Source organism: Pseudomonas khavaziana (assembly GCF_019145205.1).
Classification (GTDB): Bacteria; Pseudomonadota; Gammaproteobacteria; order Pseudomonadales; family Pseudomonadaceae; genus Aquipseudomonas; species Aquipseudomonas khavaziana.
The window spans coordinates 1-57,671 of the sequence record NZ_JAHSTT010000021.1 but is presented as its reverse complement, the minus strand read 5'-3'; the positions used below and the strand labels follow the sequence as shown (position 1 = coordinate 57,671).

The 57,671-nt window shown below is 51.4% G+C and carries 26 protein-coding genes and 32 pseudogenes (1 of these 58 running past the window's edge); 20 read left to right on the top strand and 38 right to left on the bottom strand.

Annotated elements, in window-relative coordinates:
- Positions 1-711, top strand: a pseudogene (tnpC, locus tag KVH01_RS28655) (IS66 family transposase) (its annotated part extends 131 nt beyond the left edge of the window); the annotation flags it as partial.
- Positions 712-870: 159 nt separating this feature from the next.
- On the opposite strand, the gene KVH01_RS28650 reads toward tnpC (KVH01_RS28655), so the two are convergent.
- Positions 871-1,290: a group II intron maturase-specific domain-containing protein gene (locus KVH01_RS28650; protein WP_217883712.1), complete on the bottom strand. Its 420-nt coding sequence runs from the start codon at positions 1,288-1,290 to the stop codon at positions 871-873.
- A 94-nt stretch (positions 1,291-1,384) separates the two neighbouring features.
- Positions 1,385-1,741, bottom strand: a complete 357-nt coding sequence (locus KVH01_RS28645) for a reverse transcriptase domain-containing protein (RefSeq protein WP_217883711.1) — start codon at positions 1,739-1,741, stop codon at positions 1,385-1,387.
- A 97-nt stretch (positions 1,742-1,838) separates the two neighbouring features.
- On the opposite strand from KVH01_RS28645, the pseudogene KVH01_RS30215 reads away from it, so the two are divergent.
- Positions 1,839-2,690 (top strand): annotated as a pseudogene (locus KVH01_RS30215) (IS5 family transposase).
- A 1-nt stretch (position 2,691) separates the two neighbouring features.
- Positions 2,692-2,952: pseudogene (locus KVH01_RS28625) on the top strand (transposase domain-containing protein); the annotation flags it as partial.
- A gap of 495 nt (positions 2,953-3,447) precedes the next feature.
- Here the strand turns inward: KVH01_RS28625 and KVH01_RS28620 are convergent.
- From KVH01_RS28620 to KVH01_RS28610, 3 genes and pseudogenes are all read right to left on the bottom strand, one after another.
- A pseudogene (locus KVH01_RS28620) lies at positions 3,448-3,623 on the bottom strand (IS3 family transposase); the annotation flags it as partial.
- A gap of 2 nt (positions 3,624-3,625) precedes the next feature.
- On the bottom strand, positions 3,626-4,543 hold the full coding sequence (locus tag KVH01_RS28615; protein ID WP_217883708.1) for a hypothetical protein: 918 nt from the start codon (positions 4,541-4,543) through the stop codon (positions 3,626-3,628).
- Between the two features lie 346 nt (positions 4,544-4,889).
- Positions 4,890-6,013, bottom strand: a pseudogene (locus tag KVH01_RS28610) (IS3 family transposase).
- Between the two features lie 86 nt (positions 6,014-6,099).
- Between KVH01_RS28610 and KVH01_RS28605 the strand changes: the two are divergent.
- The 4 genes and pseudogenes from KVH01_RS28605 to KVH01_RS28590 form a co-directional block, all read left to right on the top strand.
- A pseudogene (locus tag KVH01_RS28605) lies at positions 6,100-6,345 on the top strand (transposase domain-containing protein); the annotation flags it as partial.
- A 316-nt stretch (positions 6,346-6,661) separates the two neighbouring features.
- Positions 6,662-7,509, top strand: a pseudogene (locus KVH01_RS28600) (IS5 family transposase).
- A gap of 262 nt (positions 7,510-7,771) precedes the next feature.
- On the top strand, positions 7,772-8,635 hold the full coding sequence (locus KVH01_RS28595) for a hypothetical protein (protein ID WP_217883707.1): 864 nt from the start codon (positions 7,772-7,774) through the stop codon (positions 8,633-8,635).
- A 60-nt stretch (positions 8,636-8,695) separates the two neighbouring features.
- A pseudogene (locus KVH01_RS28590) lies at positions 8,696-9,043 on the top strand (transposase); the annotation flags it as partial.
- 46 nt (positions 9,044-9,089) lie between these two features.
- Here KVH01_RS28590 and tnpC (KVH01_RS28585) read toward each other — a convergent pair.
- The 3 genes and pseudogenes from tnpC (KVH01_RS28585) to KVH01_RS28575 all read right to left on the bottom strand — a co-directional run bounded on the left by tnpC (KVH01_RS28585) (position 9,090) and on the right by KVH01_RS28575 (position 12,310).
- Positions 9,090-10,287 (bottom strand): annotated as a pseudogene (tnpC, locus tag KVH01_RS28585) (IS66 family transposase).
- A gap of 18 nt (positions 10,288-10,305) precedes the next feature.
- A pseudogene (gene tnpB, locus KVH01_RS28580) lies at positions 10,306-10,476 on the bottom strand (IS66 family insertion sequence element accessory protein TnpB); the annotation flags it as partial.
- Between the two features lie 463 nt (positions 10,477-10,939).
- Positions 10,940-12,310 (bottom strand): OspG family effector kinase, encoded by a 1,371-nt coding sequence (locus tag KVH01_RS28575; RefSeq protein WP_217883706.1) that lies wholly within the window; start codon positions 12,308-12,310, stop codon positions 10,940-10,942.
- Positions 12,311-12,529: 219 nt separating this feature from the next.
- On the opposite strand from KVH01_RS28575, the pseudogene KVH01_RS28570 reads away from it, so the two are divergent.
- Positions 12,530-12,797, top strand: a pseudogene (locus KVH01_RS28570) (IS630 family transposase); the annotation flags it as partial.
- A 37-nt stretch (positions 12,798-12,834) separates the two neighbouring features.
- Positions 12,835-12,951 (top strand): annotated as a pseudogene (locus KVH01_RS28565) (transposase domain-containing protein); the annotation flags it as partial.
- Between the two features lie 190 nt (positions 12,952-13,141).
- Here KVH01_RS28565 and KVH01_RS28560 read toward each other — a convergent pair.
- Entirely contained in the window at positions 13,142-14,068 is a 927-nt protein-coding gene (locus KVH01_RS28560) for a hypothetical protein (RefSeq protein WP_217883705.1), read from the bottom strand.
- A 319-nt stretch (positions 14,069-14,387) separates the two neighbouring features.
- Here KVH01_RS28560 and KVH01_RS28555 point away from each other — a divergent pair.
- Positions 14,388-14,809 (top strand): annotated as a pseudogene (locus KVH01_RS28555) (DDE-type integrase/transposase/recombinase); the annotation flags it as partial.
- Between the two features lie 7 nt (positions 14,810-14,816).
- Here KVH01_RS28555 and tnpC (KVH01_RS28550) read toward each other — a convergent pair.
- From tnpC (KVH01_RS28550) to KVH01_RS28510, 8 genes and pseudogenes are all read right to left on the bottom strand, one after another.
- Positions 14,817-16,106, bottom strand: a pseudogene (gene tnpC, locus KVH01_RS28550) (IS66 family transposase); the annotation flags it as partial.
- Positions 16,107-16,189: 83 nt separating this feature from the next.
- A complete protein-coding gene (gene tnpB / locus KVH01_RS30210) occupies positions 16,190-16,525 on the bottom strand; it encodes an IS66 family insertion sequence element accessory protein TnpB (RefSeq protein ID WP_017279403.1) in 336 nt (111 codons plus the stop codon).
- On the bottom strand, positions 16,522-16,854 hold the full coding sequence (gene tnpA, locus KVH01_RS28540; protein ID WP_225924415.1) for an IS66-like element accessory protein TnpA: 333 nt from the start codon (positions 16,852-16,854) through the stop codon (positions 16,522-16,524). The genes tnpB (KVH01_RS30210) and tnpA overlap by 4 nt, the downstream gene beginning before the upstream one ends.
- A 76-nt stretch (positions 16,855-16,930) precedes the next feature.
- Positions 16,931-18,300 (bottom strand): annotated as a pseudogene (locus KVH01_RS28535) (IS3 family transposase).
- Positions 18,301-18,743: 443 nt separating this feature from the next.
- Positions 18,744-25,367 (bottom strand): invasin domain 3-containing protein, encoded by a 6,624-nt coding sequence (locus KVH01_RS28530; protein WP_217883703.1) that lies wholly within the window; start codon positions 25,365-25,367, stop codon positions 18,744-18,746.
- Between the two features lie 1,099 nt (positions 25,368-26,466).
- Positions 26,467-26,784 (bottom strand): annotated as a pseudogene (tnpB, locus tag KVH01_RS30205) (IS66 family insertion sequence element accessory protein TnpB).
- A gap of 138 nt (positions 26,785-26,922) precedes the next feature.
- Positions 26,923-27,186 (bottom strand): transposase, encoded by a 264-nt coding sequence (locus KVH01_RS28515; RefSeq protein WP_264083799.1) that lies wholly within the window; start codon positions 27,184-27,186, stop codon positions 26,923-26,925.
- Between the two features lie 196 nt (positions 27,187-27,382).
- Positions 27,383-32,962 (bottom strand): hypothetical protein, encoded by a 5,580-nt coding sequence (locus tag KVH01_RS28510; protein WP_217883701.1) that lies wholly within the window; start codon positions 32,960-32,962, stop codon positions 27,383-27,385.
- Between the two features lie 347 nt (positions 32,963-33,309).
- On the opposite strand from KVH01_RS28510, the pseudogene KVH01_RS28505 reads away from it, so the two are divergent.
- Positions 33,310-33,452, top strand: a pseudogene (locus KVH01_RS28505) (IS5/IS1182 family transposase); the annotation flags it as partial.
- Between the two features lie 290 nt (positions 33,453-33,742).
- Here the strand turns inward: KVH01_RS28505 and KVH01_RS28500 are convergent.
- Positions 33,743-33,891, bottom strand: a pseudogene (locus KVH01_RS28500) (IS5/IS1182 family transposase); the annotation flags it as partial.
- An 86-nt stretch (positions 33,892-33,977) separates the two neighbouring features.
- Here KVH01_RS28500 and KVH01_RS30200 point away from each other — a divergent pair.
- Positions 33,978-34,202, top strand: a complete 225-nt coding sequence (locus KVH01_RS30200; RefSeq protein WP_225924414.1) for a hypothetical protein — start codon at positions 33,978-33,980, stop codon at positions 34,200-34,202.
- 519 nt (positions 34,203-34,721) lie between these two features.
- Here the strand turns inward: KVH01_RS30200 and KVH01_RS28490 are convergent.
- Positions 34,722-35,115: pseudogene (locus KVH01_RS28490) on the bottom strand (DDE-type integrase/transposase/recombinase); the annotation flags it as partial.
- Between KVH01_RS28490 and KVH01_RS28485 the strand changes: the two are divergent.
- Positions 35,115-35,371, top strand: a pseudogene (locus KVH01_RS28485) (IS30 family transposase); the annotation flags it as partial. The pseudogenes KVH01_RS28490 and KVH01_RS28485 overlap by 1 nt on opposite strands.
- Before the next feature lie 68 nt (positions 35,372-35,439).
- Here the strand turns inward: KVH01_RS28485 and KVH01_RS28480 are convergent.
- Positions 35,440-36,486 (bottom strand): glycosyltransferase family 32 protein, encoded by a 1,047-nt coding sequence (locus KVH01_RS28480; RefSeq protein ID WP_217883700.1) that lies wholly within the window; start codon positions 36,484-36,486, stop codon positions 35,440-35,442.
- A gap of 146 nt (positions 36,487-36,632) precedes the next feature.
- On the opposite strand from KVH01_RS28480, the pseudogene KVH01_RS28475 reads away from it, so the two are divergent.
- The 3 pseudogenes from KVH01_RS28475 to KVH01_RS28465 all read left to right on the top strand — a co-directional run.
- A pseudogene (locus KVH01_RS28475) lies at positions 36,633-36,758 on the top strand (IS5/IS1182 family transposase); the annotation flags it as partial.
- A gap of 89 nt (positions 36,759-36,847) precedes the next feature.
- Positions 36,848-37,939: pseudogene (locus KVH01_RS28470) on the top strand (IS630 family transposase).
- A 294-nt stretch (positions 37,940-38,233) separates the two neighbouring features.
- Positions 38,234-38,939 (top strand): annotated as a pseudogene (locus tag KVH01_RS28465) (Tn3 family transposase); the annotation flags it as partial.
- A gap of 34 nt (positions 38,940-38,973) precedes the next feature.
- On the opposite strand, the gene KVH01_RS30195 reads toward KVH01_RS28465, so the two are convergent.
- The 3 genes and pseudogenes from KVH01_RS30195 to KVH01_RS28455 form a co-directional block, all read right to left on the bottom strand.
- A complete protein-coding gene (locus tag KVH01_RS30195; protein WP_225924419.1) occupies positions 38,974-39,717 on the bottom strand; it encodes a cytochrome P450 in 744 nt (247 codons plus the stop codon).
- 689 nt (positions 39,718-40,406) lie between these two features.
- Complete coding sequence (locus KVH01_RS28460) at positions 40,407-43,280, bottom strand: AMP-binding protein (protein WP_217883699.1); 2,874 nt, start codon at positions 43,278-43,280, stop codon at positions 40,407-40,409.
- Positions 43,281-43,700: 420 nt separating this feature from the next.
- Positions 43,701-43,895, bottom strand: a pseudogene (locus KVH01_RS28455) (transposase); the annotation flags it as partial.
- Between the two features lie 308 nt (positions 43,896-44,203).
- Here KVH01_RS28455 and KVH01_RS28450 point away from each other — a divergent pair.
- Positions 44,204-45,111, top strand: a protein-coding gene (locus KVH01_RS28450; RefSeq protein ID WP_225924418.1) for an IS5 family transposase whose coding sequence is annotated in 2 segments (ribosomal slippage) — positions 44,204-44,978 and positions 44,978-45,111 — 909 coding nt in all. Because the reading frame shifts where the segments join, the coding sequence is not laid out codon by codon here.
- Between the two features lie 608 nt (positions 45,112-45,719).
- Here the strand turns inward: KVH01_RS28450 and KVH01_RS30180 are convergent.
- The gene (locus tag KVH01_RS30180; protein ID WP_225924413.1) at positions 45,720-45,998 is read right to left on the bottom strand and encodes a hypothetical protein; all 279 of its coding nucleotides are present in this window, start codon (positions 45,996-45,998) and stop codon (positions 45,720-45,722) included.
- Positions 45,999-46,111: 113 nt separating this feature from the next.
- Here KVH01_RS30180 and KVH01_RS30175 point away from each other — a divergent pair, with 113 nt between their 5' ends.
- The gene (locus KVH01_RS30175; RefSeq protein WP_264083798.1) at positions 46,112-46,333 is read left to right on the top strand and encodes a DUF2514 domain-containing protein; all 222 of its coding nucleotides are present in this window, start codon (positions 46,112-46,114) and stop codon (positions 46,331-46,333) included.
- Positions 46,334-46,390: 57 nt separating this feature from the next.
- Here the strand turns inward: KVH01_RS30175 and KVH01_RS28440 are convergent, their stop codons facing one another.
- Entirely contained in the window at positions 46,391-47,266 is an 876-nt protein-coding gene (locus KVH01_RS28440) for a hypothetical protein (protein ID WP_217883698.1), read from the bottom strand.
- Between the two features lie 793 nt (positions 47,267-48,059).
- On the opposite strand from KVH01_RS28440, the pseudogene KVH01_RS28435 reads away from it, so the two are divergent.
- A pseudogene (locus KVH01_RS28435) lies at positions 48,060-48,913 on the top strand (IS5 family transposase).
- Here the strand turns inward: KVH01_RS28435 and KVH01_RS30765 are convergent.
- The 7 genes and pseudogenes from KVH01_RS30765 to KVH01_RS28420 all read right to left on the bottom strand — a co-directional run bounded on the left by KVH01_RS30765 (position 48,860) and on the right by KVH01_RS28420 (position 52,165).
- Positions 48,860-49,111: a Tn3 family transposase gene (locus KVH01_RS30765; RefSeq protein WP_404822118.1), complete on the bottom strand. Its 252-nt coding sequence runs from the start codon at positions 49,109-49,111 to the stop codon at positions 48,860-48,862. The pseudogene KVH01_RS28435 and the gene KVH01_RS30765 overlap by 54 nt on opposite strands.
- Positions 49,074-50,333 (bottom strand): annotated as a pseudogene (locus KVH01_RS30760) (Tn3 family transposase). Before KVH01_RS30760 ends, KVH01_RS30765 begins: the two are co-directional and overlap by 38 nt.
- Before the next feature lie 115 nt (positions 50,334-50,448).
- Positions 50,449-50,793, bottom strand: a complete 345-nt coding sequence (locus tag KVH01_RS30755) for a hypothetical protein (RefSeq protein ID WP_404822116.1) — start codon at positions 50,791-50,793, stop codon at positions 50,449-50,451.
- Positions 50,786-51,040: a hypothetical protein gene (locus tag KVH01_RS30750; RefSeq protein ID WP_404822115.1), complete on the bottom strand. Its 255-nt coding sequence runs from the start codon at positions 51,038-51,040 to the stop codon at positions 50,786-50,788. The genes KVH01_RS30755 and KVH01_RS30750 overlap by 8 nt, the downstream gene beginning before the upstream one ends.
- 199 nt (positions 51,041-51,239) lie before the next feature.
- Entirely contained in the window at positions 51,240-51,512 is a 273-nt protein-coding gene (locus KVH01_RS30745; protein WP_404822114.1) for a DUF4158 domain-containing protein, read from the bottom strand.
- A 3-nt stretch (positions 51,513-51,515) separates the two neighbouring features.
- Positions 51,516-51,926 (bottom strand): annotated as a pseudogene (locus KVH01_RS28425) (putative toxin-antitoxin system toxin component, PIN family).
- Complete coding sequence (locus tag KVH01_RS28420) at positions 51,926-52,165, bottom strand: ribbon-helix-helix domain-containing protein (protein ID WP_217883697.1); 240 nt, start codon at positions 52,163-52,165, stop codon at positions 51,926-51,928. Before KVH01_RS28420 ends, KVH01_RS28425 begins: the two are co-directional and overlap by 1 nt.
- Positions 52,166-52,363: 198 nt before the next feature.
- On the opposite strand from KVH01_RS28420, the pseudogene KVH01_RS28415 reads away from it, so the two are divergent.
- A pseudogene (locus KVH01_RS28415) lies at positions 52,364-52,852 on the top strand (recombinase family protein).
- A gap of 576 nt (positions 52,853-53,428) precedes the next feature.
- Here the strand turns inward: KVH01_RS28415 and KVH01_RS28410 are convergent.
- The 6 genes and pseudogenes from KVH01_RS28410 to KVH01_RS28385 form a co-directional block, all read right to left on the bottom strand.
- Positions 53,429-54,390: pseudogene (locus KVH01_RS28410) on the bottom strand (IS5 family transposase); the annotation flags it as partial.
- Positions 54,391-55,211: 821 nt separating this feature from the next.
- Positions 55,212-56,612 (bottom strand): annotated as a pseudogene (tnpC, locus tag KVH01_RS28405) (IS66 family transposase).
- A gap of 17 nt (positions 56,613-56,629) precedes the next feature.
- Positions 56,630-56,749, bottom strand: a pseudogene (locus tag KVH01_RS30740) (IS66 family insertion sequence element accessory protein TnpB); the annotation flags it as partial.
- A gap of 60 nt (positions 56,750-56,809) precedes the next feature.
- Complete coding sequence (gene tnpB, locus KVH01_RS30380) at positions 56,810-56,989, bottom strand: IS66 family insertion sequence element accessory protein TnpB (RefSeq protein WP_264083797.1); 180 nt, start codon at positions 56,987-56,989, stop codon at positions 56,810-56,812.
- Between the two features lie 67 nt (positions 56,990-57,056).
- Positions 57,057-57,152: pseudogene (locus KVH01_RS28390) on the bottom strand (transposase domain-containing protein); the annotation flags it as partial.
- A gap of 101 nt (positions 57,153-57,253) precedes the next feature.
- The coding region (locus KVH01_RS28385) for a hypothetical protein (RefSeq protein ID WP_217883696.1) at positions 57,254-57,671 on the bottom strand (418 nt) is incomplete at its 5' end.

Sequence of the window (57,671 nt, the reverse complement as noted above, 5' to 3'; positions counted from 1 at the left end):
CTACCCTTGCACCGATTCGAAAAAGTCCTTGGGCGTCACGGCACCGATATCCCGCGCCGGACCTTGGCACGTTGGGTGATCCAATGCAGTGAACACCTCCAGCCATGACTTAACCTAATGTGTGATCAATTACTGGAAAACCCAGTCATCCACTCCGACGAAACCCACGTTCAGGCCTTGAAAGAACCGGATCGAGACCCGACCAGCCAATCGTGGATGTGGGCACAGGCCAGCTGGCCACCGGATCGCAAAGTCGTGCTGTTCGACTCCCCCCCAAGCCGTGCGCAGGACGTACCGCTGCGCCTGCTGGAAAGTTATCGCGGCTACGTGATGACTGACGATTGTACAGGTTACATCGCATTGGCGCTGCAACGGGGCGTGGGGCGACTGGCATGCAAGGCCGATGCTCGCCGGAAGTTTGCGGGCGCACAGAAAGTGCAGCCCAAAGGCAAGACGGGCCGGGGAGATATTGCGATCACGATGATCAACAAGCTGTACGGCATCGAGCGCGACCTGAAAGACTGCAGCGACAAGCAGAGATTGAGCGGGACGGCAGTAAAAGAGTCTGCCAATTTTTGTGCAATCGAAAAGCTGGCTGGATAAAACCCATTCGCAGGTGACGGCAAAAGTGCGCTGGGCAAGGCCGTGCATTATCTGGCGAATAACTGGAGCCGATTGGAGCGTTATGTCGAAGCGGGTTACTTGCCCATCGGTAGAGTCGGGATGTGGCGCGGTGGCTTGCGCTCCGTTTCCACACCCGCTCGTCAAACCGGGCGCGCGCTACTAACGTAACGCATCCGGCTTTCGTCCGAGATTGATAGGCCTTCGCAATCGACACATTGGCCATTCGCGTAGACAACAGATGCAGATCTAGCTTTCCGTATGAAAGGCATCAGGGTGTAGACGGTACCCAGAGCGGTCTCGTCGCTTATGCTTCTTGACCAACCAGCGTCGGATACGGCGCTCAATGTAACGTTGCAGGATTCGGTAGTGTTTGAGGTCGAAATAGCCAGCCCAGCCTCGAAGGATCGAGTTGAGTTCCGCTATCCGGTGCTCTACAGCATCCCATGTCATGCTAATGGCTGCTTCGTTATGAATTGTCCCAATAATCGACTTCATCGCTCCTTTCGAAGCTTGAGTAACGATATAGGTTTTTCCATGAAGGTCATATTGCCTGCCCAAGTTGCATCCCAGAAAGTCGAGTGACTGGTCCGGGAGTTTCAGCAGCGCCGTTTTCTCATCATTAACCGGCAGCCCCAGCCGCACCATTAAATTACTCATCAGCACCATTGCCGTCTCCACTGCCGGGCCGGCAGCAGATCACCATGTCGTCCGCGTAATCCACAATCCTTGCATGCAGACTTTTTGCGTAGCCAAATTTTTCCTAGGCCAGAATGAAGCGCCTGAAGTACACATTGGCCAACAGCGGCGAAATCACCGATCCTTGGGCGCTGCCGCGGTGTGTGTGCTTGGCTTCGTTGGTGCGTCGAAGCGTTCCGTCAATGAGTTCGATAACGGCTACCTCAAGCCATTGCTTAAGCAGCCGCCATACCCTGCCATCCGAGAGCGGAATTGTATTGGAATAGTCACGAAGATCCGTATCGACAACATCTCTCAACCCAATCCTTTCGGTGTAATGGTGCACCTTTCTCACCGCTTCCTTAGCATCTCGAGGAGGTCTGAAACCATACTGCGATGATTGCATATCAGCTTCGAAAATCGCACGGAGATTGACAGCCATTTGAACCACGCTGTCTCGAATACAAGGAATCCCCTAGGGCTTGTTTGAAAAGTCGCCGCGGCTAAAATGACGCGCTCTGGTTGCCGGGAGGGCCGTCATGACGGGTCGATATGATATTTCATCTGAGCGCTGGGCAATGATCGAAGCCATCGTTTCCCCTCCTCACCGCATAGGGCGCCCAAGGCGCGATGATCGTCAGATGCTCAACGGCATCTTCTGGATCTTGTGCTCAGGCGCCAAATGGCGTGATCTTCCAGAGCGCTTTGGGCCTTGGAAAACCGTTTACCAGCGCTTCCGACAATGGCGTGACAACGGTACTTTCGAGCAGGTTTTGCGCAATTTACACTCGTTTGCGTGAAGACGGCTTCATCGACCTGGATACCTGGATGGTCGATTCGACATCCATCCGAGCTACCCGAGCAGCCAGCGGTGCTGGAAAAAAAGCGGCCCGCAGGAACCCCGTCACCACTGCCTCGGCCGTAGCCGAGACGGATTGACCACCAAGATTCATCTCGCCTGTGATAGCAACGGCTTCCCGCTGACGGTCATGCTGCCGCGCGGTGAAGAAGCCGACTCGCGCTACTTCATGCCGCTACTGGAGCAGATCAGCCTGCCAGGTAACAGGGGTCGTCCGCGTATGCGCTGCCGGTATGTACTGGCCGACAAGGGTTATGACAGCCAGATGCTGCGTCAATACTGTGATCGCTATGGCGTGCAGCCGATCATTCCCTTGCGCAGGATGCATCGCAAGCCTCGGCCAGGCCTGCCTCGACTATTCGACAGGCCGCAGTATAAAAAGCGCAACGTAATCGAGCGGCTGTTCAGTTGGCTCAAGGAAAAACGTCGACTCTGTACGCGATACGACAAGCTGGCGAGCAGCTTCTAAGCCATGGTCACGCTGGCCTGCATCGAGAAGTGCTTGCGGGCTGACTTTTCAGGCAAACCCTAGTTTTTTACCGATCGACAATAATGCCGCCGAAAGAGCGATAAAGCCTTTTGTTATCGGGCGCAAGGCCTGGCTATTCAGCGACACGCCCAAAGGTGCAACCGCCGGTGCCCAGATCTACAGTTTAGTCGAGACCGCCAAGATCAACGGGCAGGAGCCCTATACGTGGCTACGCGACGTACTGGAGCGATTGCCACATGTGCAGTCGGTCGCCGACTACGATGCTCTGCTGCCGTGGAACTGCTCACCAGAGATGCGACGGTAAACGAGGCGGTAGTCTGACGGTAGGTGTGGTTCGTGGATCGGATACGATAAAACCCAGCCGCAGGTCACGGCACAAAGTGCGTTAGGCAAGGCCGTGCATTACTTGGTAAACAACTGGAGTTGTTTGAAGCGCTATGCCGAAGCCGGCTTTTTACCCATAGGTAGAGTCGGAATGTGGAGCGGTGGCTTGCACTCCGTTTCCACACCCCGCTCGTCAAACCGGACGTGCGCTACTAACACATCCGGCTTTCGTCCGAGATCGATTGGCCTTCGCGCTTGACACGTCGGTCATTCGCACAGGCAACTGGTGCAGGCCTAGCTTTGCATAATAGGAACACGGTACCCGGAACGGCCTCGTCGCTTGTGCTTCTTGACCAACCGTTGGCTACCAACTCGATGCTGCTGGCCCGCCGCCCGCAAGACCCGATAAAACGTCGCTTCAGTCGCCAGAGGGCGCGTTCGAAATAAGACATAAGGGAACACCGTACTGGAAAAGTTAGGTGTTGCACTCAGTTTCCGCGGCCGCCAAACCATGACGACACTTTATATTATAGAACATCTCGATGTAACCGAACACATCACTACGGGCCTCTTGTCGTGGGGCTGTAGATCTCTCGCTTGATTCGGTCCCGTTTCAAAAACTGGAAATCTCTTGGACAGGGCGTTATCATGACTTATAAGAGCATGGTTCTAGCAAATCTCCGCTCTAAGCTAGGGGACCGGCTATTACTGTAGCGGCTCACTTCTTCTGATTCGTCATCAGTGTTTTCGAACAGATCATCATATTGTTGCTTTGCTTCTAGATAACGTAAGATGTGCGATTGCGTAAATCTGTCAAAGTTCAATATTTTTCGGTCTGTCGTCGTATATTGGCCCCCCAGGCGGGCCAGCGAAGTCCATTGCGCATAGAGTGGTGAAATATTTGATTTCGCCAGTCGTTGTTTGAAAAAATCTATTGCCCCCCTTCGCTCTTGTGTTTTCGGTATAGGGAGGGACCACTCAGAATAAATTTGGTATTTTGGATCCGCGTGGGTGTTGGGCGCAGTGGTATCTAGCACTTGGTTAATAGAAAAAGCACCATGCCGAAGTAAATGCGCAACCGGAAATGTTACCCATGAGTCCGCGATAGTCACTCGATCCGTTTGCCTATGGTCACCAATAACAACGAAGGCATGATCAACCCCTTCAGCATTTACTCGACTGACAGGCGCGTTTCTAGGAGATCCCGCGATCAGAGCAAACGTTACCTGAGAGTGCTCTCCGCAATTCCCGGCTCCAGAGCGGATTATGTTCTCAAGTGTGGTTCCATTAGGGGCTAGTAGGCGCTCGCGCCTCCGATGGACATTTTCAGCATTTGTCAACCAAACGTCGACGATTTGATTGGGCGAGCCGTATGGTAGAAGCTTTTTTGTAACGGTTATTGCCTTGTCTGCCAACTGTAATGCCTGTGTTTCAACATCTGTAGTTCTAATTTTTTTCTCACGGAGTTCTAAGTCGAAGAATTGGTGAGCATCGGCAAGACGGCTGAGCTCGTGCTGATCCGAACGCCGAACAGGCAGTAGATCAAGATCATCTAGTTTTAGTATTGGCATGTGCCCCCCATTTTTGGTTAATTTTAATCCACCCTACTCCCATAATCCATTCTACCTAGCGGCGTTTTTCAAGGTAGTTGTCGCGTCAACCGTTTAACTATGCCGCTTTTTTTCACGTGCAGCTCTGAGTCTGCCGGGAGTCAGCGCTTCCTACGTGGCAGTGCAACCCTAGGAAAACCGAGGCTTGCTGCGTAAGGCTCATAAAAGGTCTCATAACGTGTGCGAATCATTGCGGCTGCCAAAGAGGGCGTAAGCTCTGCTGCACTGAGCTCCTCAGAATGCCCCATCCCCCCAGAGTTATCAGTGTATTGTGCACTACCCCCGCTCCCGTAGACATTTTCCAGCCTCAAAGTGAGCCACTTTCAAAGGCCTCAGGACTGACGCCGCCCAGGTGACTGTGATGACGCGTTCGGTTGTAAAACGCCTCAATGTAATCGAATACGTCGGCACGGGCCATGTCCCGGGTTTTGTAGATCCTCTTGCGGATGCGTTCTTTTTTCAGGCTCCTGAAAAAATGCTCAGCCACGGCATTGTCCCAACAGTTTCCTCGGCGGCTCATACTCGGCTCGAGGTGGTTGGCCAGACAAAAGCGTTTCCAGTCATCGCTACCATATTGGCTACCCTGATCCGAATGCATGATGACTCTGGTTTTAGGTTTACGGCGCCATACCGCCATGAGCAGCGCGTCCAGCGCCAGCTTCTTGCCTAGCGTTGGCTTCATTGACCAGCCGACCACCTTGCGAGCGTAGAGATCCAGTACGACAGTCAGATATAGCCATCCCCGCCATGTTCGGATGTAAGTGATATCGGTCACCCAAGCCTTATTAGGGGCATCGACAGTGAAGGCCCGCTTAAGTCGATTGGGGGCAATGATCGATGGTCTGCCTTTGATTGCGCGCGGGGCTTTATATCCGGTGAGCGCCTTGATTTTATTGGTGCGCATCAGTGCCGCGACACGGTGCTTGCCGCAACTTTCTCCAGCCTCGCGCAAGTCAGCAAACACCCTCCGTGCGCCATAAACACCTCGACTGGCCGCATAGGAGTCGCGGATCAGCCCTAACAGCCGACCATTCTCTTCTTCGCGATCAGAAACAGGCTTGTGTAGCCATTGATAGAACCCGGCACGAGCAACTCGCAAAACCCGACACAGCGTAGTGATGTCGGTGCTCGTTCATTAAGCGGTATTTCACTCGGGTTCCCTGGCGAAGTACCGCGCTGTTTTTTTAATATGTCGCGCTCTTCTTCCAAGCGTCGCATTTGGGCTCGCAGCCGCAAAATCTCGCTTTTGGCTTCAAGCAACTCGCTGGCCTGTTTCTCGGTTTTGTCAGGCGTCACGGCGTTGACCTATTTGTAGAGGCTGTGGGTCGAAACGCCGAGGCGCTCGGCTGTTTCCGCGACGGAGTATCCGCGTTCAATAACTTGCCTCACGGCTTCTGCCTTGAATTCCGGCGTGAATCGTTGGGTGCTCATAAACTTCCTCCTATGCTCAAAGCATAGGCTGGAGATGTCTACGATGCCGGGGGGGGGCAGTCCATACGCCTTATCAGGGCGTACACAACAACGCGGCCGAAAGAGCGATCAAGTAGTTTGTCATCGGGCGCGAGGCCTGGCTGTTGAATGATATCGTCAATGGTGCCATTGCCCGCGCGAAGATCTACAGCTTGCTCGAGACCGCCAAGGTCAACGGCCAAGAGCCTTATACGTGGCTGCGCCACGTACTTGAGCGGCTGCCGCACGCCTCGTCAGTAACAGACTACGAAGCTCTGCTTCCATGGAATTTCTCGCCCGAAATGGCACATTAAACCGTTGACCCACCATTGGGCAGATGGAGTTTATGGATCGCATACGATAAAGAGATCGATGGTAGTGAATTAATCCTGCGTTGCTGCCTGCTTTGTGGGTGGCCGAATGGCAGGATAACTGTGGAATCCGCAGACTTACAACCCAAAACCGTCTCCGTGGCTTAAGCAAGCCGCGGACGTTCTCACTTCACTTGCTCGTGCAGCACGAACGCAGGGCATTTGATTTTCTAGTGCTACTTATGAATCACCACACTAGGGTTTGTCTGAAAAGTCGCCTCGGCTAAAATGACGCGCTCTGGTTGCCGGGAGGGCCGTCATGACAGGTCGATATGATATTTCATCTGAGCGCTGGGCAATGATCGAAGCCATCGTTTCCTTTCCTCAACGCATGGGGCGCCCAAGGTGGGATGATCGTCAGATGCTCAACGGCATCTTCTGGATCTTGTGCTCAGGCGCCAAATGACGTGATCTTCCAGAACGCTTTGGGCGTTGGAAAACCGTTTACCAGCGCTTCTGACAATGGCGTGACAACGGTACTTTCGAGCAGGTTTTGCGCCATTTACACCTTCGTTCGCGTGAAGACGGCTTCATCGACCTGGATACCTGGATGGTCGATTCGACATCCATCCGAGCTACCCGAGCAGCCAGCGGTGCTGGAAAAAAAGGGGCCCGCAGGAACCCCATCACCACTGCCTCGTCCGTAGCCGAGGCGGATTGATCACCAAGACTCATCTCGCCTGTGATAGCAATGGCTTCTCGCTGACGGTCATGCTGTCGCCCGGTGAAGAAACCGACTCGCGCTACTTCATGCCGCTAGTGGAGCAGATTAGCCTGCCAGGGGGGCGTCCGCGTAAGCGCTGCCGGCATGTACTGGCCGACAAGGGTTATTACAGCCAGATGCTGCGTCAATACTGTGATCGCTATGGCGTGCGGCCGATCATTCCCTTGCGCAAGATGCATCGCAAGCCTCGGCCAGGCCTGCCTCGACTATTCGACAGGCCGCAATATAAAAAGCGCAACGTAATCGAGCGGCTGTTCAGTTGGCTCAAGGAAAAACGTCGACTCTGTACGCGATACGACAAGCTGGCGAGCAGCTTCAAAGCCATGGTCACGCTGGCCTGCATCGAGAAGTGTTTGCGGGCTGACTTTTCAGACAAACCCTAGCTTGAAATGTGGGGATCATGGATCGGAAGCTGAACGCCAGTAATGTCAAGAACCGCAGGTTATTAAATTTCAGTAGAGCGCTATTGATAAGTCGAGATCCTAACTGGCTTAGGGGCGTAATATCGCTCACGGACCTGGCTTCTGTCTAAGCATCTGACGGATTATACTAAACAGCATGCGAAGATACACATCATGTGCTAGCTTAATTAAAGGATGGACGGGACAGATTTATAAAATTTTTTTGAAACGTCAGGAGATAGATATGTTTAAAAATGAAATGATTCGATCAAAAAATGCAATAAAGAAGAAACATATTGGCAGCCCGACTCTACTCACTGAATCAGAAGAACTTTGCGCTATACAAGCGCTGCTCAAGGGGGATAAAAACTCCATAGAAAATCATCGGGCACTATCAAGTTGGAAAAAACTACCGCGAGACTTATGCTTAGTGCATACACTTAAATATGAGGAACACACAAATTCAGAATTGCTGGGTGAAAGCGCTGAGAAATGCTTTTCAGAGTGGGACGCAATAAGCACAAGCCTTCTTTCTCGACGAGATTACGTTAAGAGCACAAAGCTCGACGTTCAGAATTTGATAAGCACCGGTAAATTTATTACCAAGGCTAATCCTTTGACTTTTGGAGAGATTGCGTTTGTTCTTGATGTTTCCCCCTCAAATATAATTGGTACTTTTCCTTATGATGTATGGTTTAATAATCACGCAGGCATGAAAGGGAACGCAGCGGCAACGCAATCCATTGAAGGCAAGGGGGCATTATCCAATGCAATCTTTAAAGGGATCCCCAAAAGGAGTGCGCCATCAGATTTGTCACTACCTAAAGGAACTTATCTTGATGTTCGGCATTATTTAGAAATCCTCAGGGAACAACGAAAATATGCACCTCCTCACCATTCTGAGATAATAGTCACAGGAAAGGAGGGAGTTTATATTCATGCGGGCATGCCCAAAACCGCGCCTGTCAGAGTCAAAGAGATTTTAGTAATGCCTAGCGGTCAGGTTGAGTGGCACGATGGACAGCCCATAATTCAAGATGATCTTGCTTACACCTTACGTATTCTAAAATTACTTAATCACAACATTCCCATAAATTTTCTCAAATAGTCACGCATTGAGGGAAACTCTGAAAAAGATTTCCTAATTTTGAAAATTTCCGGACATCAGTTGCCGAGCTTTTTCGATGATGAAACAGCTGTCTTCGTCGACGCCGAATACGCCGGCAAGCGCAAGCAGACCCGTAAGGAATTGCTCCTGATCGAGATGATCAGGTGGTGCCCTAGAAGGATTTGATTGCCCTGATTGAGCCCTATTATCCAATAGGAGAAGGTGGCCGTCCCCTTTTACCCACTGATGACGATGCTGTGTGTTCATCTGATGCGGAACTGATTCGGTAACAGCGATCCGGCGATGGAAGAAGCGCTGTATGAGACGACCATCCTGCGTCAGTTTGAGACATGAGCCTGAAAAACCACCATTCTCAACTTTCGTCGTCGGTTGGAAAAGCACGAGCTGGGAGTGCGATCCATAAACCCCACCTACCGCAAGGTAACGCCTTGGTTTATCGTGGCATTTCCGGCGAGCAGTTCCACGGTAGCAACGCTTCGTAGCCCTCGACCGACGAGGCATGCGGCAATCGCTCCAGTAAGTGACGCAGCCACGAATAGCCAGCTTTTCAACTGGTTGAGGATCGGCTAGCTTCTTTCCTGCCGACCGATAAACCGCTGTTCATCGCTGGCATCCTTGAATTCGCGTTCGATGCCATACAACTTGTTGAACATTGCCAGCACGATATCGGCGCGGCCGGTCTAACCCTTGGGCTGTACATTATGCGCCTCTCGACGAACTTACGTCGCGCATGAACCATACAGGCCAGACGCACGACACCGGGCTGCAACGCCAACGCGTTGTAACCCACATAATCATCGGTCATCAAGTGCCGCGATAGCCCTCCAGCGAACGCAACGGTACTTCCTGCGCACGGCTGGTAGTGTAGTCGAACAATACAACTTATCGATCAGGCGGCCCATTGACCTGCACCCACATCCAGGATTGGCTGGTCGGGTCACGGTCCGGTTCTTTTAGTATCTGGGCACGAGTTTCATCGCAGTGAATCATTGGGCTTTCCAGCAACCGGTCACGCAGATTCAGCAGCGGCTGAAAATGCTCACTGCATTAGATCACCCAGCGCGCCAGCGTTTGCAGGGGGAAGTCGATGTCATGCCGACCCAGCACCGTTTCGAAACGATGCAATGGCAGGCCATCGATAGTCAGCAGCATCTCCAGCACGCTTGGGCTGACCATGCTTATTTCGATAAACTGCGCCGGCTTGTCAGCGGTGACCGGGCGGTTTAGCAACCACGGCAGCCGTAGACTTTTCGCACGTGTTTGAGCACGCGGACCTGCATCGGCACGATATCGAGTTGCTCGCGGGTTTCTTCGCTAATGACATGCTTACGGCAACCGTAGGTACAGGTCAGCCCACGTTCAGGCAGGTCGTGGATAATTTAGATGCGCGGTAATCCAGCCGACAGTGGTTTGCGTTTTCCACGGCGCTTGGTCGGGGCAACTACTTCAGTTTCCTCATCCGTCTTATCCGTGACGGGGACAGCGACACTTTCAGCCTCATTGAACAGCATAAATTGCGGGTTCAGGTCAACGATCTGGTCTTTGTCCACTTGACGCTCACAGAGCATCTGCACAAGCATTTGCTTGAGCAGATCTGGATCATCGGGGAGGTGATCGAGCATGGAAATCATGGCCCGTATTATACCCAACTACGCGACCAATCGCGGCGTCAAAACTTGATGGGGACGGTTGCGCCACAGATCAAAACCGTCGAGTAGCCAGTTCAATTCCTGGACACTTAACGCTATGGCCTCCTCGGTGGCCTCGGGCGATGCTTTGAAACGTTCGGTCTCCAGGCACTTGAGCCAAAGGCAGAAACCATTGCGCTGGTAAGTAGGCCGTAGGAGTTTCCACCTTCAGCCTCTCGCAGAACCGTATGTGAGCCTCTCAACTCCTACGGCTCCCGTTGCCCAATCGATCTCTACTTCCATAAACATGCCAGTGCACGAACAACGATGGGCATGCCTTCTTCCTTCGTTTGAGCCAGTCAGCACTGCGGCGCTTGTGCCCGCCAGTGGTTTGTATTTCTGACGTGCCCAGCGCTGTAACTCCAAATCAAAGTGATTTAAAACCTTGCGCGTAACCGTTTTGTAGAAAGCCCCATAGGGATGACGCGTCGATATTTGCTCGCCAGCATGGTAGAGGTGTGCCCGTACCGTGGAAAAGGGCTGCTACGAGGAACCCGCAGCAGCAAAAAACACGACCTGATTACAGATTTGACCGATCTTGAACGGCAGCCGTTTCTTGAAAGCGCCCATGGTTTGGTCGCCAAAACATAGGCGGCTACTTCAGGCCATCCTTAAGGGAAGAGTGTGATGAAGTGTTAGGTTTTATTAATATAACATATGTACAAAATGGATTTCCGGCCTGCATGCACACGCTTTCAAATGACAATTTGTAATGCTCAATGAGCCGAAAGACAAACTTCCCAACCGGGGTGTAAGGAAAAATCTCCTTTAGTTCCTGGGCGTTTAAATTCTGGGTTACCCTGATGGTGTCATCATTGTCAACAGAGTCCAGTACAATCTGTCTAGGAAATTGCCCATAAAACCCACTACGCCTCGATATCACTTCATACTGATATCTTAATATATCGGAGGCATGGTACGGGCTAGTTTTTTTCTGCCTTACATTATTTAATAATGTCCAAACCTCAGGTTCAAATCTATTTTCGAATACATTCTCGAAATTCTCCTCGCTTGCCTCAAGATCAAATGAAGTAATCTCATAAGAACATCCCTCCGATATTTGGTGATCAAAAGCTTTGGTGCATTCAATATAGTTTAGTATATTGCTCGGCAATATTGATGGCGCCATATATTTTTCAATACTCACTGGTGACTGGTCCGAAAAAAAGCTACCACTATTCAGATTGTTTTTTTTGCCTTCGAATATATCTTGAAATAATCTATCTTTCGTTTCTTGAAACCTTATTTTTGCCGCCTCGCTTATACTAAATGTAAAATCAATAGGAAAAACTTTATTATCTGCAGCGGAGTAGATAAAGTTTTTTAATTGCATATCGTTATGAACCAGTCCTTTCTCTTCCATTTCATCTAACGCTTGACGAAGCAGTTGGCTTTTTTCGCGCACCTCATTTGAACGCATATTTGACATAGGTATACCGTTAATTCTTTTTATTTTTAAGAATAAAAGATTCTTTTCCACATCAATAACTACCTCTGAAAAACCGTCCCCATATAAAGTATTCAGCCCTTTTTTCTCACTCCAAACGAATTCAATACCTTTTTTCGCCTTCACATCGTCTTCGCTAATGTCATGCATTTTTTTGTAGACACTCTTGCCATCCTTTCCTGCATACACTAATCCCTCCCCCCCTCCGCCGACGACAACATTAAAGTCAACTTCAGCGGCGGCAGAAATAACCATATAGTTCATTCTTGTGTTTCCATCAATACAGAGCATACGCTTTGAGGCGCCCGCCCAAGTTGGCATTATTGAATTTAGAGTTGCATTCGTGCTATCCGCACCATACCTCTCGCCGGCATTTACTTGCTCGCTCTGCCCCCACATTCTTTCGACAGCAGCCCTTACATTCATATCCACTGACAAACCAGCATCTGACTCTTGGTCGCAATCAGTTGCCGAAACTACTTTTCGCTTACCTGATTGTGTTTCTTTGAATTGCCTCATATCTTTTGCCTCTCTAAGTTATCACTATCTTCCAATGCTTGATGCCTTACTGCGTGACAATAGTCCTAGTTGCAAAGGAACTGAAGTACCTGCATAGGCTTCAAATCTCTGGCTATGCAACATATCAGTCTGATCTCTCGCAGCGAGTGCGGATACTACGATAACTTAAGATAGTGTTCAGCAGCGATCCCAATTTCGCCGATTAGGTGGTCGATGTGGTCGGTGGACGAGAAGTTGGATCGCACTTGGCCAATTTTACCGCTGCGCCCAAGTCAAATCGGATGTCGCACGCACGATTACAAGCGTCTTGGAACCGCCAGTCTGTGCGCGGCTTTCGATCATGACGGGGCAGGTGATTGGCCGGATTACACAGCGTCATCGGGCCAGGGAGTTTCTGGCTTTCCTGCAACAGACCGACCGCACCACGCCGGCCGGATTGGATCTGCATGTGATTTTGTACAACAGCTCAACCCACAAGACAGCCGCCTTCGGTGTTCATGCACTTTTCCTCGAACTATTCGCCTGGCCAAGACCCCTATACGTGGCTGAGCCACGTACTGGACCGATTGCCGCATGCCTCGTCGATCGAGGACTACGAAGCGTTGCTACCGTGGAACTGCTCACCGGAAATGCCACGATAAACCAAGGCGTTACCCTGCGGTAGGTGGGGTTTATGGAGCGCACTCCGAGCGCGCGAGTTGCGGGTTTAATACGGAGAACCGAACGAAAACGACCTTGAAATACGACGTTTCGTTAGTTTTCGTAAAATAGTGCCGCGGGTCGGGAAAACTACAACTTACCGTCGATGCGCGGCAAGTTAATCGGAGCATCCTAGATGATTGATACGGGCACGCCCGGATTATGAAACTTTACGGCATCAAGAGCAGTTTGTAGATCTTCATTTAGTATCGGGGCGCCATTTTTCCACTGAACCTCCTCCCTAGGTAAAATTAGAATCTCTTTAACTGTTATAGCCTTAGACGGCGAACGCCCTGGATGAATATACACCCCTTCTTTTCCGGTGATAATTATTTCATTATGTTCAGCACCCTCTCGCCTTTGCCCCTCAAGAATGTCGAGATATGATCGAATCTCAAGATATGTCCCGTTAGGAAGCTTAGCTTTATCATTGTCTTTAGCAATACCCTTGAAGATAGCGTTCGCAAGCGCACCTTTATTAACAGGCAAGCTTTGTAATTCATCTGGAATTTTTCGTATGCCCACATGATTATCAAACCAAACATCATGAGAGAACGTCCCAATTATATTGGAAGGAGATACGTCAAGAACGAACGCAACCTCACCATAAGTTATTGTTTCAGACGAACTATAATATTCACTCATTGTTTTGGCGTCAGCGTCGGACTCAAGGGTAAATATTGCTCCGCTGCTTGAGCCTACAAGATTGAAAAATGCTTTTTTATATACGGAAATTGGATTTTTCGAAAAGATTGTTTTTCTATCCTTGACATCAATGACACTCGCACTTATCGCATCCCATGATGATAAGCACTTGGTCGCATTTTCCTTGAGTAACTGTGAGTCCATATGGAAGCCAAGGTGGACCGCATGAACTAATTTTATATCCCTCGGCATCACATCCCACCCCCTTAACGCAATGAGGTTCTGAAGAGCGCTACTATTTTTACGCAATAACGCCTTCACAACCTCTGAGTTTTCATTTAGATCAGCAGGCTTTGGCTTTCCGATCGTTTTTTTCAACTGCTTCCTAGATAACGGGCTTTTGCTTTTAAACATCGTTTCTCCGCCTTGAGCTTTCAGCTAATATAAGGGGTCAAAGATTGCATCCATGAAATAAGAAACAATAATGTCGTTCTTATGATTCCATCGCCAGAGCCAAAAAATCCGAAATGGCCCAGCCAATTCTACCTATGGTATGATGGTAGCATCAGGTGCAGGCCTGACAGTCCCGAATCCCTAAAAAACCGAACGCTGCCTCCAACCGTTAATTGGTGGTAACTGAAATCTATCGGTGAACACTGGCTAATGGCTTTCGGAGCCCACGCTTGCCCCGACCTCTGCCGCATTATAGCTTGCATGACCCTGGAAGGCAGATTACCTGACTGTCGTCTTGGATCTTTGTACGCGTCGGATCGTGGGTTGGGCGCTGTCGGAAAAGCCAGACGCTGAGCTGTTGATCAAAGCGTTGGATATGGCCTACGAGCAACATGGCAGGCCTTCGGATCGGACCAAGGATCGCAAGCAAGCCTACGTCAGCGGTTGTGGCGATACCGCATGCGCCAGAGCATGAGTCGACGAGGAAACTTCTGGGATAACGAACCGATGGAGCGCGTATTTCGTAGCTTGAAGACAGAATAGATACCGACCGTGGGCTATCGAACTGTGTAGGAGGCACAGCGCAATATCAGCCATTTTTTAATGCATCGCTACAACTGGGTTCGACCTCACCAATTCAACGAGGGGTTGGCACCAGCGCGGGCCGAGGAAAAACTTAACGTCGTGTCCGGGATTAGTTGACCCTTCAAATGGGGACGGCCCCGTCATCCAGGTAGCGCGACAGCGCTGCCCAGCGTTTGAGGCTGTAATCCAGCGCCTTGGCGATGGCCGAACCCTCAGGCACAAGCTGTCTTTGGGCGATCATCCAGGTATGAAGTGCGTCGGCGATTGGCGCTGCTTTTTCCTGCCGTATTCGCTGCCGATCACCCGGCTCCAGCTCTCGGACTTCTCGCTCAACTTCGTACAAGACCGCGATGTAGTGCAGCGCTTTTTCGGCGACCTGGCTCTTGTTGGTCGCGTGCAAATCGAAGAACTTCCGGCGGGCATGGGCCATGCAGCCGATCTCCGTAACGCCCAGTTCAAAGCCTGCCTTGTAGCCGGCAAAGTCATCGCAGACCAGCTTGCCGTCCCAACTGCCCAAGAAGGCTCGGGCATGTTCGCCAGCGCGGCTCGGGCTGAAGTCGTAAACGACCGCCGCCAGGTTGGAGAACTGACTGGTGGCATAGGCCCAGACGTAAGCGCGATGAGTTTTCTTCGCGCCAGGTGTCAGCATTTGTACCGGCGTTTCGTCAGCGTGGACAACGCCGTATGTCAGCACGGCTTCGCGCAACGCATCAACCAGCGGCTGTAATTGCACGCCGCAGTCGCCCGCCCACAGCACCAAGGTCGAACGGGCGATGGGCAGCCCGGCGCGGCCGAAGATTTTCTCTTGGCGATACAGCGGCAGATGGTCGGCGAACTTGGCCACCATGATGTGGGCCAGCAGGCCGGCGGTCGGGCTGCCCTTGTCGATGACCTGCGCCGGAACCGGTGCCTGGATCAGGGTTTCGCACTGATCGCAGACCCACTTGCCACGGATGTGACGCTCCACTGTGAACACGCCCGGCGTGTAGCCGAGCTTCTCGCTGACATCCTCGCCGATGCGCTTGAGGGCGCAACCGCACTGGCAGTGGCTGCTGTCCGGTTCGTGATGGATCAGCGTGCGAGGAAACTACGGTGGCAGCGGTGCGCGCTTGGGTTGCTGGCGCACTTTGGCTTCGACAGGTGCCGGTTGCAGCGCCTCAAGTTCGGCTTCGATAGCGGCGATATCCGTATCGATCAAGGCGTCGAGCAGGCTGGCTTGATTCGGGCTCAACTGCTCGCTGCGCTTGGCAAACTTGAAGCGTTTGAGCAGTGCGATCTCGTGGGCCAGTTTCTCGTTGACCGACTTGTGATGAGTGATTTGCTTGTCCATCGTCTCGACGCGCTGGATCAACTGCGCCGCCAAGGCGCGCAGTTCTTCAGGGTTTAATTGATCGAGATACGGATGCGAAGTCATGCCACCGATTTTGCCAGAGAGGGCTAGTGGAGGCGATAGACGGATGGGCCAATTGCGCTGGCAAGCGCGCCATGGCAGACAAGTTAGAGCACCGTGATGGCTCCTCCGGAACCGACGCGTTGCCAAGGTAAACCGAGCACCAAGGCTTGAAGTTGCTCTGCATCCAACTCGACTTCAGAGCCGTGCCGCACGCCCGGCCAAAAGAAGCGCCCTTGATTCAAGCGCCGGGCTGCAAGCCAAATCCCCAAACCATCATGCACCAGCACTTTCATGCGATTGGCACGACGGTTGGCAAACAGATAAGCACAGTGCGGCTTCGCCGCACCGAACACCGCCACGACCCGCGCCAGCGCAGTTTCAGTGCCGGCGCGCATGTCCATGGGCTCGGTGGCGAGCCAGATGGAGTCGATGCGGATCATCGCAGCAGGTCTCGCAGGAAAGCAGAACACCCCGCTGCATTTTCTGCCGGCCAACTCACCAGGACTACGCCTTTTGAATGCGGCACTTCGATTCGGATCGTGGCAGGAAGGGCCTGATGCATCTGCACCGGCGGCGATGTCTTGACCGGGATGACGGCGGTTTGAAGTGTCAGATTTTTCTGCGCATGCACGCGTATCCATTTATGGACGAGGTTGGCGTTGAGATTGTGGGTCAACGCGACATTGGCGATCGAGGTGTCAGGCTGCGCGCATTCGGCGATGACCTGGGCCTTGAAGGGCTTGGAATAGGAACGGCGTTCTTGTGGCATAGGCGTCCGCTTAAAAAGGCTAAAAATGGTGTCCATTTAATTTGAACTGACCCCACAAAGTTGGACGATTTTCTATCTATGCCTGAGCGGCCTGAATTCTGTATTCAACAGGACTCAGGCCGTTTAGCTTCAGTCTGAGACGCGAGTGATTGTAATACTGGATGTACTCGTCGATGCCTGCGTGAAGCTCATCCAGGTCGTTAAATTTGTTCAGATAAAAAATTCGGACTTCAGTGTGCCGAAGAAACTCTCCATGGTCGCGTTGTCATAGCAGTTACCCTTGCGCGACATGCTCGGCGTAACGGAGCGTTTTTGAGAGCCCGCAGGTAAATGGGCATTCGATACTGCCAGCCCTGGTCTGAGTGCAAAACCGGTTTCTCATGCGGCTGAAGCCGCTTGAATGCACCTTTGAGCATCTTCCCGACCATATCGAACAGCGGTCTTCTGGCAACCTCGTAGGAAATGATTTCGCCGTTGTACAGATCCAAAACGGGAGACAGATAAAGTTTCTGACCTCCAACTTTGAACTCTGTAACGTCGGTTACCCACTTTTGATTGGGTGACGGAGCTTCGAACACACGCTTCAAAAGATTAGGCGCTGCCTTGCCTACCTCCCCCTTGTAGGCCCTGTATTTCTTCACCCGCACCAAGCTCTTGAGCTGAAGCTGCGCCATCAGTCGCTGAACAGTCTTGTGATTGGCGAGATGACCAGCGCTCCGTATAGCAGCCGTTATGCGGCGATAGCCATACCGGCCCTTGTGCTCGTCGAACGTCGAGCGAATCTTGTCTTTCAGCTCTGCGTACTTATCAGCCGCTTGCAGCGCCTTTTGCTGATAGTAAAAGGTGCTGCGTGCCAAACCGGCAAATTTCAGCAAACTTTCGAGAGAATGCAGCGGCCTCAGTCCTATTACGATTTGCGCTTTTTCTGCTGCGCTACTCGTTTCTTCTCCTGAACCAAGGCATCGAGCTTTTTTTGGTAGTCGTTTTCCATCCGTAACTGCTTCACCTCGGCAAGCAAATCATCGCGTGAGCGCGATTCATCATCGGTTGAGCTGGGTTGAACAGGAGGAATGGTGGTCGGCATTTTTTTCGGACGTCCGGCTCTATTAGGCTGCTTGGTAAGGGCATCAAAACCGCCCTCATCAAAGCGGCGTTCCCAGACGCCGATGATGCCGAACTTACGGATGTCGAACAAGGCCGCCGTCTGCCGATAGGACAGCTGTTCCTCACGCATACGTTTCAAAACAGACAGTTGAAGTCGTTGCTATAGCGCTGCAGTGTTTTCTCTTTAAGTCCAGCAACGCCATGCACTTGATAGGCCGCGACCCACTGGCGAAGGGATGAAAAGTCCACATTGTGACGGTGGGCAACATCCCTCAAATCCGCGCTACCGGAACAATAGTCCTGCACGGCTGCGAGTTTTGCTTGCTCTGTGTACTTACCCATGACACCCCCCAAGGTTGTGTCCAACCTTTGGGGGTCAGTTCAATTTAGGTGGACACCATCGCCTCAAGCGACGGTGTCAGGAAGGTGTGTTGCCCGGACGGTTACGCTCCACTTATATAAGTACTTGGTTAAACGGCTAGAACTGGTGCCCCCGTAGTGCACGCCATGTTTGACCTTGCGGACCTAGGTAAATGACTTGACCGGACGGATATCGTTGCCGCTCTCTTTAGATTGACTAGACAAGCGATACTTGCATAACAATCGGTGCGCTTACAATATTCATGTGAGCTGCTCGCGTGAGTAATTAATCGCTCACACACCAAGCCCAGTAGCCCTGCTATCTTTCAAGTCATTAAATTTTGTCTGAGATTATAAATATGAAATATTAATTTCAGCCCCCTCCATTTGATACTTTCTGATTACTTAGCACTCAAGCCTTCCAGTCAAAATACGACCCATCCACCGAAAATATGAGTTGATGGAATAACTTGCCACCACTGCCCTCCCTTCGTCATATCATCGCCAAAACCTGGCATTTCATTGTCCGATACCCCATTACAAATCCAAACGCTATACTGAGGAGTCCCATTACCGCTTTCTCCAAAGGCTCGATCGGGCATCACACCATCGCTATCTGTGTAGCCAGAACTCTCTTGACCGTCAAGAACGGAACAGATCTTCACACCTGACACGCCATTACCCTGTTCATCTTTCACCTTCACACCCAGATAATAAGCCCACCTGGTTTTTGAAGGAAACCACGCGATCGCATCCCATCTATGCTTATATTCTACTATGCGTATTTTTTTTCCTTTGATGGAAATACTATCACTATAAGCTATATCACCTTCGAGGGACTGATACTGCCCCTTTGGGGTAATTTCCAACCTGACTTCATAGCCCGCATAACTGGAATCAGGCGTCCAGTTTAAATTTTTTGCCGCTTCCGCTACCGGTGCTATCCAGCTGTTAGCATTCTTATACTTCCATTGATACTTTGACGCATCTGTACCGGTGCCGTTGCCTTCATAGTTGTATGTTGCCCCTAATGGTGAATTTGCATTGCCCGTACCAACTACCTTTATATTGCTGACAACCGGCTTTTTGTAGATGGTAATACTATTACTGTAGACCATATCGCCTTCAAGCGACTGATTCTGCCCCTTAGGGGTTATCTCTAACCTGACCTGATAACCCGCATAAGTGGAGTCCGGCGTCCAGTTTATATTTTTTGCTGCTGCAGCTACGGGCGCAATCCAGTCATTACCATTCTTATATTTCCACTGATACTTCGAAGCATCTGTGCCGGTGCCGTTGCCTTCATAAGTATATGTTGCATCCAATGACGAGTTCGCCTCGCCGGTCCCGACTACCTGCACATTACTGACAACCGGCTTTTCGTAGATGGTAATACTATTACTGTAGGCTATATCGCCTTCAAGCGACTGATTCTGCCCCTTAGGGGTTATCTCTAACCTGACCTGGTAACCGGCATAAGTGGAATCCGGCGTCCAGTTTATATTTTTTGCCGCCGCAGCTACGGGCGCAATCCAGTGATTATCGTTCTCGAACTTCCACTGATATCTTGAAGCATCTGTACCGGTGCCGTTGCCTTCATATTTATATGTTGCCCCCAATGACGAATTCGCCTCCCCTGTCCCAACTATCTGCACATTACTGACAACCGGCTTTGCCGTCAGGGTGACAGTCGTGTTCAACCCACCCATTCTCGCCCCACCCACCATCACACCAATACTCGCTGCGCCGGCCATGCTCGACTTCAAGTCAGCACTGTAGGTGCCGTCCTGGTTATCAATCGTGGACCCAACGGTTCCGACTGTGGTGCTAAATACTACGGTCTGGCCTTTCATGGCTTGGCCGAGGCTATCTTTGAGAGTCAGCTTAAGCCTAGAAGCCGTAACGCCATCGGCCGGGATGCTGCTCGGTGTTGCGACCAACTCCGATTGAGCCTCTGCCGGAGGCAATGCCGTCAGGGTGACAGTCGTGTTCAACCCACCCATTCTCGCCCCACCCACCATCACACCAATACTCGCTGCGCCGGCCATGCTCGACTTCAAGTCAGCACTATAGGTGCCGTCATGGTTATCAATCGTGGACCCAACGGTTCCGACTGTGGTGCTAAATACTACGGTCTGGCCTTTCATGGCTTGGCCGAGGCTATCTTTGAGAGTCAGCTTAAGCCTAGAAGCCGTAACGCCATCGGCCGGGATGCTGCTCGGTGTTGCGACCAACTCCGATTGAGCCTCTGCCGGAGGCAATGCCGTCAGGGTGACAGTCGTGTTCAACCCACCCATTCTCGCCCCACCCACCATCACACCAATACTCGCTGCGCCGGCCATGCTCGACTTCAAGTCAGCACTATAGGTGCCGTCATGGTTATCAATCGTGGACCCAACGGTTCCGACTGTGGTGCTAAATACTACGGTCTGGCCTTTCATGGCTTGGCCGAGGCTATCTTTGAGAGTCAGCTTAAGCCTAGAAGCCGTAACGCCATCGGCCGGGATGCTGCTCGGTGTTGCGACCAACTCCGATTGAGCCTCTGCCGGAGGCAATGCCGTCAGGGTGACAGTCGTGTTCAACCCACCCATTCTCGCCCCACCCACCATCACACCAATACTCGCTGCGCCGGCCATGCTCGACTTCAAGTCAGCACTATAGGTGCCGTCATGGTTATCAATCGTGGACCCAACGGTTCCGACTGTGGTGCTAAATACTACGGTCTGGCCTTTCATGGCTTGGCCGAGGCTATCTTTGAGAGTCAGCTTAAGCCTAGAAGCCGTAACGCCATCGGCCGGGATGCTGCTCGGTGTTGCGACCAACTCCGATTGAGCCTCTGCCGGAGGCAATGCCGTCAGGGTGACAGTCGTGTTCAACCCACCCATTCTCGCCCCACCCACCATCACACCAATACTCGCTGCGCCGGCCATGCTCGACTTCAAGTCAGCACTATAGGTGCCGTCATGGTTATCAATCGTGGACCCAACGGTTCCGACTGTGGTGCTAAATACTACGGTCTGGCCTTTCATGGCTTGGCCGAGGCTATCTTTGAGAGTCAGCTTAAGCCTAGAAGCCGTAACGCCATCGGCCGGGATGCTGCTCGGTGTTGCGACCAACTCCGATTGAGCCTCTGCCGGAGGCAATGCCGTCAGGGTGACAGTCGTGTTCAACCCACCCATTCTCGCCCCACCCACCATCACACCAATACTCGCTGCGCCGGCCATGCTCGACTTCAAGTCAGCACTATAGGTGCCGTCATGGTTATCAATCGTGGACCCAACGGTTCCGACTGTGGTGCTAAATACTACGGTCTGGCCTTTCATGGCTTGGCCGAGGCTATCTTTGAGAGTCAGCTTAAGCCTAGAAGCCGTAACGCCATCGGCCGGGATGCTGCTCGGTGTTGCGACCAACTCCGATTGAGCCTCTGCCGGAGGCAATGCCGTCAGGGTGACAGTCGTGTTCAACCCACCCATTCTCGCCCCACCCACCATCACACCAATACTCGCTGCGCCGGCCATGCTCGACTTCAAGTCAGCACTATAGGTGCCGTCATGGTTATCAATCGTGGACCCAACGGTTCCGACTGTGGTGCTAAATACTACGGTCTGGCCTTTCATGGCTTGGCCGAGGCTATCTTTGAGAGTCAGCTTAAGCCTAGAAGCCGTAACGCCATCGGCCGGGATGCTGCTCGGTGTTGCGACCAACTCCGATTGAGCCTCTGCCGGAGGCAATGCCGTCAGGGTGACAGTCGTGTTCAACCCACCCATTCTCGCCCCACCCACCATCACACCAATACTCGCTGCGCCGGCCATGCTCGACTTCAAGTCAGCACTATAGGTGCCGTCATGGTTATCAATCGTGGACCCAACGGTTCCGACTGTGGTGCTAAATACTACGGTCTGGCCTTTCATGGCTTGGCCGAGGCTATCTTTGAGAGTCAGCTTAAGCCTAGAAGCCGTAACGCCATCGGCCGGGATGCTGCTCGGTGTTGCGACCAACTCCGATTGAGCCTCTGCCGGAGGCAATGCCGTCAGGGTGACAGTCGTGTTCAACCCACCCATTCTCGCCCCACCCACCATCACACCAATACTCGCTGCGCCGGCCATGCTCGACTTCAAGTCAGCACTATAGGTGCCGTCATGGTTATCAATCGTGGACCCAACGGTTCCGACTGTGGTGCTAAATACTACGGTCTGGCCTTTCATGGCTTGGCCGAGGCTATCTTTGAGAGTCAGCTTAAGCCTAGAAGCCGTAACGCCATCGGCCGGGATGCTGCTCGGTGTTGCGACCAACTCCGATTGAGCCTCTGCCGGAGGCAATGCCGTCAGGGTGACAGTCGTGTTCAACCCACCCATTCTCGCCCCACCCACCATCACACCAATACTCGCTGCGCCGGCCATGCTCGACTTCAAGTCAGCACTATAGGTGCCGTCATGGTTATCAATCGTGGACCCAACGGTTCCGACTGTGGTGCTAAATACTACGGTCTGGCCTTTCATGGCTTGGCCGAGGCTATCTTTGAGAGTCAGCTTAAGCCTAGAAGCCGTAACGCCATCGGCCGGGATGCTGCTCGGTGTTGCGACCAACTCCGATTGAGCCTCTGCCGGAGGCAATGCCGTCAGGGTGACAGTCGTGTTCAACCCACCCATTCTCGCCCCACCCACCATCACACCAATACTCGCTGCGCCGGCCATGCTCGACTTCAAGTCAGCACTATAGGTGCCGTCATGGTTATCAATCGTGGACCCAACGGTTCCGACTGTGGTGCTAAATACTACGGTCTGGCCTTTCATGGCTTGGCCGAGGCTATCTTTGAGAGTCAGCTTAAGCCTAGAAGCCGTAACGCCATCGGCCGGGATGCTGCTCGGTGTTGCGACCAACTCCGATTGAGCCTCTGCCGGAGGCAATGCCGTCAGGGTGACAGTCGCAGCTACAGCAGCAGCATTGGTCCCGTTCAACTGAGGCATGACAGAGACCTTCCCTGCACGCATTCCGCTAAGTTCGGCGCTGTAGATACCGGCTGTGCTGGCCTTGGTCGCCGAGACCACAATACTGCCTGACGCGATAGCAAGACCGTCCGACGGGGATACTTTCCACGCGATGTGGCTGACATCCAGCCCAGAGACCGGCAAACCATTACCATTAATGGCAGAAAGAGTCAGAATCGAGTGCGTCTTGCCATCCGCGGGAATCGTTTCCGGAGTAACTTGCAGAGTGGACTTTGTCGCATCAAGCGCAGGCATTGTCAGTTGCACTATAGCTGAAGATAGCTTCACATTGCCGGCCATAGGGACCACTGTTACCGAGCCTTTGCGCGTCCCGGCCGTCACCACCACTTCATATACACCCGCACTTTTAATCACCGGAGCAGATATCGTAGCAGCGTTCAACGGTGAAACATTAAATTTAATATCTGATACAGGAATACTCAATGGCTGTGCCTGAGAATTCTTAATGGACAGCGTCAGCACACGCTTACTCTTGCCGTCCGCTTTTATTGTACTTTGCGCCGGAATGAAGGTGCTGTGCTGGAGATTGACTAACGGCGCCTGTACCGTTACTTGCGTCTCGCGCGCGCGTGATCGATTGCCCTTTCTGTCCACAGCCACACCACTTATGGTGTAAGTATTTACACCCTGCGGCAAAGCATGGTAAGGCGGCAGCACCACACTGTACGCCCCCCCCCCTTGATCTACAATATTTCCGCCGGCGGCTCGCAGAGAGGAGACCGACCATTCGACAGCGGCCAGCCCATACTTGCTGCTTACTGAAACATCTAATGATTTATGCTCTCCTGAGAACCCGGTCACTGAGCTGGCTGTATACAGGCTCAGGATTTTTTCATGGCGATAGTCGAGCACTATATTGTTATTGCGATCAACTAAATCAAAACGACTGCCCACCAAACTACGCATCGCAGTAATCGCCTTAGGATCAATCTGCTTGCTCCACGTTACGCCGGGCCGATAAGTGATATCCATGCCAAACTGGGCTTCGTTTCTTCCAGACTGCCCCAGTCGCCGCTTCACATTAAAGGTAAGTAACGGGATAGGAGTGTAGTTTACACCGGCGGTAATGGATCTCGGATTATGCTGTCGATTGTCCGAACCAAACAACCCCACCTCACCCCCGTAGTATTGCTCATACGTCAGCCCCCCCCCCAACTGCGGCAAGGAAGGAAACCACGCCTTGGCGCGGATATCCCATCCGTTGGCCGGGCGCTCTCGGTAGTCGGCAAGATCAGGAGAGCTCCTCCATCCGGTCAGACGCTCGTAAACGTTGGCGCTGAGCTTAAGCGAGTCTCGCCAATACTCAACCCCCAAACCTAAACGAGCATTGCGGTAGGACATATCGTAGTCAATAAAGAAATTTTGCCCCAACATGTAGGCGGGAGTGAAATGCCGTCGCCCGATACCAAGATTGCCCTGAGTGCGCTCGTTAGTACGGTGCACGCTCGCCTGCATAAACGTAAGAGTGTTACCCTGATTATAAAAAGGATGTAAAAAGTCTAGTTGATAATTTCTGGGCGAAAAGTGTCGATCTATATCCACTTGCACGCGAGCCGTGCCGAAGCGGCCTAACCACTGTTGCAACTGGTTACCAACTTCACCAACCACCACACTACGAGTCATGGAGGCAACAGCATCCCCTTTCGTTGAACTGGACATCAAAGTACCCGCTTGGGAGGCGATCCCCGCAAGCTTTTTTGATTGCGCCTCAACCGCCATTTTTTGCGCCTGCGAGTCGTTACCCCCGCCTTCGAAGGACGGCAGAAGTGGCCGAGGTGCCAGTGGCACATCCAATTCTTCTCCGGCTTGCAGATGATCAAAACCATGAGCAAACAGGCGGAATTGATTGAGCTGGCGCAACGCTTCAAGGGACATGTTGTATGCTTTGGCGACGGACACCGCAGTTTCACCGGACTGAAGAGTGTAAATCCGGCTGCGCGCAACTTTCTGTTTCACAGAGGCTTTAGGGGCATGAATGCTGTAAATGCTCTCGGCAACTGCAGGAGGCACAACAACCGTCGACATGAAAATAAATTGCATGCAAACGTTTATCCACGCTAACGAGCGCAAACGAGGGAGAAAAAGAAAATTCGACACAATGACCACACCACCAAACAAACGAATCAAAAGCAATCAATACGAAATCCAATCACGCACAAAATATAGCTTCAAAACTTCGACATATACAATTACCTCAGGAAAACGCTATAATTGACATCTAGATGATCGCGCCACGCAAAGTTTAAATCCGCACGGACGGGGAAGCTTTCAAAATTTATATTGCAATTTGCCAACAACACAAAGACTAGACTGACACTTAGCTAGTTAAATCTGAAGAATCTCACCCGGCAATACTTTCTTCCTCGTATCGGCCACGCAATGCGAAAGCATTATTACCTTCAGTTACCCAGCACCAATCAACAGAATAAAAAAACTAAATTCGAAAATCTGTAGGAAATTTCTCATTGGCCGCACGAAAACTCTAACCTCATCCGCACTAAAGCGTAGCGGGCGAGGTTACTTCCACTCTTCATCCCTGCCTGAGTTTTAAGGGTTCGCAATCCGACGCAGGAGCCTGCCGCACAAAGTCCATTTCGGTCATATGCGCTAGTGTGGTGTTTCAGAAGCACCACTAAGGATAGTCTGAAGCAGGCCTCTATTTTTCGACTGCTGAGCCATAGGTGCTTTCAAAAAACGGCAGCCGTTCAAAATCGACCATGCCTGCCGCCTATTCCATCCAATTTTGCCACTGCACGCCCCCCCCCCCCGGTGTCAGGGTAGTTGTCGTGCCCCCCGCTCTTTGAACAGCATTCAGGGGGCGGGAGGAATATGGTCATGCCGTTTTACTCAGAAGAGCGTAAGCTGCGCTGCTGAAAATGATGCTTCCGCCCCTGAGCCTCTGCGGCGAAGGTCGCCCGGCGTGAAGGTTGCAGCGATATATCTCGCCATTATTGGCGCAAACAAGCTGCCGCCAGAGGAACGCAATTGTCCGATACCAAGCAAACGGCCAAAAATTGGTCAGCCGAATCCAAGCTGGCGATCATCATAGAAGCAGGTTCGCTATCGGAACTAGAAATCGGTGAGTACTGCCGACGAAAAGGTATTTTTCCCGAGCAAATAACCGATTGGCGCAACGCTTTTATTGCCGGCAGCACAAAACAGTCAACCCCGAAAATTCCTGGACGGTCAACACGATGGCTTCGTCGGTGGCCTCGACAGATATTTTAAACCGTTCAGATTCGAGGCGCTTGAGCCAAAGGCAGAAGCCGTTGCGCTCCCAATATAGGATTTTCACTCAGGTACGGTGGCGATTCAGAAAAACAAAAAGCACCGGGTCGAATACCGCGACTTTGATATCCAGCTCGACCAGGGCGGTGAGGCCGTCCATGGATTTTCGAAAATCCACCGGTTTGGGGTAGAGATAGACTTTTTCGGCTTTGGCGTCGGGTCGTATCATGGTGTGCTGGTTCCTGAAAGAATCGGGACCACAGCATCAGGCTTTAATTTCGGGATTGGAATGTGGGGATCATGGCTCCCTTACCTTTTTCTTGGTCGAACTTGACGCATGAATCAGCGTGGCATCGACGATGGTGCTTTATCGCAGCGACAAGCCGCGGTGGCCCATATAGCCATTGATCACGCCGAGAATACCAGCGACCAACCCTTGCTTTTCCAGCAGGCGACGGAAGTTAAGGATGGTAGTTTCATCTGGGATCCGCTCCAGGCCCAGACCGGAAAACTGGCGCAAGAACGTCGTCTCGTACAGCGCTTCTTCCATCGCAGGATCGCTTAACCGAACCAGTTCAGCTGAGATAAACCCGCAACCCCGACAACAAAGGATAGGCCGGACGACCACCATCGCCCTTCGGGTAATGAGGTTCGATCAACCCCTTCCAGGTACGACCCGATCCATCTCGATCAGGCACAACTCCTTGCGAGTCTGCTTGCACTTACCAGCGAACTAGGCATCGGTGAAGGTCATTTGCTTCAGTGAAAAGCTCGGCGATCGATGTCCGGAGATTTCGCCAAATCAGGAAGTCTTTTTCAGGATTTCTTCAGGGATACTTTGAATTTTTTTCTAATAAATTGAGCATATCTTTAAAAGATATAAAGTCAAGGCCAGACCTGAACGAAAGATCGGCGTGCATGGAAGCTGCATCAAGTTCCCGAAGCTCATATGTTGGCTTGCCATTTATGATCTCGGCATTACTGGTCTTAACGACTTCCGCATCTTTTAAATATTTTCTCACATAGCCGGTGAATGCATCTCTATCGCTAAACACTATCTCGCCGGTATTAGGGTCATAAAATTGATACCTTTTGCTCCCTTGATTAATATTAAATCCCACGCTCATGGCATGCCCACTCTTTGATGCGTTACCTGGGGTTATTATTTGAAAATATTTCTGGGAGGTTGCATTGTCGGCCGACGTTAATTTATTCGCAATCTCATCGGGAGAAAACTTTATCACAACTCCCCCATCTTTGAACTCATTAACATACTGCCCCGAACGGCCGACCTTTCTTTCAATGTGCAGGGCATCAATATTACGCATATAGCTGTTGATTTTATTTTTGTTAGAAATATCTGCAGTGCGAATGAAATTTATATTTTTATAGAAGTCGTCTGATTTTCCAGCCGCAAAACTGCATAATGAAATAATAGTCAATGGAAAGCAACGACCCTCTCTATTTATACCAAATCGTTGGGCGGACACAAATAGTGCGCCTTGCGACAGATTATGTGATGAAAGAATCTTAGTTTTGAAACTTTTTCCAATTTTATTCATGATGGTATCGGCTTTATTTTCGAGATACTGCGCATGGCGGTGCTCAATATATTTTTTTAAAGCTCCAAGTTGTTCGTTAGATAACTTGGCCTTATTATCAATAAAACTCGCCATCAACTTAAATATATCGTACTTGAGATGGCCCGGAAGTTTTTCAGCAACATCATTTTGCAAAACACCGGGATTGGAAACCGCATCATATCCACGTTTAAACTCATCAGAAATACCGGGCTTTAGCTCAAGGGCGTTTGATGAGCGTTGATAGTCTTCGTGCACTTTCTTGTTTTTTATGGATACTTGTATGTTTTGCTGCTCCGAAACAAAGTCGCTAAATACGTTAAGCTCACGTTTCGCAACTTTTTCAGAGGGGGCGTTTTTAATTTTTCTTATGATTTTGTTGATTTTTTCACTTACTTCTTTTAAACCCCTTGCTCCAAGTTTAGTCAACATTTCTATGCTTGGACCACCAACAATTTCAAAAACGATCCCCCAGCATGCTTCCTGTATATACTCCTCAGCGTGATCTTTGTTATTTGACAGTTGTGCTTGGATTATACCGGCGAGGGACTCTATCAAAGCTGCGATTCCTGCCCCTTTCATGCCTAGAGGCACCGAGGCTATACGCATCCCCCATTTTAGAATTTCAAGACCATGTAGAAGGTATTGCTCTCCAGCGGAAACAGTCATTAAATCGACGTCCCTATAGATTTTATCCGTTATATGTTTAAGCAGAATATTTTCAATTCCATTTGTTTTATCTGTCCAGGCATGAAAAATGGGATCCATATTAGGGGCGCCATAGATAGGCTTGAAAAGCGAGTTCGAAATCTCCCCATGATATCCTTTAAGAATTTCGGTTTTCAGCGATTCATTTAAATGATGCATGATATTTTGATCAGTTTCAGTTTCAACGGCCTTAAATTGTGGGTTGATACTATAAAGTTTTACTTTTCTACTGTTATTAGTATGTGGAATAACAAACATACCGGCCACAAGCCGCCCCTTGTACATGACGGGTTTGGCTCTGCTAAGTTTTTCAGCCATCTCATTTTTTGAGATATCTTCTTCACTATTGACACTAATAGCCAGCTCAACCCTTGCTCTTATTTTCATTGCATGCGCACGCACCAGCTCACTGTTCGTCAACTTTTTTATAATTTTATCCGTAGTTTCACTCCAAAATTTTGCTGCTTTGAGTTTGGTTTTTAACGTCTCAGGATAATTGCTGGGAAATGAGTAATCTTTTTCTCTTAAAGCATTTGCTGAACTAATAATCGAACCCTCACGTGCTTTTAAAATACCCTCTGCCTGCCCGGTAACCAATTGCTTGGGCGTTACAATAGTCCAGTCGTTACTTGTTTTGTATTTTATACCAATATCATTTATGAGGATATTGTCGTAGGAAATGCCGCCGCCATAGCCAGAGTACAAATAACGCAAATATTTTTCCAAGATATCCTCTGCCGAATCACATAAGGCAAAATCAAACTCACTAATGACTGAGTCTCTTTCCGGTGAACCAGGAAGATAGAAATGGTCGGGCTCTTGCTTTGCGTAGCCGTAGTATACTCGACGTCTAAAACGTGATAACTTCGATAAATCAACTATCTCTGACTGGTAGTCTGCAGCTGACTCGTTATTTACGGGCAGATAATAACCTGAAGCATTCCTCTGCTCTGACTTAGGCGCAGGCTGCACTGATTGGTCTTCTCGTTTCTGTATTCTAACCTTTCTACGCTGCTCTTCCTTCACTCCAAGCACTATTTGCCTCATATACGAGCGCTTAGGAAGACGGTTTTGAGGGCTTTCCTTAATTGCATTAACGTTGTCCTCTGACAAATATATCCCAAAATCTATTCCATTCTCCTTGAATGTATACAGGCTCTCGCCTATTTCAGCTATACGAGCTGGATCGTTCGCACTTGTCATACCATCTTCGCGATATTTTTCGCGAATAGCTGGTTTAACCGTCGCTGCAATCCCCACTCCTGCTACAGCACCGACTAGTATTGGAAGAGCCAACTTTAGATACTTTTTCAAATTGCTACTGTCTTGATTTCGCAGCATAGAATGAGAAAAATACGCACCCGACTGCGGCAAAGTTAGCGTCCGCTGACGACTTTCCTTATTGCCGCCTGATGCCTTCATACGTGGCTTACAACTCAACGAGCCTTCTTCAAAACAAAATAGAAACAAGGCTGATAATAGCGTGGCGGATGCAGCCCCAACAGCGCCCCCTGTTGCTAACTGCTCTGTAGATAAATCCCTTTCTATCAAGAACAGACCCAGGGCCTTGTCCTCCGGTACTAGCTCCACTTCTTTTGTGCAAAACTGCATCAGTTGTTTTTTTGTCCAGTGAACTGCATCAACCAGCCTATCTGACGCCTCATTCCTCAGCATCGTAGCTAGCTCACATCTGACAGCTACCACGTTTGGTTTCTTGCTTTTTGCCAATTTCGCTAGGACCTCCGTAGCAAACGTTATGGTAGATCCAATATCTGTCAAGGTGAATTGTATTGTCGGGGAGTTCAGTATCGCTGTCATTTTCTGCAACTGCGCTAACATAATTTCAGCAGAAGATACACCTTCTTGCACTAGCGTTTTTCGAACTTCTGTAAGTAGATTTTCTTGTACGGCTAGGAGTTGAGGGATTGAATCTGCCGATAATTCCTTACGCTGTCGTTCGTTTCTCAGATGATCTAAGCTGTTTTGTACCAGGAACAACTCGTTTGTTAATCGATTCCTAATTTCATCGCCTTGAGATTCCAGAGCGGCTTTCATTGCGTCCAGCTCGACTTGTAACAAACTTATCTTATCGGGGCGCTCTCCGCACTTCTGTTGTACGACGCTTAATTTTTCATATAGGGATGTAATAGACTTCTGGCGAAACTCCATTGTTTCAGGAGATACATCTTTTGGACTATTGTGTAAAATGTCGATAAGTATCCCGCTTTGCTGCTGAAACTCACTTCGAAGTTTTTTTCTATCATCTCGATCGATATCGAGAATTTCTTTCCATGCTTCAGCAATTGCGGGGATGTATGGCAATAGACTCGCTATTTTATGCAGAAAAGATGAACCGCCAGCGTATGACTTCAACGCGTCACTGAGCGGCTCCAGCAATTGTCTGGCCTGAACTGCGTCCTCCTGCTGTATTGCATGTTTCACTTCAAGTATAATCCTAGGCTCCAATACGGTGTACATCAGAATTTTGTCAATAGCGGATAGCTTTTGTGGGTCTGCCTCTGCATATGCGTTCAACCATTCCGCGGTGTTTCCTTTCCAATTAACTGAAACATGATTGCCGCCGAAGCTTTTTATCACAACAGCCAGGGTCGCGAGCAACGTTTCAACTGTGGCGTTTTGATAATCAGATGGACTATTTTTTATATCATCTCGTATGAACGAGAAGACGTCGCGATATAACCTGACCGGATCACTGAGCGACTGCCCGGCTGAATAGGCGCTTTCCCAGAAGTCGTGTCCTTTTTTCACGACAAACCAAGTAGCCCTCGCTGCATCGGTGGCCAAACCAAAAGTCTTTTCCAGCACCGCAAGACCCATATTTTTTACTACCATCAGCGATTTGCGGGTATCAACGAACTTTAACGCTTCCCAGCCTTTTTCGACGGCGCCAGGTGTTGTCATCAGCCCCCCTAACTGGGATAGCGTAGTATTGTCTTTTAGTAAAGAACCCAAAACCCCGAGATTGTCATTTAAACAGATATCTGCTTGCGTAAATATTTCTGAAAGCCCCGGGATTTTTGTCAATGCCGTCACCTGCTCCCATATTGGGCCGTGCGTCGGGAAATGAAGGAGGGGTTGTACGTATTGCAGGAGGTATTTTTGCGCGTATTCAGCTTCCTCTGCATCGTACTTAAGTATTTCCATTAGCCAACGGCTATCTGCCGTTGCAAGCACTTCTCGCAAAGAATGGTTATTGAATGCTATTTTCAACCACTGCAGGCAGCCCATTTTATCCTCGATTCCCGGCCATGCTGGCAATCTTTCCACATGTAGCCTTCCGGACTGTACAGCATCGGATATTTTTTCTCCCATCCTAAACAGCAAAGATAGCTGTTCTGGCAAAATATTCTCCAAGAGAGATCGAAGCAAGTCTTGGTCTGTTATTTTCTCGCTATTCCATTTTTGAAACTGTGAGCCCAGCTCTAGCAACGGCATCATGACGGAGCAGATCGGTGACAGCTCAGTAATTACCGCCAACTTCTGCAACGGTTCTTTAAGGTCGCTTAAATCAGGTGATGTTAGCCCTTTGTGCAATATATCTGCTAAATCGCAGAGAATATCGGCCGCCCTCAAAATCGAGGAATCTGGACAGATATCCTTAAGGCTGGTCCGGGCAACATTTATGGCATCTCTAAGTTCCATCGAAAGGTTAGCTAGGTTACTGTGCTCGCCGATTAATACTGTGCGTATTTCTCGAATTAACTTAATTACTGGCACAAATGTTTCGGTTGTATTTTTATTCATCCTTGTCAGCTTCAGTGCTGTTTCAAGCAGAAGCTCGAGAGACGCCTGTAGCACACAGTCTTTCAGAATATTTTTCTGGTGCGGCCCGATCGCGTCTTGAAAGCCCAGTTTAAAGAAATCTACCTGCGACGCGGTTGAACTGAGAACGGGCTCCGTCATGCCTTTCCTGCCCATGTCGACACTTTGAGTCAGCCTATGCAATGACGACATAGCCGAACGCACCTCTCCAAGGCCATTCGTTGTCGGTGAGAGGTTCGCTCCATGCGCTTTTGTGTTGTTATCATTTAGGGTAGCTATGTCCGCTCGTGCGTTCACTGTTTTTTTGGTGGTGTCTAGTTGGTCGGCATAAAGCATCAATCGTCTCCAAGTTAAGATTTAACATAGAAAAATCGGAAAGTAGGCGCGCCCATGCGCTGAGTATAGAAGAGCCTACTTAACTTGAAAATTATAAACTCTAAATTCGACCAAAGGACCAGGCACTAATCGTCGTGCTTTTCGGTAATGGCGCCGACGCAGAGTACGCTGGCAGGCGCAAAAAAATACTCGCAAGAAATCTTTTCCAAATCGAGGTGGATCTGGTGGTGCGATGGATAGGTACAATCGCCCTGCTTGAGTTCTAGCATCCGTAGAACGAAGGTGGCCGTCCCGCTTACCTATTGATGGCGATGCCGCGTGTTAAGGGCTGCATCTGTTTCGGGTAAATTAAACGTCAGTTTGATTATGTTAAGGTAGGCTTTCGGGCTTCGCCAAGAATACCGCGCAGATGGTGACCTTGTTTGCTCTGTCGTACCTGTGGATGGGCCGCCAATATCTGTTGGCGAACGCAGGTGAGGTGCATATATAATGCAGGAACGGCCGTTGCAAAAGACTGCAACGATCGAAAGGGTTGAAAGAGAAGTGGACAGAGCAGATTCGACGCGCGTCTTTTTTGTAAGGGGCTGGCGACTGGATAACCCGACGACATTCAGCCATGTCAAAGCATCCTTAGGGAAGGTCTGAAGCACCCACCGATTTTTTGATGCGCCAGCCATTTGGGGTTCAAAAAATCTGCGGCCTGCCAAGAATCAGACCTTTGGCTCCTCTTAATTGATTGTTTCCTCGAACAGCACCTTTTTTCGGGCAGTTCGCGCATCCCAGGCGCACCTCTCCTGCAACCAACAGCCGTTTCCGCATCATCCACAGGTTTGACAGGACAAATAGCGTGGTCTGTTGCGCGGTGTTCTTGGCCAAGCCCCGAAAGCGCACTTTTCATAGTCAAACTGGCGTTTGATTACCCGAAACAATGGGATGGACTCCCTCCTCGCCTCTGCATCTTGAAGTGCCAGACTGAAGGTGCAAACGACAGTCAGCCATGAAAAGGAGTCCAAATATGAAGCTTATGCGTATTGGGGTAGACTTGGCCAAGAACGTGTTTCAGATCCACGATGTAGATGATCATAAACAGCCCGTCTGGCGAAAACGGTTATCCGGTGAATGCTGGCTAAAAGCGGTGCTAGAGAAGACCGAACCCGGTTGCGAGATCGCAATGGAAGTTGTGGCGCTGCGCACCACTGAGCGCGACAGCTACAGGCTCGTAGATATCGGGTTGAGCTGATCGCACATCAGTTTGTCAAGCTGTACGTCAAGAGTAACAAAAACCACGCCAACGATGCCGAGGCAATCTGTGAGGCCATGAGCCGCCCAGTATGCGTCCTGCGCAGTCAAGACCGTTGAGCAACAGGATATTCAGGCGACACACCGCATCCGGGCTAGCTTAATCAAACAGCGGACTGCCAAAGCTAATCAGATTCGTGGTTTGGTCGCCGAATATGGCCTGATTGCGCCAAAGGAGAAACTTTCCATACAGCGTCTACAAGCCCAGTAAATACATGAATTTTTGGGCCATAGCCATGGTTTTGCTACAAAATACTGCTACAAATCAAAAAAAACAGGTAGCTTTCCTCATGGCAAGCGACAACCTTGTCCTTCGTGGTGGCACGTGCCACGCTCGAATGGTCCTCCCGTCTGACATTCGTCACATCCTTAATCAGCGCGAGTCCACGGCCTCGCTTGTTACACACTAACTTCCCGCCCTAGCTTTTATCGCGAACAACGCGCGAATGCCTTGTAGTGGTCAACTAATCCCGGACACGACGTTAAGTTTTTCCTCGGCCCGCGCTGACGCCAACCCATCGTTGAATTGGTGAGGCGGAACCCAGTTGTAGCGATGCATCAAAAAAATGGCTGATATCGCGCTGTGCTTCCTGCGCAGTTCGATAGCCTAGGGTCGGTATCCATTCTGTTTTCAAGCTGCGAAATACGCGCTCCATCGGTGCGTTATCCCAGCAGTTTCCTCGTCGACTCATGCTCTGGCGCATGCGGTATCGCCACAACCGCTGACGAAAGAGTCGGCTTGCATATTGCGATCCCTGGTCCGAGTGGAATGGCAGATCCGAAGGCCTGCCACGCCGCTCGTAAGCCATATCCAGCACTTTGGTCACCAGCTCAGCGTCTGGCTTTACCGACAGGCCATGAACGTATCGCGCACAAGAGCCGTTGCCAGGCGTATTTTGTCGCCCCATATGCGTCCTGCCAGCGCGGAGTGAATGAAATTACCAATGGCTTGCTTCGTCAGTATTTCCCCAAGGGCCGTGACTTCAGCAAGCTGACCGTGGCCGCGGTAAACCAGGTAGTAGCGAAGATCAATTTCCGCCCTCGCAAACGCCTGAGTTGGAAGGCACCGTATGAAGTGTATGCGGGGTGAGCGTTGCACTTATGTGTTGAATTCAGGTACCGAATATCTCTGCGTGGATTATAGATTGTATACAGCACTCCTCCTCAACGCACGGAGCTCAAATTACAATATGAACTTTCTCACCCCGTTTCGCCTTATCTCGCAATAGAACAACAGCATTTGGATCATCGGCAAATACCGCATTCTGCCCAGACATAGCTATAACTGCCGTCTCTAATTGTTTCTTATCCAAGAATCCCGCTCCCGTAGTAACAACGGGCTCAATATATTGATCAAATATAACCAAAGACTGGTTGAAGTGCTCGCCCTTGGTCGCTAAGTCAGCTATTTCTTTTCGAAGCACAGGATCAACATTCATAAGCGCCCTTGAAAAGTGCAAAGAGCCTGCTGTTTCAGAAATCATGCGAAAATGTTCATCCGGGTTGTCTGTTTGAGGATGAATCCTATAAATAACATTTTTGAGCTGATGGAACTTATTAAAACTTTCAACATTTATAGCGCTCAAAACATCGTTCCCCCGGTGCGTGGCGAAGGAACTTGAGTGAAAGCCTAATACTTCACCCCATCGATTAAACGTGACGGGGCCTGCCGTCAAGACTTTCCCCTTCGGAACCGACAGTGCGGCTGGTAAAGGTTTGAGTGGTTTGTTATCAACATCATTCCAAACTCCGCCTTTACGTTGTATTAGTTCGGATTTTATAATATCGGCACCAGACGCAGGGTGAGCTCTCTCACCGTCTCGGGAGGCCAGAAACTGCGCATAGCGCGGGGTTTTTTTGAAGTCTGCAAACCAACGTTCTTGGCGAAGATCCTTTACCTTCACATGTTTGAGTAGCGCATCGAAATCAGCAATCTTTTCTCCTTCAATCGGCACAACATGTAGCCTAACTTCATAGCTAGCTTTGTTTATTTCAGCTGTAGAATTGATCGCATTTACATGTTTTCGAAAAAGCGCAATAGGTCCCTGCCAAAAGTAATGAATCTTGCGAGGCACGCTCTCACTTGTCGGATACTGGCTATAGTCAACCTCCCGCACATTGGGCTTGTGTGATTGCTTACCACCTTTCATAAGCCTTTCAAAAAATTTACCCACGCCAGCCTCCGAGGCATCGCTGCCTGACACTAAACAAATTCCGGACAGCACGCTAACTCCAAAAGGAAATAGGTACCTACACCATGCGCACAGTCCTCTATCAACACTTCCCAAGCCAATAGACAATCTTTAGGCTGCGAACGTCAATATTGCTTAGTTGCAAATTATAGGTCAACGTTCGTGTTTTTATCCACAATAACTTCCATTGCCTGCTGGAAAAGCACGAGTTGGCCGCTGGTATTCTTGGCGTTATCAATGGCTATCTGGGCGACCGTGGCTTGTCGCTGGGACAAGCCACCATCGATGCCACGCTGATTCATGCACAGATCAACGAGCTGGTTTACTGCTGCCTAGTGTCGTTCTAACGTGTAAAGATATACTGCGTGCCCCTCGCCTCGAGATGGTCCCACGCATGCCTCGACCAATTGCTCCTTTTGCACTGCAACCCTCCGACGTAATTACTCTTTAAAGTTGGTTGCGCATGAGTACGCTGGGGCAAAGCCTCGGCCAGCGGGCGCGGATCCCCTCTTTTCGCTCGCTGAAGGGGTGACGCCCATGGCCATCTGTGGGCAGCTACAGATCACTTCACCGACGGTGTACAAGTTGCAAAACGCGACCTTGAGTCGGGAATCGAGGGGCTGAGCGACCTGCCGCGTAGAGGTCAGCCCCTGAAACTGGGCGCTGAGAAAGTCAAAAAAACCTGCCCCTGACAACCCAGCGGACTCCCAAGGAGGCAACGCATTGGAGCGTTCGGTTGATGGCCAAATACGCGCGCGTTACCACCTGGCAAGTTCGACAAATCTGGGCGGCGTCCGATCTCAAACCGCACCAACTGAAGACATTCAAGATCAGCAATGATCCGCACTTCGCCGAAAAGGTCATTGATGTGGTCGGGCTCTATCTGAGCCCTCCGGACAACGCCATGGTGCTCTCAGTTGATGAGAAAACCCAGATCCAGGCGCTGGATCGTACTCAGCCAATGCTGCAACTTCGGCCTGAGCAGATTGAGCGGCGAACCCATGATTACAAGCGCCATGGCACGGCAAGCCTGTACGCCGCGTTCGTCATCATGACGGGTGAAGTAATGGGCCGGATCACCCAGCGGCACCGAGCTAAGGAGTTCTTGGATTTTCTCCGACAGATTGATAGCAATACGCCTGCCGAGCTGGATCTGCATGTGATTCTGGACAACAGTCCGACCCAAAAAACCGCTGCGATCAAGGCCTGGTTGGAAAAACACCCGCGCTTCAAGCTGCACTTCACACCGACCAGCGCGTCTTGGCTGAACGCAGTGGAGTGATGGTTTTCGCAGTTAGAGAGACGGGCTCTGTATCGAGGTGTGTTCACAAGCGTTACTGACCTGAAAGGCGCAATCCGCCAATTGATCACGGCTCACAACGAACATTCGGCCAAGCCGTTCAAATGAAACAAGACGGCAGAAGCCATCATCAGCTCAATATATATGGCAAAGCTGAGCGTGATGAAATATAAGCGAATGAATTAAGCGCTCGGGACACTAGGGCAATTGCTCGGCCAACAGCTCCAAAAGAGCCTCTAGAGCCTCTGTAAGACGGGTATCCTGCGGGGATCAATGTGTTCGGTTTGAATGACAACGCGTGCCTGAGCAACGTCTCAGTGGCGTTAGTGTTGAGATCAAACTCAATCAGCATCATCCAGCGCCTTTCGATGCAGCGAAAGGGGATCATCTTCCTTGGCCCAATTGGTCGAGAAGTCTATCCAGTCGTGCCAGTAGACGCCTTCAGCAACTCGGGAGATTGGGCCCGCGGCAGTACACCACACGGCGGGCTTCACCGATCTCTTCTTCGACCTGATGCACCTGTTGGGCTCTCGCTTTGCGCCGCGCATCCATGACCTGAGCGGAACCTAACTGTATGTACCGAACAGTGTCCAGAACTACTCGACACTGCGCCTAATGACCGGCGGCACGCTGAACATCAAGCACGTCCGTGCTCACTGGGAAGAGATTTTGCGTTTGGCCGCGTCGATCAAGCAAGGCACAGTTACCGCCTCGTTGATGTTGCGCAGACTAGGCAGTTATCCACGTCTGAACGGCCTGGCCGTGGCCCTTCGGGAGCTTGGCCAGATTGAACGCACGTTGTTCATCCAGGAATGGTTACAAAGCGTTGTGCTGCGCCGTCGTGTGTATGCGGGCCTCAACAAGGGTTAGGCGCGCAACGCCTTGGCCAGTGCAGTGCTCTTTAACCGCCTCGGTGAAATCAGCGGTCTGAGCTTCGAACAGCAACGACCGGGCCAGCGGCCTAAACTCAGTGACCGCCGCCATTGTGCTGTGGAACACGGTCTATCTGGAACGGGCCACCCCAGGGCTGGCTGACGCCGGAAAGCCGGTAAATACCGAGCTGTATCAGTACCTTCCGTCGCTGGGCTGGGAACACATCAACCTGACCGGCGACTATGTTTGGCGGCAGAGCCGCAAGCTGGAAGATGGGAAATTCAGGCCACTACGGCAGGTCGGGAAACCTTAGCATACGATTTTTCCGAATTCTCGAGGCTCCCCTCTTAGCGGAACACGATGGGCAACCGTTCCAAGCTGCGAAACATTATGCTTTCCTTCCATTCAACAGCCCCAGGCAACAGTGCGAAGTCATGCCGAATCAATGCCGAGATTGCACTTTGAATCTCGAAGCGTGCGAGAGGCGCCCCTAAACAATAATGAATGCCGTGGCCAAAAGCGACATGACGCTTTGAATCACGTGTCACATCCAGCCGATCGGGATCAGCAAACACCTGCGGATCTCGATTAGCGGCCAGCACTACGAAAAAAACTTGGTCGCCACGCTGAATCAACACATCGCCCATTTCAACGTCTTCCAGCGCTGTTCGCGCTACCAGCCTCAACGCGCCGTCATAACGTAGGAACTCATCAACCGCGCTCTCCATCACCTCTGGATGCTCACGCAACAATTGCAATTGGTTCGGGTTACGGAGCAACGCAAGCACACTGTTGCTTATGACACTTGCGGTCGTCTCAAACCCCGCCGCGAACAACAAGATAAAGTTGGCAGCCAGTTCATCGCTAGTTAGTGGCTGCCCTTTGTATCTTTCAAACAACAAGTCCAACAAATCATTGTTGGCTGGTGACTTCCGACGCTTGTTCAAGTGATCAGCCATATACGTCATGAAGTCTTGGCCATACGTGTTGATACGCTCAACGGCATCCGCCAGAATAGGATCGGCTCCCCGAAAGATATCATGGGCCCAAACCTGAAGCACGAATGTATCTTGTTGCGGTATTCCGAGCATTCGCGAAATAACTCTAATAGGTAGAGGTAACGCCAAATCCCGAACAATATCCGGATCATGACGAAAGCGCATATTTCCAATCAGCACATCAACCTCTCGGTCAATATCAACCCTCCATCTTTTTATCGTTGCTTGTTCGAAAAGTGGTGAAAAAAACTGCCGCAAATGCTGATGTCGAGGAGGCTCAACTAATGCCATAAAGTTGTTATAGATTTTTGAAATGGGTAGTGTCTCTTGTTGGCGTAGCCATGCATCACCCAAGACGGGGCTCGCACCACTAGAGTTAACTTGCCCCGATTGCAATACGTTTCTTGGATCCACGGAAAACCTTTTGTCACGCAACCCAGCAGATACATCTGCGTACCGCGTTACCCACCATTTCTTACTAGTGTCACGATAGATAGGGGCATGTTCACGCAACTGACGAAGAATCGGATGAGGGTTACTGAATAGCTCCGGGTGGTACTGATCAAATATCACACCCTGATGCGATACCTCAATTGCTCGTCTGTTAGACAGAGTAGCCCTCGTCGAGATCAATTGATGAAGGTCGAATTCCACACGTGTCGATTCATTTAAGGTGCGCAACATAGCGTTGGCCAACTCGGTGGCGTTAGGCGCCAGAGCAATGGTGAAGTGATCGCCCTGAACAACGCTGACATGCAATGCAGGACACAGCCCCTGCCAGCCTACTGCTGGCTCAGCGAAAGGAGTACCGATTTTTCGCAAGGGGTGGAATGAGTCTTCAGGAAATCCGTTCTGGGCACGAAACAGGGTAATGCGGCCAGCATAGGGTAGTGGCAGATAGCGCTCCATCCCGTGAAACTCACGAGGTAGGTCTCGATGATATTGGCGATAACTGAACCAGGAACGATCGCACCGCTATTACCCAGTTCCTCGTGGAGTTTGCTTGCCTGCTCATCAAGATTCAGCGTAATCAGTTGTTCATTCCAATCCGTATCGCAACTTTTACCAGAAAGTTTTCTGAGCATTCCTGCAAGTTCATACATCGCCATGGTTCGCTCGCTGACGCCCTCTTCCCGATTAGAGCAAAGGTCGTTGTTTTTGATCAGCGTGGTATCCAACAGCAACAAATGTTCAACCTGCTCACCTTGCTCTATAAGGCGTTGGGCCATTTCATAAACCACCAACCCACCGAATGAGTGGCCAGCAAGGACATAGGGACCGGAGGGTTGAATGGCTTTCATTTCTTGAAGATAGCGTTGCGCCATTTCTTCAACGGAGCCAAGCGGTGATTCTGCGCCATCGACACCGACCGCTTGGAAGACAATTAATGGCCTGGCGTGTGCCAATGCGTTGGAAAGCGGCAAGAGATAATGCACCATGCCCCCCAGCCCACCGACACAAAAAATAGGCGCCGGCAGAGCTAATGCCTGCAATGCCATCGCTTGCGTCAATCGCACTGCAGATGCGTTCACTTTGCACACAGGTGATTGTCGCTGACCAAGCAACCCGTCATCCGACACCATGAGTTGAAGAAGCACATCGGCAACGTTCTCAACGGAACGAGCGCCGAACAGTTTTGAAACGGGAATCTCCACTTGCAAATGTCGCTCAATACGGCCCATCAACTCCATCGTTTGAACAGAATCAAGGCCCAGTTCATCAAACTGTAGCGAGGCTATGTCCGTTGCTTGTGTCAGACCTTTGAGAGACGCCAGCTCATGTTCAATGTAATTGATCAGAGTGTCCCGTCGCTCTGGGAAAGACATCGACGCCGATACCGCCTTTCCCGGCAGCCGCGATAAAATAGCCTGTTCATTCGGAAGGCGCCCTGCGTTCTTCCAAATAAACTCGACTTCCAGTTTCTGCTCCAAATAACGTTGCTTGCAACTTTGGCGTGCCAGTTTCCCGCTGGAGGTCTTATCAATCGTTCTGAGCTTGAGCAAGGCCACATCGCGTACGGGCAACCCATAATGGGTACTGACAGCCTTGATCATGGCTTTGGTAACTTCATCAAAGGCTTGCTGCTTTTGCAATGGCGTCGATAACAGGCGCAGGTCGGCTTCAGCGACAATAACAAGGCTTTCCATGGTTTCCTGCGTAACGCTGAAAACAATCACTGCACCCTTGCGAACGCGTGGATGGCTGTGTTCCAGGATACTTTCGATATCCTGCGGGTAAAAATTTTTACCCCGAATGATCAACAGGTCTTTGATTCTTCCGGTGATATAGAGCTGTTGATCCTTAAGAAAACCCAGGTCGCCCGTGCGCAGCCAGTCGCGGTCGTCTCCCTTACCAATACGAGCCTTGAAGGTGCGCACGCTATCGGCCTCACTCTGCCAATAACCCAATGCCACCTGCGGCCCGATCATCCAAACTTCGCCTACTTCATCCGCCGTGGCCAATTCACAGGTTTGTGGATTGACGATTGCCAGAGTAACGGCCTCAAGCGGCATACCACATGCCACCAGAGGTAACGCCTTAGAGTGTGTCGAATCGACTTCTACAACGCGATTTCGAGCCAACTCGTCAACATTGACAAACACAGTTTGCCAGATGACCCCGACCGGTCCGAAACTAACGCCGACCGTGGCTTCCGCCAAGCCATAACCTGGGTATATGCATTCTCGAGACAAGCCAACAGCCTCAAACTGGTGCAAAAAGCGTTCGACGCTGGCATACCGTACGGGCTCTGCGCCAATGAGGAAGACCTTGAGGCTGCTCAGGTCCCATTCCTGATAGTCATTATGGGCGATTTTCTGGACACACAAGTCCAAGGCAAAATTCGGACCCGCCGTATCGGTCGCCTTGTACCGATCAATTACCGATAACCACAGAAGCGGACGCTTTAGAAAGTCAAGGGGCGACATCAACAGGGCACGAGCACCGATGACTACCGGAAGAACAACACCCGTCATCAATCCAAGATCATGGTATACAGGCAGCCATAGCGCGATCACCCGATCCCGGTCCTGATTGGTTACCCGTTGCATCATTCGCGCGTTTATCAGCAAGTTTTGGTGGCTGACAACTACGCCTTTGGGGACCGAGGTCGAGCCTGACGTATATTGGATAAGGGCAATATCGGTGGCAGCCATGGTGGGTAACGGCCTAACGTTCGGCTGGCTTGGTTCTACGATCTGCTCCACCGCGACCCATTGCAGCTTTGCGAGATCCGGTGCAAAACGAACGAGGTGCCTGGCTTGCTCCAAAATCGATGCGCTGGTCAGCAGTACCACGGCCGTAGAGTCGGCGACGATGGTCAGCAGGCGCGGTAACGTACGCTCAAAGCGGAGAGGATCTGGTGGGTAGACCGGCACTGCCACGGCGCCCGCATACAAACAACCATAGAAGGCTGTGATGAAAGCAAGGCCCGGCTCGAACAACAAAAGTACCCGCTGCCCTTCCGGTCCTAGGGCCTGTAGAGTGGCAGCAATGGCGCATGCTTGATCATGAAGCTGGAGGTAGCTGAGTCGAGCAACGGAATCCCCATTACTATCAAGGAAGGTAAAAACTTCATCGTCGGGCGACTCTGCGGCACGTTTCTGCAAGCACGCAACCAAGGTCATGCTGTCGAATGGGGTATCTCGATAGTCCATCGATGCATCCTTTATAAGTGAATATCCTCACTGCAAAGTAGAACAATAAGCAAGTGCGAAACGGTCACATCTTAAAATTCGAAGACTAAAGTGACCAACGGTCAAGATCGATGCCTGGAAGGCTCACTTCGTATCCCGCGCCGCTGCTCTTGTAACAGGACAAGTTCAGGCCGTTGCGACCGCTGCCATTGGCTTAACGTGCTTTATTTTCCGTTTTCTGAAGCCTCCCAACTTCGTCTGATGCATCTCGGGATCGCGTTTTCCGTCTTTATTTTTGGTCGAGCTCGGGGCATGAATAATCGTCGCACCAACGGCGGCAACAATCCTGATACCCGAGGCCAACCATAAGGTTGTTTGGTATTTACATCTTGCACTCCACGTAAGTGTTCGTCGCTCTGCGAACCCATTATTGCGCCTAACCTAGGCTCTGTACGAAAAGTATTGCCTTACACACCGTATGGCACAGGCCAATGAAACCATTGCCTCAAAGCTTTTCGCGAGCTTGTCGAAACGCGTGACGATGCGGCGGCTCTCCTTCAGCCATCCGAACATGCGCTCAATGACGTTGCGCTGTCGATATTTGGGGCGATCGAACAGTCTGGGCAAGCCAGACTTAATTTGCGTTTCCGATCAAGGTCGTAAAGATGACGAGTTGAACTTGCTGTACGTGGCGGTCACGCGAGGGATGAAGATTCTAGCGTTGAACTCAATGGTGCTTTCTATCATGCAGCGCTATGTCGATGCCCGGACCTCTGCACTCCAACCTCAGAAATCACGCGCTTAGGGAAACTCTGAAAAAGACTTCCATCTCTGGTGAAATACACGCCTCACAAGAACTGAACGGCTGATTCCCGATGAAACAGATGTCCTTCGCCGATGCCGAGTACGCCGGCAAACGTAAGCAGACCCGCCGCTAGCGTTTCCTGATCGAGATGGATCATGTCGTGCCCTGGAAGGGTTTGATTGCCTTGATCGAGCCGCATTATCCGAAGGGCGACGGTGGTCGTCCGGCGTATCCGTTGATGGCCATGCTGCGGGTTCATCTGATGCAGAACTGGTTCGGCTACAGCGATCCGGCGATGGAAGAAGCACTTTACGAGACGACGATTCTGCGCCAGTTTTCGGGGCTGCATCTGGATCGGATTCCTGACGAAACCACGATCCTTAACTTCCGACGTCTGTTGGAAAAACATGAGTTGGCCGGCGGGATTTTGCAGGTCATCAACGGCTACCTGGGCGACCGTGGTTTGATGCTGCGCCAAGGTACGGTGGTCGATGCGACGATCATTCATGCGCCAAGTTCGACCAAGAACAAGGACGGTAAGCGCGATGCCGAAATGCACCAGACGAAGAAAGGAAATCATTATTTCTTCGGGATGAAAGCGCACATCGGCGTTGATGCCGAATCCGGCTTGGTGCATAGCCTGGTGGGCACGGCGGCCAATGTGGCGGACGTGACGCAGGTCGATCAGTTGCTGCATGGCGAGGAGTCTTACGTGTCGGGCGATGCCGGTTACACCGGCGTGGACAAGCGTCCTGAGCATCAGAATCGCAAGATGATCTGGTCGATTGCGGCGCGGCCCAGCAGCTACAAAAAGCACGGAAAACAGAGTTTGATCAGTCGTCTGCGGCGCAAGATCGAATACGCCAAGGCCCAAGTACGCGCCAAGGTTGAACATCCGTTTCGGGTCATCAAGGTCAGTTTGGCTATACGAAAGTGCGCTTTCGCGGCCTGATGAAAAACACCGCGCAACAGGCCACGCTATTTGCCCTGTCGAACCTGTGGATGATGCGAAAACGGCTGGTGGTTGCGGCAGAGGTGCGCCTGTAATGTGGGAAAAGCGCCTTGAAAAGGCGTTGTTCAAGGGTGAAACGATGAGTTAAGAACAGGAAAGATCTGATTTCTGACCAGGCCAGCGTTTTTTGAACCTCAACCAAGGAGGGCATCAAAAATCGCTGACTACTTCAGACCTTCCTTAGCAACAAACTATTTCAGATTGCTGGCACGCGGTCATTATTGAAACCCTGGTAGCTCTGCACATTGAGGACGTTGCCATGGGCCGTCAGAAATTTGGATACCACACTGAGTTCTCTCCCTTTCAGTACGTTGTCAGAACCAAAAAGCTCTTCATGTTCAAGTCCGAAGAGCCCACCACTGAACCCGACACACAGAGTTTTCTGGAAAATTCTGAACGTCAAAAAGCCGCTTTGCTCAATTAGGGAGCGAAGGCTGGGAGCTGGTCAGCGTCCAGCCCGTGGTCAAAGGAGAAATCAAGGTTGGCAATCAAAACGCCCAAGGCTGGGCTTATGGATTCGCTTTACCCATCGGGTATCTGCTGTTCTTCAAACCCCCTATCCACTGTGATTGATGATGTCTGTACCACCAGAAGAAATCCTTACAGTCTTGAATATGGTTTTCTTGCGGCGACCATAGCTTGATCACGGCAAGCAGACAGCATCAGGAATGACTAGAGCCCAGCCGTGATCCAGTACCAGCGTCTCACTGCACTGACTTGCCGAATTGCCTTGCCATGGGCTTGGCACGTGCAGATTTTTTGGCGCTACGAGGGAAGGTTGGCCGAGTTGGTCAATGCTTAAGCCCAGGCCATTACCAGCGCTGAGCGCCTGGCCAGAACTAAGAGCAACGCCGCCAAGCGGTAGCTGAAAAAGTGCAAAGCTATGCGCGAGAACAAAGCTGAAAAGGCTGATGCCGGTCATGCTGATGCTGCTGGTCAGCGGCTGCACATCGCGGCCAGAGTTGTCGCCAGATCCGGTAATGGCGCCTGCGGTCCCGGTGCTGTCCAGCGAGCGCGTCTGCCACCCGCGCCGCCATGGTGCTCTCCGACCTGTTCCAGCGGGCTGACAAAGGAGCGGGAGAGCTGACTGCGGCTTATGACCGAGCCAGAAGAGCTGGACTGGCGTGTGAGCGAAGTTATGATGTTTTTTTGGGAAGTGAGGGTGCTGCGTCAGAAGTGAAAGGATGCCGATATCGCCATACCGATATCGGCCTAAGCTGTTCAAGCAACGCGGACGGCATGGCATCGTCTTTGTAATACTTTTCGTGCCGTCATTAAAAAGTTACAAAGGTTGATGTTGCCCACGGGGGCAATTTAAGCAGGCGTGATTTGAGTGGCGGGGATGCCGAAAAAATCGAAGTCGAACGTGTAGGCTTCTAGCCCGCCTTCATATTTTGGGATTTCCAATGTGAAGATGGAAACTGTTTTTTCGTTTCCGGTATTGTCTATTTTTAATTGGATTTCGCAGTCAGGGTCGCCGATCTGGCCTGCGGGCGCGTTGGCGTTGCTTTTTTGTGCTAAGGATTTGATTGTCAATTTGTGGCCTACAATGTTGCCTTTCTTGAAGGTGACTTTGTTGTAGTCATGTACGACCAAATCTAGAAGTTTAAAAAGAACAGGCTCGTCAAACAGCGGGCTTAAATGATTGGTTATATGGTAGTCGTGTGTAAATGCAGTTGGAAGTTCTGTCCGATTATTGGAGGAGAACTCATAGCAAGGTACTTTAGATGTTGGGCGTGGTTTGTCGGTGCTTCCCAGGTCAAATAGTGGAGTTCCCACATGGACGCTTTTGACCGTTGGAATGACATATTCTTTATGGTCGGGAATGTCGATTTGATTTTCTACAGTAATGCTGATGGCGTCATTGTGCTTTAGGGGGACAGAAGCTGTTTGGTGATGATCCATGTAATGGTTCAAAGCTCGCATCGTTGGATATGAAATATTTAAATCCATGAGATTTACGGACTCTGGCTGTTTAAATACGATGTGGCCAGCGCTATCTCTGGCTGTAGCTTTGAATTTATCTGAAGACCAGTTCCCAGGTATAGAGTGGGAGAACCCAAAGAGAAAGCTAGCGTTTGGGATGTCGATGGTTGATTTGTTGTGAATAATAACTTCCTGGGTAATTTTTAAAACTTTTTCATCGCTGATCTTTTCTAGGTGCGGCTCTTTTACTTCATATTTGATCATGTTGGACGAAATTCTACTTGTGCTTGTATGCATGTTGGAACTCTCTAGCTTAGATGTTGCTGTTTGGAGAAGTTTCTTTTAGGCGCTACCATCGGTTTGTTTGATGTGGCCCGTTTGCAGCGTAGCAGGAGGCGTTTGGATTTCCAGCTGTACTAAAGAATGAGAGCTGCCTGAACCAAAGTTCATTCGGTTCGAATTTCTGATGTAATTTGTACGACGTATCGATAGGGATTGGTGTTTGGCCAGCAGGATGCCGTAGATGAGCCTGCTGCTGATCAGTAGCGGGCTAGAGGGTGGAAACTATTGGACGCTGTCTTGCGCCCTGAGCGCCGCCAGGTCATGCACCACCTTATCGGGATTGTACGCAACCCCCCAGATTTTTATTGGATTGGAAGATAGCCTTCGACTTGTTCGGATGCAGAGTCAGCAGGCATGCCTCCAAGCGCGCCTTGCGTGCTGCCCATCCTATAAAGGCAGTGCTTACTGGCTGTAAGTACAGGGTCATTAAGTAACGTAAATTAGTTTTGATGCGAAAAACATGAATATCGTCATCTAATGACCTACAACTAGAGTATAGACTGACAGAAAGCGTAACAGCATTGAGTGTAGCCCTCTTAGGAGGCAGTAATATTTGCCAAGCTTAGGGAGACGCTGTTTAATTCAATTTTCCGGCCTTGCGCTACGCTGAAGTCCTGATTTATCAGGAGGTGTCCGAGCAGTTTCTGAATTAGGTTCTGTACGAAAAGTCTGAACGAGTAAAATAGGTGCTATGCGGAACATACTGGAGGCCCGTATGGCAAAGCGTTACGAAATCCCCGATGCCGCCTGGGATTTGGTCGCAGATATCTTCACCGAAACCCGCCGTACCGGGCGCCCGCGAGACAATGATCGCCTGATGCTTAACGGCATCCTCTGGGTACTCTGCTATGGCGCGGCCTGGCGGGATATACCCGAGCAATTCGGTCCTTAGTCAACGGTCTATCAACGGTTTCGTTACTGGCGTAATAGCGGAGCGTTTGATCAGATGCTCAAGCGGCTTCATATCCGATTAAACCAACAGGGGTTGATCGACCTAGAAACATGGATGATCGACTCCAGTGCGGTACGAGCAACCCGAGCCTCATCAGGCGCCGGGAAAAAAGGGGGCCTGAAGAACCGCAAGATCACGCGCTCGGACGCAGCCGGGGCGGCCTGACAACTAAAATCCACATGCTATGCGACGCCAATGGCGTGCCGCTGCGCTTCCTGCTGTCAGGCGGGCAAGCCAGCAATATTGCCTACGCGCAACCTTTACTGGATGAGGCTTACATCCCAAGCTTGCGTGGCCGTCCTCGCAAACGCTTCCGATGGCTGTTGGCCGACAAGGGCTACGACGCTGAGGCTCTGCGTCGGTACTGTGATCGGTATCGTATGCAGGCAGCGATTCCGTTGCGAAGCATGAAGCGCAAATCCAAGCCGGGTTTGCCCAGACTGTTCGATCGCCCCAAATATCGGCAGCGCAACGTCATTGAGCGCATGTTCGGATGGCTGAAGGAGAGCCGCCGCATCGTTACGCGTTTCGACAAGCTCGCGAAAAGTTTTGAAGCAAAGGTCTTATTGGCCAGTGCCATGCGGTGTGTAAGGCAATACTTTTCGTACAGAGCCTAGCACCTTAACCACAAGGCCCAAGGCTTCGAGTTGATCCTCCTGCCATTCGAGATATCGTTGGCGAAGCTCGCCGCGTTTACCATGAAACACGGCGCGGGCCAGGCTTTGCCGGCCTTCGCCGCGATTCAGCTGGGTCAGGGTGGCGCGGCGCTTGGACTCGTCATCGATGTAGATCAGCGTGTGCAACGTTTTCTCGATTCGTCCTAACTCTGCCAGCGCCTGAACCAGACGGGTCGGGCGATCCCCCCGTTTGCAACCTGCGCATGATGCCTGTCGCCGGTATTCGGCCGAGCTTGAGCGAACCCGCCAAGCGTAACAAGTCGTCCCAGTGCTCGGCGATCAGGTAGGGCTTGACAGACTGGCGAGCCAGTCCGTCAAGCTTGCCGTAATCGGCTTCTGAGCGCGTGCGACAGAAGCGGGTACCGCCGACATCGACTAGGCACGGGCAGAAGTGATAACCGAGCAGACGGAACAACCCGAACACCACATCGCTGTAGGCACTGGTATCGGTCATGATTTGTGTTGGCAGCAATTCGGTTTGTTGTTCCAACACGACCGCGAGTAATACCAGGCTGTCACGCAGAGTGCCGGGGTCCGTGATGGCGTTCAGACCGGAGAACTGGTGGGAAATCAGGTTGTACCAGGTGACGCCCCGACCGGTACCGAAATACTTTGGGTTAGAGCCGGCATGCACGGTGCGCACCGGTACAACGAAACGCATACCGTCGGCGTAGGCCACTTCCGCCGCCCCAGACCTGAGCCAGTTCTAGTTGGCTAGCGCAGCCACCAATGCGTTGGCTGCTGATAGAGTGTTGTCACGGAAGTAGTTCTGGCTGACCCAGGACAGCCGGTCACGGCGCAACGCCTGGTCGACGTTGCGGATCAATGGCTCCAGACCGGTGTTGCAGGCTCCTCCCAAGAGTACTGCGCACAAGCTCGTCACCAGGTTATCAGCCCGTGCACTGCGTTCAGACACATGGGTGAAGGCTTCAGCGAAACCGGTACGGACGGCGATTTCTAATATGATTTCCGGCAGATCGACACGCTGCATCAAGTCGGCCACGGCTGCACGCAGTTGCAGCAGCAAGTTCGGCTCCTCCAGCTTGTCCAGCGCCCCGAGGGACAGCTCGGTTTTACCCTCGGTGTTCTCGCTCAACTGGATCGCAGGTTTGTCGGGCAGGCGGACGGCGACGGCCTGCCAAGTCGCATCCAGCTCGCCAGACAAGGCATCCAAGGTCGTTTTGGCGTCGATCGTCAAGCCCAGTGAGCGACAGATGATCGGTCGTGCTGACAGCCATTCTTCACCATTAAGCAGACCGATACGCGGGGCGGCACAGCGCCAACTGGTTGAAACAAAAACATCGCGGCGGCGTAGAGCACTGCGCAGCGCATCGAGCGTGCAGAATACATAGGCGCCCATGTCGAGGGAGCCATCTTCGCGGGTGATATGCCTCTGCCAAGCCTTGGCCACGATTTCCTGCGGCGCACCATCTTCCGGTTTCCTACGGTGCAGGTTCAGTTGCAACCAGTCCAGACTAGCAGCCACTCCCTTGCCAGCAGGGCTGAAGCCGAAGCGAATATGTCGGGAAGGAAACGGCGCACGCTGCGGTAGCGCTCCTCCAGAGCGAGGTAAACACATCGTTGGCCGGCCGGATCAAGGCGTTGACCTCATCTAGGGCTTTCTCCAGCGTGACACGTGGCAGGTCATTGAACAGCCGGGCACGGACGTTGTCATCGCTGATCGAGCTATCCAGTACGACCTTGCACGCGGCGGCGAGCGTTGCCGCCGAACGATCCAGGTCTTTTAGACTACGCCGCCGAGTTTTCTTATCAGCCTTCTCTGCATTGTTGAAGAGATCACGCAGCAGCGCCTCAAGCACTTCCCAACCCGCGCACATCGTCGAGCCGACGCAGCGCCCGAATCAGTGTGGGGCCACTGACCATCACCGGGCCAAAGCGTAGTTGATCCAGCCGTGAACTGCGGTTGTCTTCGGCTACCGGAAGCAGGTCTTGTAGCTGCTGTCTCTGTTCCTCGGTCACGCTGCGACCCAAGACGTACCAGAGGCGTTCTTCAACCCGACTACGCAGTTGGGCAATGAAACGCTCTAACTGGGAAACACCAGGCAATAGGACTTTCTGCGTGAACAGTCATGAGGTCGCTCGTGCAAACAGCACTCCAGGCCGATCAGTGCCCATCCAGCAGAGGGCATACAGCCATCGGCTCAAAACGAAAGCCGATACCTGGGTCAGTAAAGTGGCGATAGCCATAGCGCTCTTGGATATCGGCCGCATATATCCATCGACGATGATCGCTGTAACGCGCGAGTCAGTCAGGATCGGCGATTGCCAATTGCCAACAAAGCACATGCAGGACTTCCACAGGCACAGCCGTGGGCTTGTCCGGAAAAGCGCCCACGAAGCTGACAGTAGTCAGCAAAACGGCATAGCCCATACGGTTATGGTTACCCCATAGTACTTGGACGGCGTCCCGGTCTTCATCGCTCAGGTGGAAGTACCGTTCCAGTTCATCACGGCTGGACGCATCGATGTAGCGACCAAAGCTGTCGCGCTGCTCCTGAGTCAGCAAGCTAACCGGCATCGATCACAGTACCTCGGCGCAGAACAAAGCGGGGGGGACAATCCGCGTGCGTTCGATATGCCAGCGTTGTAAGAGGCCTGCGCGGCGATCACCGGTTACCAGATAATCCGCATTACCCACCTAGGCCTGGCCAGCAGAAAGGAATCATCCGGATCATCGGCTTCAACCTCAATAACCAACCGCTCCAATACCACTGCGCGTTGCAGGTTATTGATCATGGCCCCCACTTTGGCAGGCTGCAGTATGGCCTGAAGCTTAGGCTAACGACTGGCGCGACGAATTTCATCGAGCTACGCCCGTGAGGTGACTACCTCAAAACGGGCCGCACGCCAAGCCGGATAGATTGCATCAGGATGCCCCATGCGGTGAGATCAGCGCACTGAAAAGGATGTTGGCATCCAATACGACCCACATCAGCGCTTACGTGCCCAATAGAGCGCCTCATAAACCGCTTCAGTCAGTTCTGCCTCACTTAGATGGGCGTTGGAAGCCTTGGCCTGTTCGGCGCTCAGTTCCAGGATTTGTGCCCGCACCGCCTCTTCGACGAAGCGCGACAGATCGCCCTTACGGCCACCGCCTTGGCTGACCAGAAACATGCGAAGCGATTGGTCGGTGTCAGTAGAGACTGCGATATTACAGCGAGTGGTACTCATGACTTTTCCAGAAACAGTGTTTGTGCGTTTATACACTCGTACCTTGTTTAGTTACAACGGTTCGATAAAACCCTCGTTTTATCGAACTTTAACGAAACACCTGCCCTGCTTTGAGTTAGCCCTCATTATGGTTTAAATACTGGTATCGTTGATCAAGGTTCTATTTTCAATTTATCAGTTGAGTAAACGGTACTTTTGATGAAAATTGGCTATGCACGGGCGAGTACTCGGGATCAGAACGCAGACCTACAGATCGATGCTCTGAAAAAGCCAGGGTGCGAGCGGCTCTATCAAGACGTTGCCAGCGGCTCAAAAAGCGCACGTCCGGTACTGAATAAATTATTGGTTCATATGTGAGCCGGTGATGCCGTAGGGATTTGGTCGCTGGATCGTCTAGGACGCTCGCTAAAGCACCTGGTCGAACTGGTCGGTGAATTGGCCGCTCGTAGCGTTGACCTGAAAAGACTGAATGACCCCATCGACACCACTCATGCGCAAGGCCGCTTTGTTTTCAGCCTATTCGCATCGCTGGCAGAGTTCGAGCGCGAATTGATCAGTGAACGCACACAAGCAGGCTTGTCCGCTGCACGGTCGCGTGGTCGAGTCGGTGGTCGTCCGAAGGGACAGCCCGCTCAAGCGGAAGCAGGGCTATGGCCGCAGAAACCCTGTACCGCGAGTGTCGGTTAAGTGTGGGTGCCATTGGCAGGAAATTGCATATCCAAAAGCACGCTTTACCGCTACCTCCGGCATCGCGACGTACTAATCGGCACACCCACAAAAACCTTCCAGTAGCTCGGCATTACAGCCCCACCGGCAATGGATGATGCCGATCCGCTTCGAAAAGCGCTTGGGGTGTGAGATTGACAGGCATTTGAACAACGTGGTCTCGAATACAAGGCTCCCCAAGGAACGAAGCTTTCCGTTCTTTTTGGGTATCCATACCCACCGCAGCGGCTGAGGTCGATTCCACCCGACTTCAGCTCCTCGCGTAGCTGAGCCAGCTACTCCATCGGCCCCATGCTTTCAATGTCATCGAATCGCTGACCATCCGCACCGTGGCTGCCTCGGTTTGCGCGGCAACGCTGGTAGGCGATGACCAGTACATCGATTCGATACACTTTGTCCCACAGGCTGTAGAAGCGAAAGTCTGACTCTGTCTTAGCTTTCACATACAGGTCACGCTGTAGTTTCCGAACGCGATTTCACACTTGGGTTGGCGAAAGTATCAGGATGAGCTGTGCCCCCCGTTTCAGCACGGAAAGCGCGCATCTCTCCTGTGCCCTCCAATAAATGTCGACGCGCCATCCACGGGTTTGACAGGCGAACAACGTCAGCAGCTGAGCCGTGTTCTTGGCCAGCCCTCGAAAGTGCACCTTTCATAGCCAAACTGGCGCTTGATCACCCGAAATGGGTGCTCGACCTTGGCACGAACCTGAGCCTTGGCTTTCTCGATGTTGCGTATCGCTTTGTACAAGGCACTCTGTTTTCCATGCTTTTTATAGGTGCTGCGCCGGGCTGCAATCTGCCAAATAACCTCACGCCCCGCGTGCTTTTCGCGCTTCTCGACCCCGGTATAACCCGCGTCGGCGCAGACCACGTTTTCTTCGCCATGCAGCAGTTTGTCGACCTGCGTGACGTCCGCCACATTGGCCGCCGTGACCACCACGCTATGAACCAAGCCAGACTCATCGTCGGCCCCGACGTGGGCCTTGGCACCGAAGTAATATTGGTTGCCTTTCTTGGTTTGATGCATTTCCGGGGCGCGCTTGCCATCCTTGTTTTTGGTTGAGCTGGGCGCATGAATCAGAGTGGCATCCACAATGGTGCCTTGGCGCAACGACAGACCACGGTCGCCCAAATAACCATTGATCACAGCGAGAATTCCAGCGGCAAGCTCGTGTTTTTCCAGCAGGCGACGGAAATTGAGGATGGTGGTCTCATCCGGGATCCGCTCAAGGCTCAGACCCGCAAACTGGCGCAGGATGGTCGTTTCATACAGTGCTTCTTCCATCGCAGGATCGCTGCAGTCGAACCAGTTCTGCATCAGGTGCTCGCGCAACATCGCCCTCAACGGATAGGCCGGACGATCACCTTCACCCTTGGATAGTGCGGCTCGATCAAGGCGATCAAACTCTTCCAGGGTACGACCTGATCCATCTCGATCAGGAACAACTCCTTGCGGGTCTGCTTGCGTACTCGGTGTCGGCAAAGGTCATCTGTTTCATCATCGAAAAGCTCGGCGACTGGTGTCCGGCGATTCTGCCAAATCAGAAAGTCTTTTTCAGAGTTTCCTTAAAGCGCTATCTTGGCAATCGCCGCCATCTGAAGCCTACCCTCGGTTAATACGCAGGAGTTACAAGAATACTGCGATAACGGCCCGGCCAAATTAAGGCTAATTTCTGCAAGCACAAAGGAAATGTCCTACAGTTTTTTACCACAGCTCATATCAAGATACACCCTAAACAAACGCATAAATCAGCATGGATATCTCATGAGCCGGCACATTCACGATCCAATGTTTAACGAGTCGCCGCAGAAGCCTAAACCATCGAAAACTCTTGACATTCTCGCGCTGACGACACTGTTAATCATAATCACGTGGCTATTTTTGAAAGGGATATAGGCCTGAAATAAATTGATAACTCCAGACTTTTTTCATACGGCGTTTGTAGTGGATCAACTGACCCCGGACAAGACGTTAATGAGGCGCTGAACAATTAACACGTTCGCAGCGCCCCCATTTCCAAGCCGCTTTTTTCAACCTTCCGCCTTACTTTACATTTTTGAGGCCGACTTTCACCCTCATTTTGCTGATTTTCGGGTCAGCCCCGCCTTTCGGACTGATTTACCCCGCCGCCCGTTGCAAATACCGCTTGGCCAGTATCAGATAGGCCGTATCCGATTCATGAACCACACGGTCCAACAGACTGCCAGCTCGTTTACCGTAGCATTTCTGGCCAGCAGTTCCACGGCAATAGCGCTTCGTAGTCCTCTTCCGACTGTATGCGATCCATGAACTCCCCCTACCGCAAGACAACCACCTCGTTTACCGTGGCATCTCTGGCGAGCAGTTCCATGGCAGTAGCGCTTCGTAGTCGGCCACCGCCTGTGCATGCGGCAACCTTTCCAGCACATGGCGTAGCCACGTATAATGCTCCTGGCCATTGACTTTAGCGGTCTCGACCAAACTATAGATCTGAGCGCTGGCGGTAGCGCCTTTGAGCGTATCGCTGAATAGCCAGGCCTTGCGCCCGATGACAAACGGCTTTATCGCTCTTTCAGCCGCATTGTTATCTATGGGTAAAAAACCGGCTTCGACATAGCGCTCCAAACGACTTCAGTTGCTTGCCAAGTAATGCACGGCCTTGCCTAACGCACTTTGTGCCGTGACCTGCGGCTGGGTTTTATCCAGCCAGCTTTTCAACTGGGCCAGGATCGGCAGGCTTTTTTCCTGACGACCGATAAATCGCTGTTCATCGCTGATGTCCTTGAGCTCACGCTCTATGCCGTACAGCTTGTTGATCATCGTCAGCGCGATATCAGCACTCCCGGTTTTACCCTTGGGCTGCACTTTTTGTGCGTCCACGAACTTGCGCCGCGCATGAGCCATGCACGCCAGCCGTTCCACGCCCGGTTGCAACGCCAATGCGTTATAACTCGCGTAATCATCAGTCATCACGTAGCCGCGATAACTTTCCAGCAGACGCAGTGGCACGTCCTGCGCTCGACTGGAGGTGTAGTCGAACAGCACGACTTTGCGATTCGGTGGGCCGCTGGCTTGTACCCACATCCAAGATTGGCTGGTCGGCTCTCGATCCACCTCCTTCAGTACCTGAACGCGGGTTTCATCGCAGTGGATCACCGGACTTTCCAGTAATCGATCACGCATTAGGTTAAGTAGAGGCTGGAAGCGCTCGCAGCATTGGATCACCCAGCGCGCCAGGTCTGGCGCGGGATATCGATGCCGTGACGACCAAGGACTTTTTCGAATAGGTGCAAGGGTAAGCCATCGACGTACTTAGTCGTCAGCAACATCACCAACACGCTCGGACTGGCCATGCTCTTTTCGATCAACTGCGCCGGTTTGTCGGCGGTGACCGGGGCCGTTTCGCAGCCACGGCAGCCGTAAACCTTGCGGATATGTTTGATCACTCGGATCTGCATCGGCACGATATCCAGCTGTTTGCTGGTTTCTTCGCCGATGGCATGCTTGCGGCAACCGCAGGCACAGGTCAGTTCGTGTTCGGGCAGCAATACTATCTGCTTCGTCAAACAGCGCTAGTTGTGGTGTCGTCGAATCAGCACTTTGCTCAGACTTGCGCCCGAACAGACGCTGGCGAAGCAGCGCGTTCTCTTCTTGGAGAACCGCGACCTTGGACTGCATGTAAGCAAGCAATTGCTTGAGCGCAGCAGGGTCATCAGGTAGTTGATAAGACACAGAAATCATGCCGCAAATTATACCCGTCAGGCGACAAATCTTGGAGTCAAAACCTGATGCGGACGGTTGCGCCAGAGGTCAAAGCCGTCGAGCAACCAGTTCAATTCCTGGACGCTCAACACGATGGCTTCGTCGGTGGCCTCGGGAGATGTTTTAAACCGTTCAGATTCGAGGCGCTTGAACCAAAGGCAGAAGCCGTTGCGCTCCTAATATAGGATTTTCACTCGGGTACGGTGGCGATTCAGAAAAACAAAAAGCACCGGGTCGAATACCGCGACTTTGATATCCAGCTCGACCATGGCGGTGAGGCCGTCGATGGATTTTCGAAAATCCACCGGTTTGAGGTAGAGATAGACTTTTTCGGCTTTGGCGTCGGGTGGCATCATGGTGTGCTGGTTCCTGAAAGAATCGGGACCACAGCATCAGGCTTCAATTTCGGGCTTGGAAGTTGGATCATGGATCGCTTACTTCCGACCGCGCCTGTAGCAACCTTTCCAGCACGTGCCGTAGCCACGTATAAGGCTCCTGGCCATTGACTTTAGCGGTCTCTCACTTGCGCCTTACGACCTGTCGCCGGCCTTTTACAGCTTACGAATAGTCGCAGGTAAAAAAATAGCCCTTTTTAAAAAGGGCTATAAGATTTGTTGGTTTTATTTTGGTGTTTCGAAAGGATGGCCCTTTTCGTCAACCACTATACCTCGGTTATTCATCAGCAACACACCACTCGGCAAGCGCCCACCATGAACATCTGTTGTAAACGTTCCATCGTCCTTGACATACACTGGGCTACCATCAATTGCTCTTACTTGACGGGATACCTTCGGAATACCGTTGCGGTCCACGGCAATATGCTCACTATTCACAAACTCGATATAGGAGCCCACCTCCTCGACTGCAAACTTTTGCGCATCGCGGTACAAGTAAGACAAATTCGGACCCGCTCCGAAACGGGATTGTTTCGGATCAACCGGCAACGTCGTACCAGGCTTCACATACCCAGGCTTAGTCGGCCCCGTCGGATTCTTCGGTTCCACCGGCACCTGGATCACGTCAATGACGGTGCCATTG

Excerpts from the sequence above, each read along its gene's own strand:
- KVH01_RS28515 (WP_264083799.1), bottom strand. The coding sequence starts at position 27,186 with ATGGTGGTCGTCCGGCCTATCCTTTGTTGTCGGGGTTGCGGGTTTATC.
- KVH01_RS28510 (WP_217883701.1), bottom strand. The coding sequence starts at position 32,962 with ATGCTTTATGCCGACCAACTAGACACCACCAAAAAAACAGTGAACGCA.
- KVH01_RS28460 (WP_217883699.1), bottom strand. The coding sequence starts at position 43,280 with ATGGACTATCGAGATACCCCATTCGACAGCATGACCTTGGTTGCGTGC.
- KVH01_RS28645 (WP_217883711.1), bottom strand. The coding sequence starts at position 1,741 with ATGGCTGTCAATCTCCGTGCGATTTTCGAAGCTGATATGCAATCATCG.
- KVH01_RS30195 (WP_225924419.1), bottom strand. The coding sequence starts at position 39,717 with ATGCTCGGAATACCGCAACAAGATACATTCGTGCTTCAGGTTTGGGCC.
- KVH01_RS28575 (WP_217883706.1), bottom strand. The coding sequence starts at position 12,310 with ATGAGGCAATTCAAAGAAACACAATCAGGTAAGCGAAAAGTAGTTTCG.
- KVH01_RS28650 (WP_217883712.1), bottom strand. The coding sequence starts at position 1,290 with ATGGTGCTGATGAGTAATTTAATGGTGCGGCTGGGGCTGCCGGTTAAT.
- KVH01_RS28420 (WP_217883697.1), bottom strand. The coding sequence starts at position 52,165 with ATGAGTACCACTCGCTGTAATATCGCAGTCTCTACTGACACCGACCAA.
- KVH01_RS28440 (WP_217883698.1), bottom strand. The coding sequence starts at position 47,266 with ATGATCAAATATGAAGTAAAAGAGCCGCACCTAGAAAAGATCAGCGAT.
- KVH01_RS28595 (WP_217883707.1), top strand. The coding sequence starts at position 7,772 with ATGTTTAAAAATGAAATGATTCGATCAAAAAATGCAATAAAGAAGAAA.
- KVH01_RS30200 (WP_225924414.1), top strand. The coding sequence starts at position 33,978 with ATGAAGCTTATGCGTATTGGGGTAGACTTGGCCAAGAACGTGTTTCAG.
- KVH01_RS28530 (WP_217883703.1), bottom strand. The coding sequence starts at position 25,367 with ATGCAATTTATTTTCATGTCGACGGTTGTTGTGCCTCCTGCAGTTGCC.
- tnpB (WP_017279403.1), bottom strand. The coding sequence starts at position 16,525 with ATGATCCGCATCGACTCCATCTGGCTCGCCACCGAGCCCATGGACATG.
- KVH01_RS28560 (WP_217883705.1), bottom strand. The coding sequence starts at position 14,068 with ATGTTTAAAAGCAAAAGCCCGTTATCTAGGAAGCAGTTGAAAAAAACG.
- KVH01_RS30175 (WP_264083798.1), top strand. The coding sequence starts at position 46,112 with ATGGTGCTCTCCGACCTGTTCCAGCGGGCTGACAAAGGAGCGGGAGAG.
- KVH01_RS28615 (WP_217883708.1), bottom strand. The coding sequence starts at position 4,543 with ATGCCAATACTAAAACTAGATGATCTTGATCTACTGCCTGTTCGGCGT.
- tnpA (WP_225924415.1), bottom strand. The coding sequence starts at position 16,854 with ATGCCACAAGAACGCCGTTCCTATTCCAAGCCCTTCAAGGCCCAGGTC.
- KVH01_RS30745 (WP_404822114.1), bottom strand. The coding sequence starts at position 51,512 with ATGCCGGTTAGCTTGCTGACTCAGGAGCAGCGCGACAGCTTTGGTCGC.
- tnpB (WP_264083797.1), bottom strand. The coding sequence starts at position 56,989 with ATGATGCCACCCGACGCCAAAGCCGAAAAAGTCTATCTCTACCTCAAA.
- KVH01_RS30180 (WP_225924413.1), bottom strand. The coding sequence starts at position 45,998 with ATGACCGGCATCAGCCTTTTCAGCTTTGTTCTCGCGCATAGCTTTGCA.